Origin of the sequence: Bradyrhizobium sp. SZCCHNS2022 (assembly GCF_032377575.1) — a bacterium.
Classification (GTDB): Bacteria; Pseudomonadota; Alphaproteobacteria; order Rhizobiales; family Xanthobacteraceae; genus Bradyrhizobium; species Bradyrhizobium aeschynomenes.
Window position 1 is genome coordinate 2,507,694 of sequence record NZ_JAUHHZ010000001.1, and the last position, 56,217, is coordinate 2,563,910.

The window sequence follows — 56,217 nt, forward strand, 5'->3', positions numbered from 1 at the left end:
GCCTGCGCTCCCACTCACTTCGTCGCTTTCTCATCGCCCGGCAGCGGATAGTCCGCGCCTTCCCAGGGCGAGAGAAAATCGAACTTGCGGAATTCCTGGTTGAGCCGGACCGGCTCGTAGATCACCCGCTTCTCCTGGTCGTCGTAGCGCACCTCGACGAAACCGGTTGTCGGGAAGTCCTTGCGCAGCGGGTGGCCGTCGAAGCCGTAATCGGTCAGCAGCCGGCGCATGTCGGGATGGCCGACGAAGATCACGCCATAGAGGTCGTAGGCCTCGCGCTCGAACCAGTCGGCGCCCGGGAAGACGTCGATGATCGAGGGCACCTGGGTCGTCTCGTCGGCTTCGGCCTTGAGCCGGATGCGGGTATTCATCGTCGGCGACAGGAAGTGATAGACGACCTCGAAGCGCTTGGCGCGCTCGGGATAATCGACCGCCGTGATGTCGGTGAAGTTGATGAACCGGCAACCGGGGTCATCGCGCAGATACTTCACGACCTCGACGATCCGGGCGGGCTCCACGGTCACCGTGAGTTGGTTGAAAGCAACCGAATGCCCGATCGCCGCGCCGGGAAGCGCGCTCACGATCGTCTGCCCAAGGGCGTCGAGCCTGCCGTCGTCCATAACGAAAAACCTTCAGCGTTCGATGGTGCCGGTGCGCCGGATCTTCTTCTGCAGCAACAGAACACCGTACAGCAGCGCTTCCGCGGTCGGCGGACAGCCGGGCACGTAGATGTCAATGGGAACGATACGGTCGCAGCCGCGGACCACCGAATAGGAATAGTGGTAGTAGCCGCCGCCATTGGCGCAGGAGCCCATCGAGATGACGTAGCGCGGCTCCGGCATCTGGTCGTAGACTTTGCGCAGCGCCGGCGCCATCTTGTTGGTCAGGGTGCCGGCGACGATCATCACGTCGGACTGGCGCGGCGAGGCGCGCGGCGCGAAGCCGAAGCGCTCGACGTCGTAGCGCGGCATCGAGACCTGCATCATCTCGACGGCGCAGCAGGCCAGACCGAACGTCATCCACATCAGCGAGCCCGTACGGGCCCAGGTGATGAGATCGTCAGCGGTGGCGACGAAGAATCCCTTGTCCGACAGCTCGTGCTTGACCTCGAGGAAATACGGGTCGTTGGCACCAACAGGCCTGCCGGTCGCGGGATCGAGAATGCCCTTGGGGGCCGGTGCGATCACCGGACCGGAGGACGGGGTCGGGCTCAATCCCATTCAAGCGCGCCTTTCTTCCATTCGTAGGCAAACCCGACCGTCAGCACGGCCAGGAACACCAGCATCGACCAGAAGCCGGCCGCGCCGAGCTTGCCGAATGCGACTGCCCAGGGGAACAGGAAGGCGACTTCGAGGTCGAAGATGATGAAAAGGATGGCAACCAGATAGAAGCGGACATCGAACTTCATGCGGGCGTCGTCGAACGCATTGAAGCCGCACTCGTAAGCCGAGAGCTTCTCGGGATCGGGCTGCTGGTAGGCGACCACGAAGGGCGCGATCAGCAGCACCACCCCGATGATGGCCGCGACACCTATGAAAACGACGAGGGGGAGATAGTTCTGAAGGATGCCGGTCATCGGCGCCACTTTCCTCTGCGGTTTCGGTGCAAACCGCAGACTCGCTGCATTGGAATTGGTCGAAGCCTTAGCGCAGCGCACCAAGCCGCGCAAGACGAGCCGTCTCGCCGCCGTCATCCCTCCCCACATTGCGGAGTGCCGGACACACAGCAGCCCGTGGCAAGGCCAGGACGCGTGCGCGGCCGGCATCGCAGACCCGCAGCATTACGGTGTCGCATGTCACGTGACCAACGCGGACGGGCAGCGGTCGCAAGCACGCACGGCGTTGTGCGCATGCCAGAGATAGGCGGAAACAGGCTGCGACGCGGCGACCGAGCGGGAGCGACTGATCGCGATTGGGCGATCGTCCGATACGCAACCGCCATCGGCTAGATGGCCGCCGTCGGCCGCCGAATCAAGGTCATCCACAGCACGGAGCCGTGACAAGCCATGGGCCCGGCTCGACCTGGCCAAGGGCAAAGACCGAATGCCGGTCGATCCGCCCCACCGCGCCGCTTACTCCCGATTGCCGCAGCGAGCGCTGCAACCGATGAAACCATTTTGAGGAAACCAAGAAACCGGATCGAAACAAAGCGAAGGTACACATCCCGGCAACAAAGTGGCGCTCTGAGACGCCGGGAGGCTGACATGAACCACTCGATCCATTCCGCAGACCGCTCGACCCATCTGAAGATCGTGGTCGTGGCCCTCATCGCCGGCATCGCCGTGACCGCGTTCGGGATCGCGGCCCGGACCAATGCCGACTACAGCCAGACGGCCTCGCATGCGCCGGTCAAGGCCGGCAAGCCGGTCGTCGTGACCAGTTCCAACGGCTCGATGGTGCGTTGAGCATCGAAGGCGCCGCGCCGATCAGCTTCGGATGCCCGTCGGGCCGCCCTCGTGGCGGCCTTTTTCGTGGGCGCAGTCCGCCAGAGGTCGCATCGCACGCGCCGCCCCCGCTGCGCAGCGGCCGCCTTGTCCAAGACAGACGGGCGCGGATGCACGAGACGGTGCGCACTGGAAGCAGGATCGGGCTGAGGGAGATGAGCCATCTGAAATGGCGCGAGAGACGGGGCTCGAACCCGCGACCTCCGGCGTGACAGGCCGGCGCTCTAACCAACTGAGCTACTCCCGCGTGATCGCGAAATCCGCGGAGGAGTGCGACTTAAAGGGGCGATGTTTCGAAGTCAAGGACAATGAAACCGATTTGTGAGAAGTCGTTGATGAGCCCCCAACAGACCAACCAGTCATGCCCCTGGCAGCCATGCCGGTGTCCCTCGAGCTCAGGGTTCGCGGGCCTGGCGCCGTGGCCGAACGCTCCGATCGTCACCTTTGGCTGCCGCCGCCGAGGCATATGTCCGCAGGCATCGGAGGGACAGAGCGACAGGTGGAAGGATCTCCGAATCGGACCATGTTCGATAAGGCGCCCGCTGGCGCTCCGAAGCGCGAGGAAGCTCGCCAAGTCTCGTCCCGTTCTGAACTCAATATCGCCATTGGTGCGTCGAGACTTTCTACCCGCGGCGTGACACATTAGTGGCTGCTTCGCAGATCTGGTATGTGGTATACGCAAAGTTGATATATTAGTATGTTTGCTATGACGGTAACATAATCCTCTCGACTTTCGTGGTGCTCATGTCCGACACGTCGCTCCGCTTCACCCACTCCGTCCTCGACCGATTCCTCCGCTATGTCGTGATCGACACTCAGTCCGATCCGACTTCGCCGACATGCCCTTCCACCATCAAGCAGAAGAATCTCGGCCGGCTGCTCGCGGCCGAGTTGCAGGCGATGGGGCTGTCCGATGCTCATCTCGACGAGCACGGCTACGTCTATGCAACGATCCCGGCGACGACCGACAAGCGGGTGCCCGTGATCTGCTTCTGCTCGCATATGGACACCTCGCCCGACTGCTCGGGCGCCAACGTGAAGCCGCAGATCGTCCGCAACTATCAGGGCGGCGAGATCGTCCTGCCGGGCGACTCCAGCCAGGTGATCCGTCCGGGCGAGCACCCGGCACTGAAGGACCAGATCGGCAACGATATCGTCACCTCGGACGGCACGACGCTGCTCGGCGCCGACAACAAGGCCGGCATCGCCGAGATCATGGACGCGGCGCAATTCCTGCTGAGCAATCCCCAGATCAAGCACGGCACGATCAAGATCCTGTTCACGCCGGATGAGGAGATCGGGCGCGGCGTCGACCGGGTCGACCTGAAGAAGCTCAGCGCCGATTTCGGCTACACGATGGACGGCGAGACCGCCGGGAATATCGAGGATGAGACCTTCTCCGCCGACGGCGCGACCATCACCATCAACGGCGTCAGCGCCCATCCCGGCTTTGCCAAGGGCAAGATCGAGCACGCCATCAAGATTGCATCGGCCATCGTCGATCGCCTGCCGAAGGACACGTGCTCGCCGGAAACCACCGAGGGCAAGGAGGGCTTTCTGCATCCGGTCGGGATCTCCGGCACGCTGGAGCAGGCACGGCTCGATTTCATCGTGCGTGATTTCAGCGAACAGGGATTGCGGCAGAAGGAGGCGCTGCTGGAGGATGTCGTCAGGGACGTCATGACGAACTATCCGCATTCCAGCTACCGGATGGAGGTCCGGCAGCAATACCGCAACATGAAGGAGGTCATCGATCTACATCCCGAGATCGTGACCTATGCCGAGGACGCGATCCGGCGTGCCGGGCTCACGCCGGTGCGCACCTCGATCCGTGGCGGCACCGACGGCTCGCGGCTGTCCTTCATGGGGCTGCCCTGCCCCAACATCTTCGCAGGCGAGCACGCCTTCCACTCCCGGCAGGAGTGGGTCAGCGTCCGCGACATGGAGAAGGCGGTGCAGACCATCGTCCATCTGGCGATGATCTGGGAGGAGCGCTCCTGAGGACCGCCCGGTACGGCCTCAGGCGCGCGCCGTCACCAGCCAGATCGAGCCCGGCAGCGTGACGCTGCCGCCATCCTGATGCTGCGCAAGCAGTTCGCTCACCGAGAGCCGCGCCGCCTCGCGCGTCTCCGCCGGGTGCCCCTCCAGCGCGCGGCTGGCGGGGCCGATCTCGAACGCCGATTGCACCGCGGCGTCCAGCCCCTGCCCGCGCGCGATGTCGAGCGACAGAGCGTGCGGCTGCAGCGCGACATCGGTGAAGCCGGCTTCGCCGAGGATCCGCGTCACCCGCGCCTCGGATGCGAACGCGAACGGGCCGGGATCCTCCGGCGCCATCTCCGGCAGCTTCGGGACATGGCGATACACCGCCTGCAGCGGCGCGATCATCCAGGGATTGGCCTTCGGCTCGCGCCAGCAGGCGAACACGACGCGCCCGCCCGGCTTCAGCGCGCGGCGCATGTTGGCGAAGGATGCCACGGGGTCGGCGAAGAACATCACGCCGAAACGCGAGACGAGCAAATCGAAGCTCGCAGCCGGGAACGGATGCACGGTGGCGTCGGCCAGCACGAACTCGGTGGCAAGCCCGGCCGGCACCACCGCGCGCGCCCGCTCCAGCATCGGCGCGGAGATGTCGACCCCGAGCACATGTCCGCCAGGGTTCACCTGCCGGGCGAGCGCGATCGAAAGACCACCGCAGCCGCAGCCGATGTCGAGGATGCGATCACCCGGCTTTGCGGCAATGCGCTCGATCAGGATCTGCGACACCGGGGCGAGCAGGATGTCCTGCGCCTCCTGACGATCCGACCAGCGCTGGCCGCCGGGCCCGTTCCAGTAGGCGATCTGGTCGGCGTTGCGGTCGTCTCCTGAAGGCAATTGCATGATGCGCCTTGTCTGGTTGAGGTCATCGTGAGAGCTGGCATCGCGCATGCGCGCGTCTTGCCTGTCAAGGCCCGCGCGCGCGATGTCGCGCCAACATCATACCACCGGCGTCGACAGACCAGGAAACGTCCTGGTCTTGCTGGCGTCCACGGCATCGAGATGCAATAGCGGGGGCATAATATGGTCCCGCTCTTGCTTCGATCCTGCGCGTCAGGAGCCTCATGCGCTGTCTCATCGTTGCCGATCTTCACTACACGTTGCCGCAGTTCGACTGGCTGGTCGCGGCGGCCGAGCATTTCGACATGGTGGTGTTCGCCGGCGATGCGCTCGACCTCGCCTCGATCGTCGACATCCGCGCGCAGATCGTCGTCGTGAAGAAGTATCTCGGGCTGCTCGCCGCCAGGACGCGCGTGATGATCTGCTCCGGCAATCACGACCTGGAGGAGCGTAGCGCGGACGGCGAGAAGATCGCGGCCTGGATCGGCACCGTTCGCGCGCTCGGCATCGCCTCCGATGGCGACGATCTCCTGGTCGGCGGCATCATGTTCTCGGTCTGCCCGTGGTGGGACGGCCCGCGCGTGAAGGCCGCGATCGCGCGCCAGCTCGAAGCCGCCGCCGCCCGCAGGCCCGATCGCTGGATCTGGGTGCATCACGCGCCGCCCGCCAACTCTCCCGTCAGTTGGGGCGGCAAGCGCTTCTTCGGCGACACCGAGCTCGAAGGCTTCATCGCACGGCATCGGCCGGCCATGGTGATCTCCGGCCACGTCCATCAGTCGCCCTTCATCAAGGACGGCTCGTGGTTCGATCGCTTAGGGGAGACCTGGGTGTTCAACACCGGGCGGCAGCCCGGACGGCCGCCGACCTACATGGTGCTCGACACCGACGAGCAGCGCGCCTTCTGGCTGGCGGCGGGGCAAGCCGAATGGATCGACCTCGCCGCGCCCCTGCAGCGCCCGGCGCAGCCGGTGACATCAGCGCCGGACTGGCTCAGAGCCGTGGATCGGATTCCAGATCCGTTCCTGGCGCGACCTGCTGCGGCGGCAGGTTGATCATGCTCTGCAGAACGTCGCCGACCATCGCGAGATGCGTGCCGTGGCCGGCATATTGCCGCTTGAGGTCGGCGAGATAGGTGTTGGCGACATTGAGACGCTGCGCCAGCATGCGGGCGATGGCGAGCGTCGCCTCGGGATTTTCAGTGAGGAAGCGCGGCGCATCCGGGATCTCGTAGATCCGGCACTCGGCCAGCGCCCGCACGGTCGCCGTGTGCGGCTGCTCCAGCAGCAGCGACATCTCGCCGAACAGCGCGCCGGGCTCGGAGACGACCGCCACCGTGGCGCCGGCCTTGATCACCTCCAGACGTCCTTCGAGCAGGATGTAGAGATGCCCGGTGCTGTGGCCCTCCTGGAGCAGCTCGGTGCCCGCGACAATGGCGCGCTCGTGTCCGCCGGTGCAGTGGCGCAGGAAGTCGGTCATCGGTTCGTCCGCGAAGTTTCACCACGCGAGGCTAACCGAACAACAGCCGGTCGCCACGCAAAATCATCCTGGTTCGCACCAGTTGCCGAAAAGGAATCTAAACCCTGTCTGTCGCAGGCATCGCCGCGCAGCTATGTCTCGCCAGGAGGCTGTGGTACAGCTATGCTGCCACCTGAAATGGTTGTCTGAATAGTGGAATGGGGTGTGATGCAACAATGGCTGATGGAGCTGATCGTCTCCTGGCTCCCCTTCATCATTCTGATCGGGGTTTGGTTCTGGCTTGGCCGCGGCGGCTCATTGACGATGGTCGCTCGGTTGCACGAGCAGCAGCTCGATGAAACCAAGCGCACGAACGTGCTCCTGGAGAGGATTGCCTTGGGCCTGGAGAATCTGCGTTCGCCGCGATAGCAGCTCGGCGCGCGATCCGACTATTGCGAATGGTAGGCGGCGAGAGATTCGAACTCCCGACCCTCTCGGTGTAAACGAGATGCTCTAACCAGCTGAGCTAGCCGCCCTCACGTCGCGCTTCTTTACCCCCTGCCCGACGTGCAATCAACGCCGGAACCGCACCGCAGCGCGGGAAAGCCTGCTTCGCTACCGCGACTTTTGGGACACCCCAGCAAGGCCAGAGCGATCCGCAAACGAAAACGGCGCCCTTACGGGCGCCGTTTCTTGGATCAGTTCGATCCTCAGTGGGCGGTCAGGCCGCCGGCGGCTTCGTCGCCGTCGGCCTTCACCGGCACCTTGGTGTCCTCTTCCCAGACGATCGGCACCGGCTTGCGGACCAGGGCCCGAGCCACGACGTCGTCGAGACGAGCCACCGGGATGATCTCCATGCCGCCCTTGATCGCATCGGAAATCTCCGTGAGATCCTTGGCGTTGTCCTCGGGGATCAGCACCGTCTTGATGCCGCCGCGCGCGGCAGCCAGCAGCTTCTCCTTCAGACCGCCGATCGGCAGCACCCGACCACGCAGCGTGATCTCGCCGGTCATCGCGACGTCGTGACGGACCGGAATGCCGGTCATCACCGAGATGATGGTCGTCGCCATGGCCACGCCGGCCGAGGGGCCGTCCTTCGGGGTTGCCCCCTCCGGCACGTGGACGTGGATGTCGCGCCGGTCGAACAACGGCGGCTCGATGCCGTAGTTGATCGCCCTGGAGCGGACGAACGAGGCCGCCGCGGAGATCGACTCCTTCATGACGTCGCGCAGATTGCCCGTCACCGTCATCTTGCCCTTGCCGGGCATCATGACGCCTTCGATCGTCAGCAGCTCGCCGCCGACATCCGTCCACGCCAGACCCGTCACGATGCCGACCTGGTCGTCGCTCTCGATTTCGCCGAAGCGGTACTTCGGAACACCCAAGAATTCCTCGACGGTCTTCTCGGTGATCTTCACCGACTTCTTCTTGGACATCATGAGCTCCTTCACGGCCTTGCGGGCCAGTGTGGAAATCTCACGCTCCAAATTACGCACGCCCGCCTCGCGGGTGTAGCGCCGGATCACGAGCAGCAACGCGTCGTCGTCGATCGACCACTCCTTCGAGTCCAGGCCGTGCTTGGAGATCGCGCTGGGGATCAGGTGCTTGCGGGCAATCTCGAGCTTTTCGGTCTCGGTGTAGCCCGCGATGCGGATGATCTCCATGCGGTCCATCAGCGGTCCCGGAATATTCAGCGTATTCGCGGTCGTGATGAACATCACGTTGGACAGGTCGTAGTCGACCTCCAGATAGTGATCGTTGAACGTCGTGTTCTGCTCGGGGTCCAGGACCTCCAGCAGCGCCGACGACGGGTCACCCCGGAAGTCCGAGCCCATCTTGTCGATCTCGTCCAGCAGGAACAGCGGATTCGAGGTCTTGGCCTTGCGCATGGACTGGATGATCTTGCCGGGCATCGAACCGATATAGGTCCGGCGATGACCACGGATCTCCGCCTCGTCGCGCACGCCGCCCAGCGACACGCGAACGAACTCGCGGCCCGTGGCCTTCGCGATCGACTTGCCGAGCGAGGTCTTGCCGACGCCGGGAGGTCCGACCAGGCACAGGATCGGGCCGGTCAGCTTGTTGGCGCGCGACTGCACGGCGAGATACTCGACGATGCGGTCCTTGACCTTCTCCAGACCATAGTGATCCGCATCCAGGACCGCCTGCGCGGCCTCCAGATCCTTCTTCACCTTGGACTTCTTGTTCCACGGAATCGACAGCAGCCAATCCAGATAGTTGCGCACGACGGTCGCTTCCGCGGACATCGGCGACATCTGGCGCAGCTTCTTCAATTCGTGCTGGGCCTTCTCGCGTGCTTCCTTGGAGAGCTTGGTCTTGTTGATGCGCTCTTCCAGATCGGCGAGCTCGTCGCGGCCGTCCTCGTCACCCAGCTCCTTCTGAATGGCCTTCATCTGCTCATTCAGGTAGTACTCGCGCTGGGTCTTCTCCATCTGGCGCTTGACACGCGAGCGGATGCGCTTCTCGACCTGCAGCACCGAGATCTCGCTCTCCATCAGGCCCAGCACCTTCTCCAGGCGCGTGGTGACGGACAGCGTCTCCAGGATGCCCTGGCGATCGGCGATCTTGACGGCGAGATGCGAGGCAACGGTGTCCGCCAGCTTGCCGAAATCGGTGATCGACTGAACGACGCCGACCACTTCCGCCGAGATCTTCTTGTTCAGCTTCACATAGCTCTCGAAGTCCGACACGACGGAGCGGCCCAGCGCTTCGGCCTCGACCGACTTGGCATCGGTGTCCTCGAGCGCGACGGCGGTGGCTTCGTAGTAGTCGGCACGATCGGTGTACTTCTCGACGCGCGCGCGCTCCAGGCCTTCGACCAGCACCTTCACGGTGCCGTCGGGCAGCTTCAGGAGTTGCAGCACGCTGGCGAGCGTCCCGGTCTCGTAGATCGCATCCGGAGCTGGATCATCGTCGGACGCGTTCTTCTGCGTCGCCAGCATCACCAGCGCGTCGTTCTTCATCACCTCTTCGAGGGCGCGGATGGACTTCTCGCGGCCGACGAACAGCGGAACGATGTTGTGCGGGAAGACGACGATGTCGCGGAGCGGCAGAACCGGATAAGCGTGGCTCTCGCCGTAAACGATGGTCGGCCGGGGTTTGGGGGTCGTCATGGCCTGTTCCTTTTGTTTAGCCCCCTTGCACGCAGTCCGCCATCGTGCGCAACCGCCACAAGGTGCGATCTGATCCGGACATCACTGACGCGTCGATATCGCCCGCTTGTTTCGGATCGTTTGTTGAGGCGAATCCCGGGATTGAGATTTGTATCGCCACGCGACATTAGGTGGCTATCGACCCGGGGGGTGTCAAGTATCGGTAAACACCCGCCAAAAATGGCTTTACGCGGCGGGATACTGAAACGCTGCGATGCCGCGGACGCGAGGTCCGCAGCGATCGCCAATCCAACAAATCGAGGTCTTCTGTCTATGGTACCAGCGCGCGTCACGCGCTGGCGCTGCTTTCCACCGCGCGATCGGAACGATCGGCGTAGATGTAGAGCGGACGGGCGGTGCCCTCGACCACCTCGCGCGAGATGACCACTTCCTCGACGCCTTCGAGACCCGGCAGGTCGAACATCGTCTCGAGCAGAATGCTCTCGAGGATCGACCGCAGGCCGCGCGCACCGGTCTTGCGCTCGATGGCCTTGCGGGCCACTGCGCCCAGCGCCTCGTCGGCGAAGGTCAGCTCGATGTTCTCCATTTCGAACAGCCGCTGATACTGCTTCACCAGCGCGTTCTTCGGCTCGGTCAGGATCTTCTTCAGCGAGTTCTCGTCCAGATCCTCGAGCGTCGCCACGACCGGCAGACGGCCGACGAACTCCGGGATCAGGCCGTACTTCAGGAGATCCTCGGGCTCGACGTGACGGAAGATCTCGCCGGTGCGGCGGTCTTCCGGCGCCAGCACCTGGGCGGCGAAGCCGATCGAGGTCGACCGGCCGCGCGCCGAGATGATCTTCTCGAGGCCGGAGAACGCACCACCGCAGATGAACAGGATGTTGGTGGTGTCGACCTGCAGGAATTCCTGCTGCGGATGCTTGCGGCCACCCTGCGGCGGAACCGATGCAACCGTGCCTTCCATGATCTTGAGCAGCGCCTGCTGGACACCCTCGCCCGACACGTCGCGGGTGATAGAGGGATTGTCCGACTTGCGACTGATCTTGTCGATCTCGTCGATGTAGACAATGCCACGCTGCGCACGCTCGACATTGTAGTCGGCGGCCTGCAGCAGCTTCAGGATGATGTTCTCGACGTCCTCACCGACATAGCCGGCCTCGGTCAGGGTCGTCGCATCCGCCATCGTGAACGGCACGTCGAGGATGCGGGCGAGCGTCTGCGCGAGCAGCGTCTTGCCCGAGCCGGTCGGACCGATCAGCAGGATGTTCGACTTCGCGAGCTCGACGTCGGAGTGCTTGGTCTGGTGGTTGAGCCGCTTGTAGTGGTTGTGCACGGCGACCGACAGCACCTTCTTGGCATGGTTCTGACCGATCACGTAATCGTCGAGAACCTTGCAGATCTCCTTCGGGGTCGGAATGCCGTCGCGCGACTTGACCAGCGAGGACTTGTTCTCCTCGCGGATGATGTCCATGCAGAGCTCGACGCACTCGTCGCAAATGAAGACGGTTGGACCTGCGATCAGTTTGCGGACTTCGTGCTGGCTCTTACCGCAGAACGAGCAATATAGCGTGTTCTTGGCATCGCCCTGGCCGACCTTACTCATTCCTGTCTCCGTCCGCGGTTCGCTCTTGTCCGCTCGTTCGCTCCGATCCGGCAAAGGCCGGTCCAGATTGGTGAAAGAGCAAATTTCGTACCAAAATTAAGACCTTGTTCTTCACCCGCCGTGCACCCACGGCCTACGCGAATCCCCCACGATCCATAACTGGACACTCTAGCCAATCATGCTGTCATCCGACTATCAAGAATTCGCTAATCGGAGGACAGACCCTAGACCGTGACATTACCGTGATTTTGGGGCTTGACACGGTAAGAACACGCGAAATCGGCTGAACGTTGCGGGTTTGCCACGCCTGTTTGCCGGTTGCACGGCAGGGTTGCGGCCCTTTTGAGACCCTACCTCAGCACCTTTCCCAGCCGAAGCCGGCAAAGGAGCCGCCGTTGCATCCCGAGGCCCGCGCATCGGGCCCCGCCTCGCTTATTGTTGGCTCACTTGCCCATCGCCGCCGGATCTTCCGGCCGCTTGTCGAGCACCTTGTCGATCAGGCCGAACTCCTGGGCGGCTTCCGCCGTGAGGAATTTGTCGCGTTCCAGCGCATCCTCGATCGCCTTGTAGGGCTGGCCGGTGTGCTTGACGTAGATCTCGTTGAGCCGCTTCTTCAGGCTCAGGATCTCCTGGGCATGCAGCATGATGTCGGTCGCCTGGCCCTGGAAGCCGCCGGACGGCTGATGCACCATGATGCGCGAGTTCGGCAGCGAGAAGCGCATGTCCTTGTGGCCGGCGCACAGCAGCAGCGAGCCCATCGAGGCCGCCTGGCCGGTGCACAACGTCGATACCGCAGGACGGATGAACTGCATCGTGTCGTAGATCGCGAGGCCCGACGTCACCACGCCGCCCGGCGAGTTGATGTACATCGCGATCTCCTTCTTCGGGTTCTCGGCCTCGAGGAAGAGCAGCTGCGCGACGATCAACGTCGCCATGCCGTCCTCGACCGGACCGGTCACGAAGATGATGCGCTCCTTCAGGAGGCGCGAGAAGATGTCGTAGGCGCGCTCACCGCGGTTGGTCTGCTCGACCACCATGGGCACAAGGTTCATATAGGTTTCGACGGGATCGCGCATGAATCACCCAAGGGTTGGACCAGCAGTTGAAGACGACTGGCCGCCGCAGGTGAGGCTCGTTCAGCGAGCAGCGACGGACAGTGGCCCCGTGATGCAGAACTTCAAGACCGAGCCCACAGATATGGACCAATTTCCCGGTGACAAGACCGGGTATCCTGGCCAACCGCAAGCGAGGTCGTTGTCCTGTTCAAGCTGATTCCCGCCGCGGCGGCCAGCGCCGGAACAAAGCTGACCGGCGCTTTCGCCGGTCAACCTTAATCATGCGCTGATGTCGCAAACCCGACCGACGGTGGCCCGATCAGGCCGCCTTGTCGCTGTCGTCGTCCTTGAACAGCTCGTCCTTGGAGACCTTCTTCTCGGTCACGTTGGCGAGTTCGAGGATGAAGTCGACGACCTTGTCCTCGTAGATCGGCGCGCGCAGCTGCGCGAGCGCCTGCGGGTTGCTGCGATAGAAGTCCCAGACCTCCTTCTCGCGGCCCGGCATCGAGCGCGCGCGCTCGATCACGGCGCGGCTGACCTCGTCGTCGGTCACGGTGATCTTGTTCTTCTCGCCGATCTCCGACAGCACCAGGCCGAGACGCACGCGGCGGTCGGCGATGGTGCGGTACTCCTCCTTCGCCTTGTCCTCGGTGGTGTTCTCGTCGGCAAAGGTCTTGCCGCTGGAGTCCATCTCGGCCTTGACCGAGTTCCACATCAGGTTGAACTCCTCGTCGATCAGCGACGGTGGCGCATCGAACTTGTGGGTCTCGTCGAGACGATCGAGCAGCGCGCGCTTCACGCGCTGACGGGTCGCCTGGTTGAACTCGCCGGCGAGACGATCGCGCATCAGCTGCTTCAGCTTGTCGAGCGATTCGAGGCCCAGCGTCTTGGCGAACTCGTCGTCGACGACCTTGTCCTCCGGCGCCTCGATGGCGGTCGCGGTGGTCTCGAACTCCGCGGCTTTGCCGGCCAGCTCGTTGTTCAGATAGTTGGTCGGGAACGAGACCTTCAGCGTGCGCGTCTCGCCTGCGCCGATGCCGATCAGCTGATCCTCGAAGCCAGGAATGAAGGTGTTCGAGCCGATCACGACGTCGATGCCCTCGCCCGTCCCACCGTCGAAGGCGACGCCGTCGATCGTGCCCTTGAAGTTGATCTTCACGCGGTCACCGCTCGCGGCCTTCGCGCCGTCCGCCTTGGCGGCATAGCTGCGGTTGGCATCGGCCAGGCGCTTGATCGCCTCGTCGACGTCGGCATCGGTGATGTCGGCGACCGGCTTCTCGACGGCGAAAGTCTTGAAGTCGGCGAGCGCGATTGCGGGAACGACCTCGATCGCCACGGTGTAGGTCAGGTCGGTCTGGCCGGCGAGAATCTTCTCGATCTCGGCTTCCTCGGTCGGCATCGTCACCTTCGGCTCGGTGGCGAGACGGAAGCCGCGCTCGGTGAAGATCTGCGTGTTGGTGTCGCGGATGGTCTGGTCGATGGTCTCGGCCATGACCGACTTGCCGTAGATCTTCTTCAGATGCGCGACCGGCACCTTGCCGGGCCGGAAGCCGTTGATGCGGACCTTGTCCTTCATGTCCACCAGCCGCGCATCCGCCTTGGCGTCGAGATCGGCCGCGGGAACGCTGATCTGGAACTCGTGCTTCAAGCCTTCCGACAAGGTTTCTGTGACCTGCATGGCGTCAATCTTCTTCCGCTTCGGCCCGGACCCTTGCGATCCGAACACACCTGATTCAATTGTGGACGACGCGCGGCAACGAGCCTTGCGCCGGTGGGATCGGTGCCCCCGCTCTCCTGTCGCAGGAGCACGGATGCGCCGTGAAACTTGGGGCAAACGCCGGAGAAGCGCTTGGTGCGGGCGGAGGGACTCGAACCCCCACAACTTTCGTCACTGGAACCTAAATCCAGCGCGTCTACCAGTTCCGCCACGCCCGCGTGAACTGCATCGATAGCCCGGCCGCGATGCCGCGGGCGGCGCGGCTTATACCACGCGCGAAACCGTCCGCAGCAAAAAAATGGGCCCAACAAGCACCCGCGGCCGGCCGATCGGCCAAGCTCGCGGCACACATAAGGGAAAACGACATGATCCGCATCCCCCTCAACGCACAATGTTTTGTCGCATGACGCAGCCCGTCGAGGGGGTCAGCCGCCGCGCCGTGCTCGGCGGCTTTGCCGCAGCCTGGGCGACCTCGTTCCCACAGCTTTCGCCGGCTGCCGAACGGATGGCCGTCGCCTTGGAGGCGCGGGCCGAATCCCTGCCGCTGGCCCCCGGCCGGAGCCCCGCTCGGGTCTGGCAGCTTGCGGGAGGCGGCCCGGTGGTCCGGCTGGCGCGCGGGAGCGCGCTCGATCTCGCTTTCGCCAACGGGCTTACGATACCGGCGGCGATGTCCGTCCGCGGCCTTGCAATGCCGACGCCGCTGCTGAAGCAGCCGCCGGTCGGACCGGGCGGACGCGCCACGATCGCGGCCGCGGGCCCGCGCGCCGGGACCGGTCTCCTCGACCTGCGGCTGCTCGCTGATGCCGCCGCCGCGCCGATCCGGCCGCTGCCTCTCATCGTTGACGAGGCCACAGCGGTAACCATTGACCACGATGAGGTTTTCCTGGTCGAGGACTTCCGGCTCAAGCCCGACGGCACGGCGATCGCACCGGGCACCGACCCGAAGGAGTCCGAGCTGCTCTACACCGTCAACGGACAGCTGCAGCCGGAGATCGCGCTGCGCGCCCAGGCGCGGGTCAGGCTTCGGTTCATCAATGGCTGCCACCGTGCTGTGATCGCGATCAAAATCGCCGAGCTCGGGGACGTCAGGGTGATGGCCATCGACAGCCAGCCCGCCGAGCCGTTCCTCGCCCGCAACGGCGCCGTGGTGTTGCCGCCCGGCGGCCGCACCGACGTCTTCATCGACATGCCCGCCGCCAAGGCGCCGCTGCAAGTGCTGCTGCACGACGGCACCTCGGCGCGCGCGGTGGCGCGCCTGAGGCAGGCAAACGAGCCGCCGCTGCGCGCCGCGCCCCTGCCCCCTCCGGCGCCCCTGCCCGGGAACGGCTTGCCCGACAAGCTCGACCTCCGCTCGGCGGTTCGCGCCGAGCTGGCACTCGACGGACCTGACTGGCGCCCACCGACCCAGTTCAATGCCGGCAGCGCGCCCGCCTTCCGGGCCAAGCCCGGACGCGTCGTCGTGCTGGCTCTGGCCAACAAGACCGCCGGAGCGATGGTGGTCCACCTGCATGGCCAGCCGTTCCGGCTGCTCGACCGGCTCGACGATGGCTGGAAGCCCTATTGGCTGGACACGCTCGCCCTGGACGCCGGCCAGACCCAGCGCATTGCGTTCCTGGCCGAGCAACAGGGCCGTTCCCTGATCGAGAGCATGGCCGCGAACTGGGCGGCGCCGCGCCTCGTCCGGTGGTATGAAATCGATTGAGGAAACGAACCAGGGAGAACTCCCATGACCATTGCCGCGATCACCGGCGTCACCGCGCGCGCCGTCGTCACGCCGATGAAGCGCCCGTTGCGCAACGCCTTCGGCATCATCGATGCCGGTCCACTGGTGCTGATCGACGTCACGACCGATCAGGGGGTTACCGGCCATTCCTATCTGTTCGCTTACACCCGGCTCGCCTTGAAGCCGCTGGTGCAACTGGTCGAGGAGATCGGCCGCGAGCTCACCGGCAAGGCGCTGGTGCCGTTCGAACTGATGAAGGCCATGGACGCCAAATTCCGCCTGCTCGGCTGGCAGGGGCTGGTCGGCATGGCCGTCTCCGGCCTCGACATGGCGTTCTGGGATGCGCTGGGTCAGATCGCCGGCAAGCCGGTCGTCGAGCTGCTTGGCGGCTCCGCACGCCCCATTCCCGCCTATGACAGCTACGGCGTGCTCGACGCCAAGGACGACGCGCGCACCTTGCGCATCGCCTGCGACGAGCACGGCTTCCGCGCCATCAAGACCAAGGGCGGCCACGGCGACCTCGCCACCGACGAGGCCATGATCAAGGGGCTGCGCGCTCTGCTCGGTCCCGACATCGCGCTGATGCTCGACTTCAACCAGTCGCTCGATCCCGCTGAGGCCACGCGCAGAATTACGCGTCTCGCCGATTACGATCTGACCTGGATCGAGGAGCCGGTGCCGCAGGAGAATCTCTCCGGTCACGCCCGGGTACGCGAGCGTTCGGAGATCCCGATCCAGGCCGGCGAGAACTGGTGGTTTCCGCGCGGCTTCGCCGAGGCCATTGCCGCCGGCGCCTCCGACTTCATCATGCCCGACCTGATGAAGGTCGGCGGCATCACCGGCTGGCTCAACGTCGCAGGCCAGGCCGATGCCGCCTCGATCCCGATGTCGAGCCACATCCTGCCCGAGGCGAGCGCCCATGTGCTGGCGGTGACGCCGACGGCGCACTGGCTCGAGGTGCTGGACTTCGCCGGCGCCATCCTCGCCGAGCCCTTGCAGGTGATCGACGGCAAGGTGACCGCAAGAGGCCCGGGCCTAGGTCTCGTCTGGAACGAGAGCGCAGTGGCGAAGTATCAGGTGACGTGAGCTCGTCTCGGACTGCCTGCGAGACGTGCAGGCGTCACCACACCCACAACTGTCATCGCCCGGCTTGACCGGGCGATCCAGTACGCCGAGACGTCCGTGATTGAACCGATGGGCCGCGGCGTACTGGATGCCCGCCTTCGCGGGCATGACAGTCTTTGCTGGGCAACAGCCGCCTCAATAAGCGACCCCGAACCGGTCATATAGCCGCCGGAACACCGCCGGCAGCGTCTCCGTCAGGTCCTCCGCGATCAGCCCCGGCCCCGCCTCCGCGCCGGCCTCGCCATGCATCCAGACGCCTATGCACGCCGCCTCGAACGCCGGCACGCCCTGCGCCAGGAGCCCTGCGATGATGCCGGCGAGCACGTCGCCGGCGCCCGCTGTGGCGAGCCAGGGCGGCGCATTGGCGGCGATGGCAGCGCGGCCGTCGGGCGCGGCGACGGTGGTGTCGGCGCCCTTCAGGAGCACGACGGCGCCGCAGCGGGCGGCCGCGGCGCGCACCCGCTCGAGCTTGGAGCGGCCGGGATTCTTGTTGCTGAGGTCCGAGAACAGCCGTGGGAATTCGCCCTCATGCGGGGTCAGCACGATCTGCGCGTCCGCCATCATCCTGATCTGCTCGAACAGCCGCTCCGGCGCGTCGGCGAAGCTCGTCAGCGCATCTGCATCCAGCACCAGATGACGCTGCGCGGTGAGCCCGGTGAAAACGAGATCGCGCGTGCGCTCGCTGACGCCCGTCCCCGGGCCGATGATGCAGGTGTTGTAGCGCTTGTCGCCGAGCAGCTCACCGAACTCGATCGCGCTGTCGGCGGCGCGCACCATCACAGCCGTCAGCGCCGACGCATTGACTGCGAGCGCATCACGCGGCGAGGCTAAGGTCACGAGGCCGGCGCCGGCCCGCAACGCAGCCCGCGCAGCCATGCGCGAGGCGCCGGTGGCGGTGAGATCGCCGGACACCGCGAGCACATGACCCCGCGCGTATTTGTGGCCGTCGATAACAGGCACGGGAAAGCGGCCGTGCCACAACTCCGGATCGTTCTCGAACGCCTGCGGCTTGATTTCGTCGAGCACCTGCGGATCGATGCCGATGTCGGCGAGCCGGACGCGGCCGCAATGCTGGCGTCCCGGCAGCAACAGATGCGCCGGCTTCTTGCGGAAGAAGGTCACGGTCTCGGTCGCCCTGACGGCGATGCCCATGACCGCGCCGGTCGTACCGTTGATGCCGCTCGGCAGATCGACCGCGAGCACCGGCGCGCCGTTGGCGTTGATCGCCGCGATGACGTCCTGCGGCTCGCCGCAGACGGGACGGCTGAGGCCGGCGCCGAACAGCGCATCGACGATCAACGCCGGCTTGCCGATCGCCTGCGGCGTGAACGGCAGCACCGGAAACTTCCAGCCCTTGGCCGCCGAGGCCGCATCCCCCTGCAGCGCGTCGCGCTCGCACATCAGGATGACCGAGACGTCGCGGCCCTGTGCGGCCAGCTCCGCCGCCGCCACGAAGCCGTCGCCGCCATTGTTGCCGGGCCCGCAAACGACCAGGATCGACCCCTCCTCGACCAGATCCATGGCGGCCGCAGCGACAGCCTGGCCGGCGCTCAGCATCAACGAGAATCCGGGCGTGCCGGCCGCGATCGTCAGCCGGTCGGCACGCTCCATTTCGCTCGTGGTCAAGACTTCCATTGCTGCTCATGTCCCCCCGCAGCGGTCTCATGCCCGCTGCTCGATGGTCGCCACGCGCGCCGTGCCCCGCGCGTCAGCCGAATCCTGTCACCTCCTATTGCCGCGCCCGCAGGCAAGTTCCAAGAGCGCTACCCTCCTCTCGCACCGCTGATCTCGTGATCGGTCGTCGCCTTTTCCCTGGGCATTTCGGCCGGGCTGCGGACGCCACTCCGACTTCTGCACAACTTATGACCTGTTTGCCTAATTCGCGAGCTTCGGTATTCTGGACGCTCCCTGAGGGAATCGTCGGCGCAGCGCCAAAGGCCCGGATATCTGTTCGATTCAGCCTCGTTAACGACTTGGCATAGACCCTGCTTTTGTGGAGCCACTTCGGCACGGGGCAAGACGGGCTGTCAATCACCGGGCCTCCGCCGGAGAATGTCGGGCCCGGTAACGAATGATCGAATGACCTGCGCATCGGCGCAGCCTGACGATGACCCAACTGTTTTTTATAGCGGAATGCCCGGGAGGCGCTCAGTGAAGAAGATCGAAGCCATCATCAAGCCGTTCAAGCTCGACGAGGTGAAGGAGGCGCTTCAGGAAGTGGGACTTCAGGGCATCACCGTGACCGAGGCGAAGGGTTTCGGCCGACAGAAGGGTCATGCCGAACTCTATCGCGGCGCCGAATACATCGTCGACTTCCTGCCCAAGGTGAAGATCGAGATCGTGATCGGCGACGACCTGGTCGAGCGCGCGATCGAGGCGATCCGCCGCGCGGCCCAGACCGGCCGCATCGGCGACGGCAAGATTTTCGTCTCCAACATCGAGGAAGCCATTCGCATCAGAACCGGTGAATCGGGGCTGGACGCGATCTAGCGCCAGACCCGAGGCTTGGGAACGGTCGCCCGTCCCAGGCCTCGGATAGAGAAAATTTGCTGCGAAAGCAGCCACGACGGCAGCGCAGGCGTTCTCCACGGGACGCCTGACCGCGGCCATTTTGCCGTTTCCGATATTGTCTTGGCCCCCGTGCGAGGCTAAGGAGCATGACCCGCGGACGCCGTCCCGCGCCGGGCCGTGACGTTATAAGCCAAGAGGGGTATTCATGAAGACCGCCAAGGACGTCTTGAAAGCAATCAAAGACAACGACGTCAAATACGTCGACCTCCGCTTCACCGATCCGCGGGGCAAGTGGCAGCACGTCACCTTCGACGTCAGCATGATCGACGAAGACATTTTCGCCGAAGGCACCATGTTCGACGGCTCCTCGATCGCCGGCTGGAAGGCGATCAACGAGTCCGACATGTGCCTGATGCCCGACCCGGTGACCGCGACGATCGATCCGTTCTTCGCCGAAACCACCATGATCATCACCTGCGACGTGCTCGAGCCGACCACCGGCGAGCCGTACAACCGCGACCCCCGCGGCATCGCCAAGAAGGCCGAGGCCATGGTGAAGTCGATGGGCGTGGGCGACACCGTGTTCGTCGGCCCCGAGGCCGAGTTCTTCGTGTTCGACGACGTCCGCTACAGCTCCTCGCCCTACAACACCGGCTTCCGCCTGGACTCCTCGGAGCTGCCGACCAACTCCGACACCGAGTATGAGGGCGGCAATCTCGGCCACCGCATCCGCACCAAGGCCGGCTACTTCCCGGTGCCGCCGCAGGATTCTGTGCAGGACATGCGCTCGGAGATGCTCGGCGCGATGGCCCGCATGGGCGTCAAGGTCGAGAAGCACCATCACGAGGTCGCCTCCGCCCAGCACGAGCTCGGCATGAAGTTCGACACGCTGACGCTGATGGCCGACCAGATGCAGATCTACAAGTACTGCATCCATCAGGTCGCGCACATCTACGGCAAGACCGCCACCTTCATGCCGAAGCCGGTCTACGGCGACAACGGCTCGGGCATGCACGTCCACCAGTCGATCTGGAAGGACGGCAAGCCGGTGTTCGCGGGCAACAAGTATTCCGACCTGTCGGAGACCTGCCTGTCCTACATCGCCGGCATCATCAAGCACGCCAAGGCCATCAACGCCTTCACCAACCCGTCGACCAACTCCTACAAGCGTCTGGTCCCGGGCTATGAGGCGCCGGTGCTGCTCGCCTACTCCGCGCGCAACCGCTCGGCCTCGTGCCGCATCCCCTACACCTCCTCGCCGAAGGCCAAGCGCGTCGAGGTCCGCTTCCCCGATCCGCTCGCCAACCCCTATCTCGGCTTCGCCGCGATGCTGATGGCCGGCCTCGACGGCGTGAAGAACAAGCTCGACCCGGGCCCGGCGATGGACAAGGACCTCTACGACCTGCCGAAGGAAGAGCTGAAGCAGATCCCGACCGTCTGCGGCTCACTCCGCGAGGCGCTCGAGAACCTCGACAAGGACCGCGCCTTCCTGAAGGCCGGCGGCGTGTTCGACGACGACTTCATCGACAGCTACATCGCGCTGAAGATGACCGAGGTCGAGCGCTTCGAAATGACCCCGCACCCGGTCGAGTTCGACATGTACTACTCGGGCTAACAGCCCGAACGATCGGCGGAGACGACAGCAGGGCGCCCCTCACGGGGCGCCCTTTTGTTGTTGGACATTTGCACGATCCGTTCTATCTTGATTGCATTTTAACTAACTATCTAGCGGGGGTTGAAATGCCAGAGACGAACGAGGTTTTTGATAAGATCTGGGACCTCTACATCCCACCAATCCGGCAGAAGATTTCCAACCGAGCATCAGAAATCGCGAAGGAAGCTGATCGATCCGAGCTTGAGGCTGGCGACGTCTTCGTGTCGCTAAACGAATACATCCCCGGTAACAAATTCCCCTCCCAAATGGCGCCCAAACCGGAGGGCTGGTGGAACCGCACATTTGTTGGTTTCACCGCCGTCGTCGCTTTGATGACGATTGCTTTCGGAGTCTTGGGCGTAGTCGGATTGATCTACAATCCAGCCAAGGAAGCCACCTCAGGATTTCTGGAGATCGCAAAGATCTTCGCAGGAGCCGTTATCGGGGGAGCAGTCGGATCCAGCACGACTTCTCGCAAGTAGGGTGCGGTCTCTCTAAGAAGAATACCAATTTCGCCTCCATCACTTCGCAGCGAAATTCACGCCGATCTCGGTTACCACGGGCGCAAGCTTCAGCAGCGCCGGATTGTCGGACGACACCTTCACGCCGTCGCCCGACAGCGCCCGCGGCGTGTCCTTCTCGGTGCCGAACCGTACCGTGATCGAGCAGCCGCCCGGCAGCATGCGCCCGAGCGCGCCGTTCTTGAAGTCGGTGACCCAACCGCCATAGTCCCAGCCGAAGCCTGCGACGGCGAGCGGCTTGCCGTTGGCCTTCTGAACCGCAGCGAGGCTCGCGCCGATGCTGATGCCGGCCACGCTCCAACGGCTGGTCTTGGCCGTGTCGCGCAAGGTGAGTCCGGATACCGTGGCGGCCTTGTCCTCGATGAAGCCGACTTCGATACGGCGGTCCATCGCGCGCGGAAACAGCACGAGGCCTTTGTAGGTCTCCCCTTCCGCTCCGGGCAGATCCTCGATCACCGCTTCGTTTCCATAGCGCTGCTTCAGGGTCTTCGCCGTGTCGGTCGCGGCCACCGGCAACGTGCAGGTGATCGGTCCTTCCGTTGGCGGCGCGGTCTGGGCAAGAGCAGGACTCGCAACGGCCAGCGCGATGGCGGCGGTCAAGACATATCGCATCAGTGAACCCTTGTGAGAATGCAAGACAACGCGGCCGACAGTCTTGGGTCTTTACGGTCTTGGGTCTGTTTCGCCGCACCTCGGGTTCAGGCTGACATCAGGTCGCCAGACGCCGCTTCCTCACCGCCTCACCGAACGCCTCGAACAGCTTGCGGTTGATCGGGTTCTTCTGCGGGTCATATTCGGCGTGCCATTGCACGCCCAATGCAAAGCTCGACGCATCGGCGATGCGGATGGCCTCGATGGTGCCGTCCTCGGCGATGCCCTCGATGACGACGCGGTCGCCGGGCTCGAGGATGCCCTGGCCGTGCAGCGAATTGACCTTGATGCTGTCGCAGCCGAGGATCCCGGCGAAGGCGCCGCCCGGGGTCAGCCGCACCTCGTGGCGGTCGGCGAAGATGACGGTCGGATCGGGATGGATCTCGCCGTTCTCCAGCCGGGGCATGCGGTGGTTCATGCGGCCGGGAATTTCGCGGATCTCGGGGTGCAGCGAGCCGCCGAAGGCGACGTTCATCTCCTGCAGGCCGCGGCAGATGCCGAACAGCGGAATGCCCCGGGCGACGCAGGCTTCCGTCAGTTGCAGGGCGACCTCGTCGCGATGGACGTCGTAGGGCTCGTGCTTGAGGCTGGGCTCGGTGTTGAAGCGCGTCGGATGCACATTGGCGCGGGCGCCGGTCAGCACCACGCCATCGACCACGTCGAGCAGCGCGCCGATGTCGGTGATCTCCGGGACGCCGGCAAACATCAGCGGCAGCGCCCCCGCGACCTCGGCCACGGCGCTCAGATTGCGCTCGCCCACCATCTGCACGGTGAACCTGTTCTCGACGCGATGGCTATTGCCGATCACGCCGACGACCGGACGCTTCATTGCCCTCGTTGTCTCCCTGATGTGCCGGCTCGATCTTCGGATCAGCCAGCAGGCACAAATCATGCCTGCGTCGCATCCACGGATCAACATATGCGCGCGCGGGTCCCCAATGCCAATTCCGGACAACCCCGCAGCGTCCGCCCGTCAACGATCTCCAATGCCCCGCTTGATCCGGCAGCGGTTTTCGCCAATGTGGGACGCCGATCAGCACAAAGGACGCCTCATGACCGCCCCCGCAGACCCCCGCCTCCAGGCCCGCAGCGACCTGGCCTGGGCCATTGCCGTGGGCGGAATCGGGGTGATCCTGTTCATGGCCGCTCTCGCCTTCAGCTGGTATTACGCTGCGGCGCTGTTCCTGCTGTTCTCCGGCATGCTGCTCGGCGTGGCGCTCAACGCAATGACCAGCCTGCTCGGCCGGGTGCTGCCCTGGCCCCACCCGGCGCGGCTCGTCATCGTCTGCGTGGCGCTCGCAGCCGTTCTCGTCGGCATCGTCTTCCTCGGCGGCACCACCATCGCCGACCAGGCCAAGGTGCTGAGCGACACCATCAAGTCGCAGCTCGGCAACATCAAGGGCTTCCTCGACCGTAACGGCATCGACACCAGCTTCTTCGACTTCAACGCCGCGCCGCCGGCCACGTCCGCCCCCGATGGCGGGTCGACCACGCCGACTCAGACGCCGTCCCACGGTCTGCCGAGCGGACTGCCCTCGCCGAGCGCGCTGGCCTCCTCCGGCGGCGCCATCGTCAGCCAGACCTTCAAGCTGCTGCTGGGCACCGTCAGCGCCGTCGGCAACTTCTTCATCGTGCTGTTCCTGGGGCTTGCCTTCGCGGCGCAGCCGGCGGTCTATCGCAGCGGCTTGCTGTTCCTGGCGCCGGCCAAGTACCGCGACCAGGCCACCGTGATCGTCGACCGCATCAGCTACACGCTGGAGCGCTGGCTGATCGCCCAGATCACCACGATGTTCGCGGTCTTCCTCGTCACCTGGATCGGGCTCGCCATCATCGGCGTGCAGAGCTCGTTCATCCTCGGCATCCAGGCCGGCCTGCTGGCCTTCATCCCAACCGTCGGCGCCATCATCGCCGGCGTCATCGTGGTGCTGGCGAGCCTCGCCTCGGGCTGGGTCGCGGCCGCCTCCGCCTTCGTGCTGTTCCTCGGCGTGCACGCGATGGAAAGCTACGTGCTGACGCCGTTGATCCAGCGGCAGGCGCTGGACATTCCGCCGGCCACGCTGTTCGCGTTCCAGATCCTGCTGGGCATCGTGTTCGGCGTCTGGGGCCTGACCCTGGCGCTGCCGCTGATGGCGATCGCCAAGGTCATGATCGACTATTTCAAGAGCGACCGCACCACCGAGGACGCCGCGGCCGCGATCTGAGACTGTGTTCTTGGCGGCGGTCCCTGCCCCGGCTATTGCACTTGAGACGAAGCGTCCCGAGGCCTCGTCGAGCGCCCGGCCACGAGCTCCTTCAGCTTGGCTTCCGACGGCAGGGCGAGTCTGCTCAGGAATGCATCCAGTTGCGGCTTCAATTTGGAGACGACGAATTTGGAGCCTTCCGGCGTGAGGTGGATGATGTCCCAGGTGATCGGCGTTTCCGGATCAGCCCTGGTTGGACAAGCACGCAGGCTGCAGATCGCATCGAGGACCGAAACGTACTGAACGCCGGGGTGAGAACGCGCGATCTCCCGGAGACGCTCGTCGGCCTTGAACGATGCCTCCACCGGCGTGAGCGAATTGGCGACCGGCAGATGCATCCGCTCGTAGTTGAACAAGGTCTGAGCCAGTGGAGCCGGAAATTCCAGCGAAGGCCCAAGCAACAGAACCGGAATGCCCGCGTCTTCCGCCTCCTTCAGCAACGCACCGAGATAGCCGTCGAAACCCGGAGCGGCCGATTGGCCATAGACATCGACGTACACGCGCCAATTGCCTGAAACGATCACCGCCGCGGGTCGTCGCGCCCTGATCTCTTCGCGGAGGAGACGATTGGCGTCATTGCAGCTTTGCGAAAACTCCTGCCGCAACTCGACGAAGGGGGCGCAGGCCGCCGATGTCAGCTGCATCAAATGATAGGCCGCAGGCAGGTAGTCGCGCAGGCCCCAGCCATAGTGGGCGGCGATGCTGTCACCGGCGAGCAGAATGTTGCGCCTGTCTGCCGCCGGCGTGAGACACGCGCCGGAATCGTAGTGCGACAACGGCTCGTCCGGCTGCAGAAAACAGCTATGTGTTCGATAGAACGGCGCCACCGCCTGGGCATTGTAGCGCAACATCCGCTCCTGCGACGCCGGAAAGCGTCCTGCATAGCCCTCGTGCGAAAAGCCGTGGACCCCGACCGCCATCAGAACAGCGGCCGTGCCCGCGATCAGTCCCGAGGTGCGCAAGCCGTTCCAGGCGATGCGTGCACGAATGGGACGTTCCACGGCGATATGCGACAGGTACGCCAGCAACACCGAGCACACCAGCAGCGCCATCGTCCCGGCGTTCGAGCTTGCGACGTCGAGCGGGAGCGCCGCTCTGCCGAGAACGAACACCGGCCAATGCCAGAGATAGAGCGCGTAGGACAGGCGCCCGACAAACGCCCCCGCATTCTCGAACGGCAGCCGGGGCCTGCCGTCGTCCTGATTGAACGCGATGATGAAGAGGGCCGCGCCGAGACAAGGGATCAGCGCATGCAGCCCTGGAAAGCGGGTCTCCGGCCGGAACATGACTACCGGAATCAACATGAGCGCCAGCCCCATCAGCCCGTGGGCACAGCGCGCCGAGAACCCGACCGGCGACCATCGATGAAGAAAGAAGGCGATGCTTCCGATCAGGAATTCCCAAGCCCGCAGGGGAGCAAGGTAGAACGCAGCGGAGGCTGAATTCTTGATCAGGAGTTCGTCAACAATGCACAGCGCCATCGTGCCGGCGATGACCAGAGCGAGTGAGGATCTCGACGCGGGATCGCGAAAGAGCTTGCTCCAGAGCCAGGTGATGACCGGAAACAAGAAGTAGAACTGCTCTTCGACCGACAGTGACCAAGTATGAATCAGGACCTTGCCCATCGTGGGCAGGTCGAAATAGCCGGTCTCCATCCAGAAGAAGATGTTCGACGAGAACAGGAGCGTCGAGATCGCGCTGCCGAAGAACATCCGGTAGTCGCTCGGCGGCACCAGGACATACCCTGCGATTCCCGTCACGAGGATCAGCAGGTAGAGCGCGGGCAGCAGGCGCCTTGCCCTGCGCTCATAGAATGTCAGGAAGGAAAACGAATCGGTGGCAAGCCCCGCCCAGATCAGCCGCGAGATCACGTATCCGGAGATGACAAAGAAAACGTCGACGCCGACGAAGCCGCCGCCGAAGCCCGGCACCTCATAGTGAAACCCGATCACCGAAATGACGGCGAACGCGCGCAGACAATCGATGTCCGGGCGATACTCCAAACGCACGGCAACGCTCACTCTGACAACCCGTATCGACGAGGCCAGTCTGGCCTACCGGGTTACCCGTGACACGTCGGGAAACGAATCTCAACATTTGGAAACAATCGCCGGAGCCGCGCGCGGAGCGGTGTGACCGCGTCGCCGCACTCCGGCGCACCAAGCTCTCTCGAACGGCCTTCGGAGAGTCGTAGATCGACCGTTCGTGCGCGAACCGAACAGGTGAACGATCGCTCCTTCGAAGCCACACCGGGAACGGCACCTCACGGTGGAGCATTCATCCAGAACACTTGCTCACTCTGGACTCTATTCAACCGGCATCGCCGTCTCGACCAGCTTGGCCCAATAGCTGATCCCATGCGGGATCACTTCGTCATTGAAGTCGTAGGCCGGGTGATGCAGTCCACCCGCGGTCTCGCCGATGCCCATGAACACGAAGGCGCCTGGCCGCGCCTGCAACATGTAGGCGAAATCCTCGCCGCCGAGCTTCGGCGGCATGTCGGTCGTGACCTGATCCGGCCCGACCACGCTGCGCGCGACATCGGCGGCGAATGCGGTCTGCTCAACGTGGTTGACGACGACAGGATAGCCCCACTCGTAGTCGATCTCGACGTCGACGCCCATGCCGCTCGCAAGCCCGTTCACGACGGCCTTGAACCGCTCGTCCATCAGCCGGCGGATCTCCTCGTTCAGCGTGCGCACCGTACCGCCGATGACGGCCGTCTGCGGAATGATGTTGTCGGCCGTTGTTCCGGAATGAAAGCGCGTGATCGACAGCACCGCGCTCTCGACTGGGTCGACGTTGCGCGCCACGATCGACTGCAGCGCGCTCACGATCTGAGCACCGGCAACGATCGGATCGACGCATTTGTTCGGTCGCGCCGCGTGTCCGCCATGGCCTGTCAGGCGCACCTCGAAGGTGTCCGCGGCCGCCATCACCGCCCCGGCGCGGGTAGCCACCGTGCCGAGCGGCAGGCCCGGCGCATTGTGCAAACCGTAGACCTCCTCGATGCCGAAGCGCTCCATCATGCCGTCATCGACCATGGCGCGGCCGCCGGCTCCGCCCTCCTCTGCCGGCTGGAAGATCACGACCGCGTTGCCGGCGAAATTCCGCGTCTCGGCGAGATAGCGTGCCGCACCCAGCAGCATCGCGGTGTGACCGTCATGGCCGCAGGCGTGCATCTTGCCGGGAACGGTCGATTTGTGCGGGACGTCGGTGATCTCCTGCAAAGGCAGGGCATCCATGTCGGCGCGCAGGCCGATCACGCGCTGTGACGGCGCGCGGCCGCGGATGACGCCGACGACGCCGGTCCGGCCGATTCCGCTGACCACCTCGTCGACGCCGAACGAGGTCAGCAACTCGGCGACGCGAGCAGCCGTCCGGTGCACCTCATATTGCAGTTCGGGATGCTGGTGGAAGTCACGGCGCCAGACCTTGGCGTCCTCGGCAAGCTCGGCGGCGCGATTGATGATCGGCATGAGATGTTCCAGGTGAGGAAGCGTGTTGCGCTTCGGAGATTTGGTTGAGCCGCCGGCAGCGGAATCGTCGCAATCCCGTCGTGGGGCAACGGCAATGCCTCTCATTGCACGTTGCGCGCCGGTAAAAGGCAAGCCACATCTGCTCATGCGAGGTTGCGCGCGCTGCATTCCGGCAACGAAACGAAAGGCCGACGACGCAGCGATTGCGCCCGTGCGGAGCTCGCCGGCAGGCTCTGGCGGCGTTGGGCCATCAGCGGTCCGACATCCGCGCTGGACAGAGGTTCTCGGTATCGTAGACTGACGTCGTGACTCGCTCGCTGCGCCGTAGCCCAGCCGCTTGGTCAACGAGGTCCTCGAACAGACGGACAGGTCAGTCATGCAACACGTCTCCGGCGACGCGATGCGCCGTCGTGTCGTGATCTCCTCGACCATCGGCAATGCGCTCGAATGGTTCGACTTCACGGTGTTCGGGCTGTTTGCCGGCGTCATCAGCAAGCTGTTCTTTCCGGCCGACGATCCGAGAGCGTCGCTGCTCTCCACCTTCGCGGTCTTCGGCATCGCCTTTGCGGCGCGGCCGCTCGGCGGGCTGGTGTTCGGCCTCTACGCCGACAGATACGGCCGCAAGAAGGCGCTCGTGGTGATGATCACGATGATGGCTTTCGGCACTGGCCTGATCGGCGTTCTTCCGACCTATGCGTCGATCGGCATTGCCGCTCCGGCTCTCCTGCTGCTCGCACGCCTGATCCAGGGCTTTTCCGCCGGCGGTGAATTCGGCTCGGCGAGCGCCATGCTGATCGAGTTCGCGCCTCCCGGCCGCAAGGGCCTCTACGGCGCCTTTCAGACGGTGTCGCAGGCGCTCGCCTTCGCGCTCGGCGCGATGCTCGCGGTCCTGCTCGGCAAGACTTTGTCGCCTGCGGATTTCGCCGGCTGGGGCTGGCGGGTGCCGTTCATCCTCGGGATCCTGATCGGACCGGTCGGCTGGTATCTGCGCCGACGATGCGACGAATCGCCGGAATTCCAGGCCTATCTTGCCGAACGAGCGGCCAGAGCGACCGCCCGGAAAAGGACCACCCTCGGCCGGCTGCTCGCAGAGCATCCGCGCGAGCTGCTGGCTTCATTCGGCCTGATCGCAGCGGGGACCGCGATCTATTATGTCGGGGGCGTGTTCCTGCCGGCCTTTGCCGCCAGCGAGCTCAAGCTGCCGCTGGCCGATGCGCAACTCGGGCTGCTTGCGGTCAGCCTCGCCAATGTGCCGCTCGGTCTCGCGTCGGGGCTGCTGTCGGACCGGATCGGCCGGCGGGGCGTGATCGTGCCCGCGCTGCTGCTCTATCCGATCCTCTACGTCGTGCTGTTCAGGCAGCTGGTGGCGGAGCCGACCACCGCGCATTTGTGGCAGTTACAGGCCGTGGGGCTGCTGCTCGGCGTGCTCGGCGGTGCCGTGCCGGCGTTCATGACGGAGATCTATCCCGTCGGCGTCCGCGCAACAGGGGCATCGCTGATGTACAATTTCGGCGTGATGCTGTTCGGCGGCCTTGCGCCCTTCATCAACACCTGGCTGGTGCAGGCCACCGGCGACAAGACCGCGCCGGTCTACTACATCATGTTCGCTGCGACGGTCGGCCTGCTCGGCATGGCCGTCTATCGCAGGAGGGCGTGAGCGCGCAGCTCGCGCAAGAGATTGGCACGTGCCTTCTGGTCGAGCGCGGCAGCAAAGTCCGCATCGGGATAGATCACCGGCCGGTTTGCGAACCGCTCCAGGACGGCCGCGCGCCCGGTGCGGTAGGCGTCGTCCGGCACGTGTGCATATTCGCGCCGGATGGCATCCGCATAGGCATCGTAGCTGGCCTGATCGGCGCCGAGAATGGCGAGATCGATGGAGACGAGCAGCGCGCCGCGCCGGTCGCCGGCGGCGACGTCGTGCGTCCGGGTCAGCCGGATCAGACGCGCCACCTCGTCTCGCATGTCAGGCGCGACATGACGCTCCGCAAGGACGGCGCTCTGCTCCTCGTTGTCGGATCGCCTGGGATCATAAACGACGTCGTGCCACCAGATCGCCAGCGTCAGGATCTCGCGATCGCGGGCGTCGAGGCCCGCGACGCGATCGAGCCATGCGAGGCAGTCCTCGACATGGCGCAGATCATGGTAGTGCCGTCCCGGCGCGGAATACGCAGCGATCAGATCGTCACGGGTCATCGCGGCTCCGCTCCGTAGCAGCTGCGGCTAAGACGCTCAGCCGGCCGAGGTCAGCACCGTCTCGGTGTGCTCGACCTCAGGCGGCGCCGCGAAATACTGCCCGACCAGGCCGCGCCATTCGGTGAAGTTCTCCGAGCCGCGGAAATCCACCGTGTGGTTCTCGAGCGTCTCCCACGTCACCATCAGCCGGTAGCGCTGCGGCTTCTCGATCGACTTGTGCAGCTCGAAGCCGTGAAAGCCCTTGGAGCGGCCGAAGGCGGCACGCGCCTTGGCCACTGCCGCCTCGAAATCCTTCTCCGTGCCGGGCTTGACGTCGATCTGGGCGATTTCGGTGATCATGGTCTCGCGGCCTCCCCTGGTTGTTGGACCGTTTGTCTAGCCCAGACCAGGGAAGAGAGAAAGCGACGCGTCAGCCCGAGATGACCGCCTGACCGGCCGGCGGCGTCGCCGCCGTCGCGGCTGCGGCACGCTGGCGGCGGTAGCGATCGAGCGACAACGGCAGCTCCGCCGACGCCTCGACACGGTTGCGGCCGGAGCGCTTGGCCTTGTAGAGCGCGGTATCGGCGGCCGCGAGCAGCACGTCGAGATCGGTGCCGGCAGCTCCGCCGGCGACGCCGATGCTGACGGTGGTGTCGACCGGCTTGTCCTCGCACACCACGCCGGCGGCGGCGAAGGCTTCGCGGACGCGCTCGGCGGCGACCATCGCCTCTTCGATGGAACAGGGCAGAAGCGCTGCGAACTCCTCGCCGCCGATCCGCCCCGAAAGATCGGTCAGCCGCAGATTGTTGACGACGACGTTCGCGAACAGCTTCAGCACCTCGTCGCCCTCGGCATGGCCGAAGCGGTCGTTGATCGACTTGAAATGATCGATGTCGAAGATCAGCACGCTGACCGGCCGTCGCTCGCGCGCCTCGCGCTCGATCAGTTGCGCGCAGGACTCGGCGAAGCCGCGCCGGTTGAGCAGCCCGGTCAGCGGGTCGGTGGTCGCCGCGCGCTTGTGGGCGCTGACGATGCGCTCGGACACCAGCATGAAGATCACGAAGACCGTGCCGACCGCGTAGAGCACGAGCTCGATCGAGAAGATCGTCACCCAGGCGGCGGCGAAGGCGCCGTCGGCGTCGCGCAGCATGTTGCCGAGCAGGATCGGCAGCATCAGGACGAAGCCGTGCATCGCGGGCACCAGCAGCGCCGGCCAGCGCTTGTGCAGGGTGCGGCGCCGCTCCTGCCACAGCTCGGCCGCGGTGAGCGTCGCATAGAGCACGACGAGGGCGGCTCCGATCGTCAGCCGCAGCGATTGCGCCGAGGGATGGAGCAGCATGCCACTCGCGATCCAGACGATGGCGCCGAGAACGAGGCCCGGCACGCTCGGCCGTTTGCCGTGGAAGACGCGGGCGGCGTTCCACACCATCGCGGTCGCAATCAGGCCGATCGAGCTGAGGAACAGCGAGACCACCTCGCCATAGAGGTCGCCGATCAGCGTCCATAGCGCGATCGCGACCGCACCGAGAACGTACGCGGCGCCCCACCAGCGCAGCGCCGGCGTGCTCTCCTGCCGCCCGAAATGCAGCAACATGGCGCCAAGCAGCGCCGCGACCATCGTCGCTACGATGTCGAGCGTCAGGCTATCAAGCGCCATGCGTCACCTCGGTTGCTGCGGCGGCGCGGGAACTCAGGGTTAGCGCCGCCTTATCGCGATCAACCTAACCGGTGGTCTGTTCGAAAGACGTTTGCCTGGGATGCCAAGTTTTCTCGAAAAGCTCGGCGCAACTCGCCCGTAAATTGCTGCGCAAAAATGCAGCAAACAGGATTCAAAAACGATCGCAGCCGCCGAGGCCGACGCTCGCTGTAATTGCGCGTCGCCTACGGTCTCTCATTGATAGTTGCGAACGAACGCGAGAAATATGAAGCATTTCACATCCGCGGGCCGACACTCATCGAAACGATAAGAAACCTTCTCAAATTTGAGATCATCTCTCCCTAACACGCTCGACGGCGGCAGAGCGGCCGCACGAGGTGGGGACGAGCATGTCTTTCGACGACGATTCAAACGACAAGAAATCAACAGCAGATCACCCGACGGCTAGCGTCGATCGCCGCACGCTGCTGCGCAACGCCATGGGCGTGTCGGCGCTCGGCCTCGGCGCCAGCCTGCTGCCCGGCCAGGCGGCGCACGCGCATTGGCGCATGCATCACCACCATCGGCACGTGACGACGAGCTTCGCGCTCGCGGTGCTGCCGGACACGCAGTTCTATTCGCGCTATGCGACGAGCGAGGAAGGCCAGGCCTATCAGCGCCAGTATGGCAGCACGCCGTATCCGGCGCAGACCCAGTTCATCGTCGACAACGCCGCGAAGTATCACATCCCGTTCACGATCCATCTCGGCGACGTCGTTGACCAGGTCAAGCATCCGCAGCAATGGGCGGTCGCCGACGCCGCGATGAAGCTGCTGGAGAACGCCGGCCGCCCCTACTCCGTGCTCGCCGGCAATCACGACGTGCTGCAGGCGCTGGAGTTCGAGAGCGCGGCGAGCCAGGGCTCGGGCACCGACGCGCAGCGCGCCCCGTCCGAGCCGTATTTGTCCTGGTTCCCGGCCAGCCGCGCCGCCAGGCAGCGCACCTTCCTGGAGCGGCACCCGAGCGGCTGGCACGAGGCGCATGTGTTCCACGCCTGCGGCGTCAGCTTCATGGTGCTGTCGCTGTCCTGGCGCGCCTCGGACGATGCCATCGCCTGGGCCCGCAGCATGATCGCGCGCCACCCGATGCTGCCGGTGATCCTGGTCAACCATCAGCTGCTCAACATCGCCAATGACGGCGTGAGCCCGCTCGAGGTCGCCTACGGCCAGTATCTCTGGGACAAGCTGATCCGCAGCAACGACCAGATCTTCATGACGCTCAACGGCCACTATCACGGCGGCGCGCATCTGACGAAGTTCAACGACTTCCGCAACCCCGTGCACCAGATGGTCGTCGACTATCAGATGGCCTATCAGGGCGGCAACGGCCTGATGCGGCTGTACGAGTTCGACTTCACGAAGAACCGGATCGACGTTGCCTCGTTCTCGCCCTGGGTCGTGGCGAAGCCGAAGGACAGCCTCAGGCAGTTCGATCGCGCCTGGCTGTCCGAGGACAACCACGAATTCACCATCGACATCGACTTCCAGCGCCGCTTCTCGCGCTTCACCCGCTTCTGCCATCTCCCGGCGTTCGCCGGCACGCCGATCCTGCCGCGGGTCAAGCAGGACCTCTACACCAACTACACCGAACAGCCGGAGCCGGTGGTGGTGCCGCCGGCCAACGAGCAGGACTATCCTCTCATCGCCGAGACGGTGGCGCATTGGCGGATCGCGTCGTCTGCGATCGGCAAGGCCGTCGCCGCCGGCACCGCCCTGCCGGACCTCACCTCGGGCAATCCGATGCAGCGCGCCTCGCTCGCAGGTGCCGCCCAGGTCGCCGACGTCGTCTTCACCGCCGACAAGCATCGCCTGTCGTCGGCGCCTGGCAGCGTGCAGTTCCTCAACACCACCAAGCAGGGCGGCGGCCGCTTCAGCTGGTTCACGACAGCGGCCAATGCCCCGATCAACGCGGCGAGTTTCGCCAAGGGCTACACGGTCGAGGCCTTCATCAAGATCGACCCGAACTGGAAGGCGGCCGATCATGCCTGGTGCAACATCCTCACCCGCTTCGGCAATCGCGGCTGGCTGCCGGGCTTTGCCGGCGGTGATCCGGAGTCGCCGCCGATCCTGTTCGCGATCTCGAACCTGCGCGAGGTGCAGTGGGAGATCGTGCCGTCGAGCGCGACCGCGCAGGCCCAGACGGACTGGTCCGGCGAGATCATGCTCGACACCTGGTACCACCTCGCGATCGTCAACAGCCCCGCGGACAATTCCACCGTGCTCTACATCGAGGGCGCGCCGGTCGTGCGCAGCGTGATCGGCGGCAACGGCATCGCCAGCGTCGCGGCGTCCCAGCCCTGGGCGCTCGGCTGCGGCTGGTGGGACCGCGCGCCGGCGGACGGCTTCATCGGCAGCATCGGCGAGGTTCGCGTGGTGTCGAAGCCGCTGGCGCCGGACCAGTGGCTGACCGCGCGCCGCGCCAGCACCTGATCAACGAACGCAGAAAGCAAAACGGGCGCCCGCGAGGGCGCCCGTTCGTATGGGTGGCTGAGCGATCCGGCCAGAGCCGGATCGCCTGGGAGATCAGCGCTTCGAGAACTGGAAGGAGCGGCGGGCCTTGGCCTTGCCGTACTTCTTACGCTCGACGACGCGCGAGTCGCGGGTCAGGAAGCCGCCCTTCTTGAGGACGCCGCGCAGCTCCGGCTCGAAGTTCGTCAGCGCCTTGGACAGGCCGTGACGCACCGCGCCGGCCTGGCCGGACAGACCGCCGCCGGCGACCGTGCAGATCACGTCGTACTGGCCCTTGCGGGCGGCGACGACCATCGGCTGCTCGATCATCATGCGCAGCACCGGACGGGCGAAGTACACTTCGATGTCGCGGGTATTGACGGTGACCTTGCCGGAGCCCGGCTTGATCCAGACGCGGGCGACCGCGTCCTTGCGCTTGCCGGTGGCATAGGCGCGGCCGAACTTGTCGACCTTCTTCTCATACTTCGGAGCGTCCGGCGCGGTGACGGCGCCCTTGAGCTGCGACAGCTGATCGAGAGACTGGATGCTTTCGGCCATCTTATGCGGCCCTCGTGTTCTTGCGGTTCAACTTCGCGATGTCGAGCTTCTCGGGGCTCTGCGCCTCGTGCGGATGATCGGGTCCGCCATAGACACGCAGATTGCCCATCTGCACGCGGCCGAGCGGGCCACGCGGGATCATGCGCTCGACGGCCTTCTCGATCACGCGCTCGGGGAAGCGGCCCTCGAGGATCTGGCGCGCGGTGCGCTCCTTGACGTGACCGACATAGCCGGTGTGCTTGTAGTACACCTTCTGCTCGCGCTTGCGGCCGGTCAGGACGGCGTGCGCGGCATTGACGATGATGACGTTGTCGCCGCAGTCGACGTGCGGCGTGTAGATCGGGAGGTGCTTGCCGCGCAGCCGCATGGCGACCAGCGTGGCGAGACGGCCGACGACCAGACCCTTGGCGTCGATCACGACCCACTTCTTCTGGACCTCGGCCGGCTTTGCCGAAAAGGTTTTCATGAGAGATATCCGTGACAGGGAGAATGCGGCGCGGACGACGCGCCGAACTGGTCGCAGCTTCTAGAGAAGCCGCCCGCGTTCGTCAACGCTGTCAGCGCTAAATTATATCAATAAAAACAGTGGCTTGAAAATATGGTGCAATAATACCCTCGAAAACATCACGCATTCGGAATGGAATAGGTCGCCGTGACGTGGGCGATCGGATCGGGCGATTCCCCTGATAACAGCGTGACTTCGCCGACCGCCAGCCGCTTGCCGAGCTTGAGCAGCCGCGCCTCGGCCAGCACGTCGGCCCCGGCCGCGCCCTTGCGCAGGAAGTTGATGTTGAGATTCGTCGTCACCGCGAGCCCGACCGGGCCGATCGCCGACAGCAGCACCACGTACATCGCGAAATCGGCCAGCGCCATCAAGGTCGGCCCTGAGACCGTGCCGCCGGGGCGCAGCATGCGCTCGTTGAAGCGCTGCCGCATCCGGCAGCTCCTGCCATCGGCGCTCTCGATCGAAATGTCGCCGCCGGTGCGGAACGCCTGCGGAAATTCCGCGTGCAGGAACGCTTCCAGCTCCGCGATCGTCATCTTCGCCGCCATGTCTCCCCCTGCTCTGTCTCGTTGCCTTCTGTTACATTAGCCGCAACGATGCGCCCACATGGAAATCGCCGAACGGAAACCGCAATGTCCGCCCCTGCCCTTGCCCACGCTGCCGACACGCCGATCCTGTTGCGCGAGATGGCCGGCTCCATTGCCGTGCTGACGCTCAATCGCCCGGCGCAGCGCAACAGCCTGTCGGAGCCGCTGATCGCGGAGCTGCATCGGGCGGTGGCCGAGATCGACGCCGACACGACCGTGCGCGCCGTGGTGATCGCGGCGAATGGCCCGGCCTTCTGCGCCGGTCATGACCTGAAGGAACTCACCGCGCATCGCGGCGACGCCGACCGCGGCCGCGCCTTCTTCGCCAAGCTGATGAACGCCTGCAGCGCGATGATGCAGGCGATCGTACATCTGCCGAAACCCGTCGTCGCGTCCGTGCAGGGCATCGCTACCGCGGCCGGCTGCCAGTTGGTCGCGACCTGCGATCTCGCGGTGGCTTCCGAGCGCGCCTCGTTCGCGACGCCCGGCGTCGACATCGGCCTGTTCTGCTCGACGCCGATGGTGGCGCTGTCACGCAACGTCACGCGCAAGCAGGCGATGGAGATGCTGCTGACCGGCGAGCCGGTTCCAGCGCTACGCGCCCGCGAGATGGGCCTGATCAATCGCGTGGTGACGCCCGGCACGGAACGCGACACGGCGATCGCGTTGGCCCAACAAGTCGCGCGCAAATCGGCGCATACGATCAAGCTCGGCAAGGAGGCGTTCTACCGCCAGGCCGAAATGAACCTTGCCGACGCCTACCGTTATGCGGCAGAGGTGATGACCGAGAACATGCTCGCCCGCGACGCGGAGGAAGGCATCGGCGCCTTCATCGAGAAGCGGACGCCGAATTGGCGGGATGAGTGACGTCGGCCGCTATTCTCTCCTCCGTCATTCCGGGGCGCGCGGAGCGCGAGCCCGGAATCCATACTCCCGGTCGTGGTTATGGATTCCGGGCTCGCCCCGACGGGCGCCCCGGAATGACAGCAACTAACAGATTGCGTCCATCATGAATCACGACACCTATCCCGACGACTACATCCGCGGCATCCTCAACGGCGTGAAGGTGATCGCGATGGTCGGCGCCTCGCCGTCCGAGATCCGGCCGAGCTTCTTCGCCTTCAAATATCTGGTGCAGCGCGGCTACGACATGATCCCGGTGAACCCCGGCCATGTCGGCAAGAGCCTGATGGGCCGTCCCTTCGTCGCCTCGCTCGCCGACATCGGCCGCCCGCTCGACATGGTCGATATCTTCCGGAGCTCGCAGCACATCATGCCCGTCGTTGAGGAGGCGCTGAAGCTCTCGCCCCTGCCGAAGGTAATCTGGATGCAACTCGGCGCGCGCGACGATGCCGCGGCCGAAAAGGCCGAGGCCGCCGGCATGAAGGTGGTCATGAACCGCTGCCCCAAGATCGAGTATGGCCGGCTGTCGTCGGAAATCTCCTGGATGGGCGTCAATTCCCGCACCATCAGCGCCAAGCGCGCGCCGATCCCCACCCAGGGCATGCGATTGTCGCTCAACCGCACCAGCGTCGGCGGCGGCGCCACGGCGGCGGCGGATCGCGCGGCGAAGGACAGAAGCGATCCGACCTGACGCATCTGCGAAAGGAACGTGTCGCGACCATGGCGCGACACAGCAACGCATTTCAAATCCGATCGATTGTCGCCTGCCGCCTTGACGGCATCTGACCCCGTGGCAAATGTCCTCCGCCGGGATGACGCGGAGGCGCACAAATGCGCGCAATCGACACCGTCTCCCATCATCGATCCCCGTGCCGGCCGGCGCCGCCGCGCGCGGGATCCAAGCCCACGAGGAAACACCATGACCGAACGTGCCCCCGGATTTGCCACCCTCGCCATTCACGCCGGCGCCCAGCCCGACCCGACCACCGGCGCCCGGGCGACGCCGATCTATCAGACCACGTCGTTCGTGTTCAACGATGCCGACCACGCCGCGTCGCTGTTCGGCCTGCAGGCGTTCGGCAACATCTACACCCGCATCGGCAACCCGACCAACGCCGTGCTCGAGGAGCGCGTCGCCGCGCTCGAAGGCGGCACCGCCGCGCTGGCCGTGGCCTCCGGCCATGCCGCGCAGGTCGTGGCCTTGCAGCAGCTGCTGTCGCCCGGCGACGAGTTCATCGCCGCGCGAAAACTCTATGGCGGCTCGATCAACCAGTTCACGCATTCGTTCAAGAGCTTTGGCTGGAACGTGGTGTGGGCCGATACCGATGACGTCGCGAGCTTCGAAGCCGCGGTGAGCCCGCGCACCAAGGCGATCTTCATCGAATCCATCGCCAATCCCGGCGGCACCATCACCGACATCGAGGCGATCGCGCAGGTGGCGCGCAAGGCCGGCGTGCCGCTGATCGTCGACAACACCCTGGCCTCGCCCTATCTGATCCGCCCGATCGATCACGGCGCCGACATCGTGCTGCACTCGCTGACCAAGTTCCTCGGCGGCCACGGCAACTCGATCGGCGGCATCATCGTCGACGCCGGCACGTTCGACTGGGCCGGCAGCGGCGACAAATACCCGATGCTGACGCAGCCCCGCCCCGAATATCACGGCATCCGGATCCACGAGACGTTCGGCAATTTCGCCTTCGCCATCGCCTGCCGCGTGCTCGGCCTGCGCGACCTCGGACCCGCTTTGTCGCCGTTCAACGCCTTCATGATCCTCACCGGCATCGAGACCTTGCCGCTGCGCATGCAGAAGCACTGCGACAATGCCAAGGCCGTCGCGGACTATCTCAGCAAGCATCCCGGCGTGGCCTCGGTGAACTATGCCGGCCTGCCCGAGGACAAGTATCACGCGCTCGCGCGCAAATACTGCCCGAAGGGCGCCGGCGCCGTGTTCACCTTCTCGCTGAAGGGCGGCTATGATGCCGGCGTCAAGCTGGTGTCGAATTTGAAGCTGTTCTCGCATCTCGCCAATGTCGGCGACACCCGCTCGCTGGTGATCCACCCGGCCTCGACCACCCACAGCCAGCTCGACGACGCCGCCAAGATCAAGGCCGGCGCCGGCCCCGACATCGTCCGCATCTCCGTCGGCATCGAGGACAAGGAAGACCTGATCGCTGATCTCGAGCAGGCGCTGAGCGCGTAAGAAAGGCTGTGGCGGCGGACGATTCCGCCTATTAGCTGCTCCGTCATGCCCGGGCTTGTCCCGGGCATCCACGTCGTTCTCCGCAGGCCGGACGACGTGGATGGCCGGGACGAGCCCGGCCATGACGACGTGGAGAGAGACGAGCACAACACGACGATCCGCAAATCGGATCGACCTGCCGCACTTTGCGAGAGACAGAGATCAAGCGAGATTAGTCGTTACCTGCAGCTTTGCTCTACGGCCTCATCTGCACCATGGTCCAAAAACAAAGAGAGCGCGGGCGGCCCCCCTGGGCTTCCGCGCTCTCCTTCGTCCCACGGTCGGGCCGTTGCCGGCTTCTCGAACCGCGCCCTCGTTAACTCATCGTGTCATGTCATCAGGTGCAGCATCCGCGCATGCGTCTGGCCCGCCAGCGGCAGCGCCGTCGCTGCGATCAGCCGGCTCACCGCCAGCGCGCGCAGGCAGGCACCATCCTCGTCGACGGCAGCAAGATCAGTGTGGAATGCGCCTGTCCGTAATTGCAGATGCTGGCGCGCCGACGCGCAAAACGGGATCACCGACATGCTCGAAACCTTCTGGTCTGAGACTCTGATGAAATGCAGCAGAGATTCTGTCCCGAACGCGGACCTCCGGCCCGTCGTTCCGCCAGCCTTAAAAATCGCCGGCAGCCGTAAGCGTGCACCAGCAGAGCTTAACGAAAGCTGAAAAAGCCCGTCCTTCTACGGGCGATTGCGGCCGGCTTCGCCCGCGAGAAAGTTTTCATTAACCATAAGCGGCCCATCCTGCCGTCCATGGAATCGCGCGGCGCCCCGACGTTGCCGTGCTGGCGCCGGCGACCGAATCCGGCGCGATCGATGTGACAGACGGCAGGAGAGCAGAATGCGAGCCCTAGTGATCATGATGCTGCTGGCAGCCACCGCCGCGAACGGCGTCGTGCTCGCTGCCGACCTGCCTGGCATCCATGACAAGGTCATCCGCTACAAGGCCCGCCGCGCCGTCAAGGCCCCGCCGCCGGTGGTCGTGGTCAAGGACCAGGACTCGCTGATCTCCCCGATGCTGCCCTCGACTCCGCTGCTGCTCGGCCGCCAGGAGCTCCCCGGCTATTACGGCCGCGCCTTCTCCTACGACTACCAGGGCCCGTATTACGGCGGCGAGGGCTACACGAACTACATGTTCCGATTGCCTTACGCGTGCGGCGTGACGGGGTATTGCTGAGGGGAAGCACACGAAGTCGCTCGCATGACTTTAGCTCGAACGAGCGAAGTGACGTCCGGGTCACGACCGAAAAGAAGCTCGCATGTCGAAGGCTCGTGTGGGCCACGCTCAACTGATAGTAGCTGATCTATCGAAGCGGATCATCCGACCTCTTGCCGACTTCAAATGACGGTCTGCAGGCTCGACCGACCCAGAGACATCCCAACGGACGCTCGCCATCCGCTGCGATCTTCTTGGCCATCAAGATCAGGCATCGCACAATAGGCGAGGCCGAGCGACGTCACGGCCAACACGGCGATCGTCCTCCAGCGGATCGAATTGGGGTTGGAAGGATCGCCTGACATCGCCTCGCTGGGATATTGACCGACCAGACGGCAGATATATATCATCGGTATATACCATCAAGAGGAGTTATCCGATGTCCTCGACCGCCAAACTCTTCATGCATGGCCGCAGCCAGGCCGTGCGGCTGCCGAAAGAATTCCGCTTCGAGGGGACAGAGGTGCTGGTTAGCAAGGTTGGCGAAAAGGTGATCCTGGAGCCGATGACAAGAGCGCCCCTCGACCTCGACAAGTTCTGGGCCGAACTCGATGCGCTGGGCGCGCGCGACTTTCTGCCCGAAGGCATCCCTGATGATCCGCCGCTCCAACCGGACCCGCGCACCTTCTTCGACGAATGATTTGCCTCGACACCAACATCGTGATCGGCATCGTCAGTGGCCGCAGCTCGGCCTTGCGGCACCGACTCGGCGAGCAGATCCGTTCGGGCACGCGCATCGGGCTATCGGTCGTGGCACTGTTTGAACTGCGCTACGGAATCGCCAAGAGCATCCGGCGCGCAGAGAGCGAGCGCCTGCTTGACCGCTTTCTCGAGCTCGGAATCGAGGTGCTGCCGTTCGAGCCCGAGGATGCCGACCATGCCGCCGAGATCCGTGCAGGTCTGGAAAAAGCCGGCGCCCAGATAGGACCGTTCGACTATCTCATCGCGGCACAGGCTCGCCGCCGAAATGCGGCGCTGGTGACGCAGAACACGCGCGCGTTCGAGCGGGTGCCGGGACTGCTCGTGGTCAATTGGACTCCTTAAAGTCTTCACTGCACGTTAGTCGCTCGCCGCCCCCATGCGGTCGCAGCTTTGCTCTTGCATATTTCGGCAAATCAGCATATTCTGCGTTCGTTCCTGTCCAGCCGAGGGGCGCTTCCGGATCGTCCAGTTGCGTAGGATTGGGAATGCGGTGGACGTGGCGGGCCGTGCGTGGACGAAAGTCTGCGCGGACGAGCGGTCGGTCATGAACGGCGAAATCGCGTGGTCCTGGCGCCCCGACGCTGGCGCCAAGTCTCGTGTCGGTGCTCACGCATCGCATGAGGTGACGGGGGCAAGACAGCCCGGTCCCCGGGGAGATCGCGTATAAGCGTTAAAACCATCGCGCGGGGAAGGCCGGGTGTTTCCAGGCCGTACCTGTGGTGACCGCCGCGTGCTTTTCTTGTTGCACGCGGGCCATGGGTGCCGGCCAGGCATCCGGCCTTCCCGCGCCCTCGCGTTTTCGAGGGCGAGACGATCGGCATAGCTCGGCGCAAACGGCGCGCGAGGATAAGATTTCATGTCTTCACGGTCCTGCACGCGAATGAGTGCGATGGCTTGCCCGGATCTCTCCACGCGTCATTCCGGGGCGCCCGCAGGGCGAGCCCGGAATCCATTGATCCGCGCGTGCTGTAGCCCGATGGATTCCGGGCTCGCCCTGCGGGCGCCCCGGAATGACGGCGGAGATTGGCGTGCGAGCGCGGCCCGATGACAGGCTCCGCGACGACACAATCGAGAGTCGTGGGCAGGACTCTGGATTGCTTCCACCTTCGCCATACGGGCTTCGGCGGACACGTCGCTTCGCTCGCAATGGCGGAGGAGAGACCGTGCCCCTACCCCGCCTGCCCCGCGGTCACCGCCGCCTGCGGCACGGCGACGGCGGCCATCCGCCGCGGCGACATCCGTTCCGCCTGCAGCACGGCAAAGGTCAGCACGATGATGGCCGTGCCCTGATGCAGCAGCGCCAGCGAGATCGGCACCAGCGCGAGCAAGGTGAGAATGCCGAGCACCGCCTGCACCAGGATCGCCGCCAGCAGCCGGTGCGCGCCACGCACGACGTTGCGGCCGGCGCCCGCGCGCATCACGGCGAAGGCGTGCCACGCCGCCAGCGCCAGCAGCGTGTAGGCGGTCATGCGATGCATGAACTGCACCGTCAGGTCGTTCTCGAACAGATTGATCCACCACGGCGACTGGATCCACAGGTTGGCCGCTTTCGGAATCAGGCCGCCATCGATCTCAGGCCAGGTGTTGTAGACGAGCCCCGCACGCAGGCCCGCGACCAGCGCGCCGAGATAGAGCTGCACGAAGGTGACGCCGACCAGCACCCAGGCCGTCAGCCGGAGCCGTGCCGGCGCCTCGGCCTCCTCGCGCGGCGCGAGCCGGCGCAAGGTCCAGACGATCGACGCGTAGATCAAAAGCGCCAGCGACAGATGCGTTGCCAGCCGGACCGGCGCCACCTCGGTGCGCTCGGTGAGGCCGGAGGCCACCATCCACCAGCCGACCGCGCCCTGCAGCGCGCCGAGGCCGAAGATCAGCCACAGCCTGCGGCCGAGCGGCCCGGAGACGGCGCCGCGCCACAGAAACCACAGGAACGGCAGCAGATAGACCATGCCGATGACGCGGCCGAGCAGCCGGTGGCTCCATTCCCACCAGAAGATGGTCTTGAAGTCGTGCAGAGTCATGCCGGCGTTCATCTGCCGGTACTGCGGGATCGTCTTGTAGGCCTCGAACGCCTCGGTCCAGGCCTGCTCCGACAGCGGCGGCAATGTCCCGGTGACCGGCTTCCACTCGACGATCGACAGCCCGGATTCGGTCAGCCGCGTCGCGCCGCCGACCAGCACCATCAGCGCGATCAGGCCGGCCACGACGAGGAGCCAGATGCGGATCGCGGCGAGATCGCGGGTCGGGGGAACCGTGGTCATGGACGTTGAACGCTCGATTGAACCGGGGCTGACAGGCCCTTATAATCCCGGGGAAATCGCGCGCAAGCCGCGCCGCCCCCAACCCAGGCTGACATTCCCGTCATGACCATCCGCACCCGCAAACTGATCGGGGCCATAGCCCTGCTGCTGCTCGCCTTCGCCTGGTCGATGATGGGCATGGTGGTGGCGCAATTCCCCCTCATCGCCAATTCCGGCTGGCTGCAGGCGGTGTATTACGTCGTCGTCGGCATGGGCTGGGTGCTGCCGGCGATGCCGATCGTCAGCTGGATGCTGCGTCCCGACCGGGAGCGGCAGCGGGGCTGATCAGCCGAGGTCGAGCGTGGGCGGCTGCGCGGCTTTCTCACGCGGCAGGGTCACCCCCGCCATCAGCACCTTCAAGGCACGCAGCGAGCGCGAGCGGCCGTCCCAGGCGATGCGCGGCAGCATGTGCAGATGGGTGCGGCCCTCGCTCCGCACGACGCCTGACATCGCCGAGGCCGCGCTGACGAAGCCCGCCTGCTCCGCGAGCACGACATCGCTGCGGCGGAAGCTGTCGCGGTCGCCGAACGGATACGCCATGTGCCGCACTGGGCGGCGCAGCGCCGTCTCCAGCACCGCCTTGCCCATGGCGATCTCGCGCTGCGCGTCGGCATCCCTGAGATTGGCGAGCACATGATGATGAACGGTGGCGCTGCCGATGGTGACGTTCGGATCCGCGGCAAGGCGCGCGATGTCGGTCCAGTCCATCGCGGATTGCCGGCTCAAGGCCGCAAGGTCGACGGAATGCCGCGAGCAGAGGTCGCGGATCGCGACCGACAGCTCGGCCGGCGGCAGCTTGCGCAGCCAGCCCCAGAGATACGCGAACAGCTCGTATTTTTCAGCCGGCGTGAATACGCTGAAGCGCTGCTCTCGGTGGTCGATCACCAGACTGATGCGAGCCTCGCGCGCGATCACGGCTTCCAGGCCAAGCCACCACGCCTCGCCCAGCCCATCGGGAAATGCGCTGGGGACGTAGACCGTGAACGGCACGCCATGACGGGCGAGCACCGGATAGGCGTGCGTAATCAGGTCTTTCGAGGCGCCGTCGAAGGTCAGGCAGGCGAAGCGGCCGTGGCCGGCGAGCCGCACGGCGCGGGCGCAGGCCTCGTCGAGCGAGACGATGTCATAGCCCCAGCGCTTCAGCGCGCGGATCACCTTGTCGAGGAAGATGGGCGTGATCTCGGACCGCTTGAGCGGCTGGAAGGCACCCTTGCGCCGCGGCTGCACCCGCTCGAAGCGCAGGATCGCGCCGGCCCCACCGGTGACGCGGGAGGCAAGCAGCGTGCGCCCGCTGAAATAGGCCAGCTCGAGCCGGGCGCTCCGCAGCCACACGTTGTCCGACGACAATTCCCGCGCCCTTTCCGAAACATCCCACTTGAAACGAAGCTGCCCGCGCCCACCTGATGGGAGCCGACCATGGCGCGATCGCGTCATCGTGGCCGCCCTGCGATGTTTAAGATCAATCCGCCTTAAGATCGCGTGGCCGGAGGTGATTTCGACAGGTCTTTCTGCGTGTTGATCCCGTTTTGGGACGATGTCATTGCCATTACCTTTTGTTGAGACTTCTTTGCGAGGGTCATCCGGCCCACAGCAACCAAATTCCAAGACGCCACACCCCACAACGCGAGTTGCGCGATGACCATGGCCGCCGTGATCGAGAGCCGGACGGCGCAGGCGCCCGCGCGGCAGCTGCCGTCCGGAATCGCACGCATCGACATCGTCTCCGACCTCGCCGCCGCCGAGCCGGTCTGGCGTGCGCTCGAAGCTCCCGACCATGTCTCGACGCCCTATCAGCGGTTCGATCTGCTCGGCGCCTGGCAGCGCGACGTTGGCACGCGCGATCAGGCGGCGCCGTTCATCGTGATCGCCCGTGATGCCGAGCAGCGGCCGCTGCTGCTGCTGCCGCTGGCCTTGCGGCGGGCCTTCGGCGTCCGCGTCGCGACGTTCATGGGCGGCAAGCATACCACCTTCAACATGCCGTTGATGGACCGTGACTTCGCCACACGCGCCAGCGCTGGCGATCTAGACACCCTGCTCGCCGGTTTGCGCGACCACGGCGGCGCCGACGTCCTCGCCCTGTTCCAGCAGCCGAAACGCTGGCGCGACCTCGACAATCCCTTCGCACGATGGCCGCATCAGCCTTCGGTGAACGACTGCCCGGTGCTGCTGATGCCGCAGGGCGCCGCGCCGACGGCGCTGCTGTCGAACTCGTTCCGCAAGCGGCTGAAGAGCAAGGAAAAGAAGCTGCAGGCGCTGCCCGGCTATCGCTACATGGTCGCGAGCCGCGACGACGAGATCACCGAATTGCTCGACTGGTTCTTCCTGACAAAGCCGGTCCGGATGGCCGAGCAGAAGCTGCCGAACGTGTTTGCCGAACCGGGGATCGAGGCCTTCGTGCGGCACGCCTGCATGGCGAAGCTCGGCTGCGGCCATCGGGTCATCGAGATCCACGCGCTGCGCTGCGCGGACGAGATCATCGCGCTGTTTGCCGGCGTCGCCGACGGAGCCCGCTTCTCGATGATGTTCAACACCTACACGCTGTCGGATAACGCGCGCTGGAGTCCGGGGCTGATCCTGATGCGCTCGATCATCGATCACTACGCGCGAGCGGATTTTCGCGCGCTCGACCTCGGCATCGGCTCGGACAGCTACAAGCGGATGTTCTGCAAGGACGACGAGCCGATCTTCGACAGCTTCGTGCCGCTCACGGCGCGCGGCCGCGCGGCTGCCGCGGCGATGGGCGCAGTCGGGCGGGCCAAGCACGCCGTCAAGCACAGCCCCGCTCTGTTCCGTCTGGCGCAGCGGCTGCGTGGTGCGCTGCAGCCGCGCACGGCCGCGGCGGCGAGCGATGCCAGGGCCGATGACTAGGCGGCGACGCCGCGCCGTCCCGGCTGACTCTGGTTGGCGTCCAAGGCCGGGGCCTTGAGCATGGTGACAGCGCCGAAGCCGACCTCGCGCAGCTGCTCGGTCATCTGGCTACGCGCCTCGGCGGACATGTTGGGATCGGGCACGACGACGGCGCGCGCGCCTGCGGTCAGCAGCTCGGCCGGCAGGTCGGAGGCGTTGCCGGCGTCGAGCAGCACGTGGTCATAGACTCGCAGCAGCGCGTCGATGGCGAGCGCCAGTCGAGGCGACTGCAGCTGGTTACGGTCGGCGCCCGGCCGACCGGCATTGACGATGTGCAACCGCGAGGCCTGGTCCTTGGTGATGATCGAGGCGAACGACGCCTCGCCCAGCATCAGCTCGATCAGGCCGGGCGCGGCCGGGTCGACCGAAAGGCCGGCGAGCATCTGGGGACTGCCTGCGAGGTCGACGAGCACCACGCGGGCCTGCACCGCCAGCATGCGCGCGATCGACAGCGCGGTGGCGGTCACGGCCTGGCTGCCGGCGGTGCCGAGCACGGTGATCTTGCGCGCGCTCTCGCCTGCCGCGAGCAGATCCGATGCCAGCAGCTCGAGCTCGCTCGATGGCCTTGGCGTCGCATCGGCCGGTTCGGGCGCCGGCATCTCGGCTGTTGCCGGAGACGGGATCGGAGCCGGCCGCGCAAGCTCGACCGCGGCTGGCGTCGGAGGCGGCGAAACGGCCAGAGGGGCGGCGACCGTCCGCGTGGCGATCATCGGCTCGACGCGCGCGGCGAGCACCATGACGTCGGCCATGTTGCCCATTGCCGGCGCGGGGCTCGACGCGCGCGGCGCCGTGAGGCGCAGCAGCTCACCGGTGATGACGACTCCCGAGGTCAGCATCAAGGTCGCCAGCGTCGCGATCAGCACGATCGGCAGCTTCTTCGGATAGGCCGGCGTGTTCGAGACCACCGCCCGCGAGATGATCCGCCCCTCGGCGGCCGGGGTGTCGAGCGAAACGCGGGTATCGGCCTCGCGGTATTTGGCAAGGTAGGCCTCCAGCAGATCGCGTTGCGACTTCGCCTCGCGCTCCAGCGCCCGCAGCTTGACGTCCTGGTCATTGGTCGAGGATGCCTGCTTCTTTGCCTGCTCCAGGCTCGCGTTCAACGAATCAACCTGCGCGCCGGCGAGCCGCGCATCATTGTCGAGCGAGCGGGAAATCTTGCCGGCCTCGTCGCGGATGTTACGATCGACCTCGGCAATCTGCGCCTTCAGCTCCTTGATGCGCGGATGGGCATCGAGCAAGGTCGAGGACTGTTCGGCAAGCTGCGCCCGCAAGGCGACGCGGCGATCCTGCAGCACCCGCATCGTTTCGGAGTTGAGCACCTCGGAGGCCTCGATCGGCTGACCGCCCTGCAGCATCTCCCGGATCAGCCGCGCCTTGGCTTCGGCGTCGGACTTGCGCGTGCGCGCGTTGTTGAGCTGGGTGTTGGTCTCACCCATCTGCTGGTTGGACAACGATGTGTTGTTGGTGCCCGTGAACGAATTGCCCTTGGCGCGGAACGCCTCGACCCTTGCTTCCGCGTCCTCGACCTTCTTGCGCAGGCCCTGGATCTCACCGGCCAGCCATTGGCTCGCGGACTTCGCCTGCGCCTGACGTGCGTTCTGCTGAACGACCAGATAGCCGTCGGCGATGGAGTTGGCGACCTGAGCCGCGAGCGCCGGATCCTGCGACTGGAACTCGACGACGAGCACACGCGACTTGTCCACGGCATAGACGGTCAAGCGTTCATAGTAGGCATCCATGACCCGCTCATCCGGCGTCATCGCCAGCGGATCCTTGACCAGCCCGATCATCGCAGCGATCGACTTCAGCGGCGAGACACCGCGCAGCACGGGATCGAACTCCGGCAGCTCGCCGAGCTTGTTCTGCTTGATGATGTCACGAGCCAGATCGCGCGACAGCACCAGTTGCACCTGGCTCGTCACCGCCTCGGCATCGAGAGCAGTCCGCTCCTCGAGCCGCTCGCTTCGGGTTCGTAGGAACTCGTTCTCGCGGCCGTCGATCAGGATGCGCGCCTCCGACTTGTAGCGGGGCGTGATCATGTTGACCGCGGTGACCGCCAAGGCCAATGCCAGCAGCGTCGGCACCAGTATGAAGCCACGCTTTCGCGCCAGCGCCCGGCCCACCAGACGGATGTCGAGATCGCCGGATGAAACGGGCTCCGCCGATGCAGGCTCGTTCGTCCGCGGTGGAACGGACGCCTCGTCAGCCCGAACCTTCTTGTCGGCACGCCAGAACGCCAACCGCATCATCCACTCCCGCGACCTACGCCACGCTGCTACCCTACGTGGTACGATTACACTCTATTAAGGTTGCTGACGGGTTAATCGGACCGGCGTAGGCCGGCCATTGCAGGATAATCATCATCGTACGTCACATCATCCTTGAGAGAGCGTTGCGCCAGATCGTCACAACGATGGCAACGGACCAACTTCGATTGATGTCGAGTGAGGCTTTGTTAACCATCAACGATCTATCCAGACTAGAGACACGTCCCAGGAAATTGCGACGAGAGGCGCCCGTGCTTCCTCTATCCGCCAGCCGTCCGATCAGTTCGCGCAGCGGCGCCTGGCAAAGGCACGTGCCGGCCGACGGCACGGACCAGCGCGGCACGGCGCCGTCATTGGACAGGCCCTTGAAGATCCTTCATGCGGTGAGAGCTCCGGTGGGCGGCATCTTTCGACACATCCTCGACCTCGCCAACGGCCAGGTCGATCGCGGCCACGATGTCGGCATCGTCGCGGACAGCCTGACGGGCGGAGAGCGAGCCGACGCGGCACTGGCGCAGATTGCGCCCCGATTGACGCTCGGCGTCCATCGCGTGCCGATTCATCGCGAGCCCTGGCCGACCGACGTCATCGCACTGAGCCGGTTCTATCGGCTGGCGCGCACCTTGGGCCCGGACGTCCTGCACGGCCATGGCGCGAAAGCCGGTGCGTTCGTCCGCATGCTTCCGCATCGGCCCGGCACGATCCGCATCTACACCCCGCATGGCGGCTCCCTGCATTACCCGCGCAACACGCTCAAGGGCGCGCTGTACGGACGCCTGGAACGGGCGCTGATGAACCGGACCGACCTGTTCCTGTTCGAGAGCGTGTTCGCTCGCGATACCTATGAGCGCATGATCGGCCATCCCCAGGGTCTCGTTCATTGCGTCTTCAACGGCGTGACGGCCGGCGAATTCGATCCCGTGACGCCGGCCGCCGATCAAACCGACCTCGCTTATGTCGGCGAGTTCCGGCACATCAAGGGTGCCGATCTCCTGATCGACGCCGTGGCCCAATTGCGCGCAGGCGGGCGGGCGCTGACGCTCACGCTGGGCGGCGACGGCGAGGAGATGCCCCGCCTCAAGGCGCAGGTGGAACGTCTTGGTCTGACGTCCTCGGTCCGCTTCATCGGACATGTCCGGGCCCGCGATGGCTTCTCCAGGGGACGTCTGCTCGTCGTCCCCTCGCGCGGCGATTCCATGCCTTACGTCGTCATTGAAGCTGGCGCCGCCGGGGTTCCGATGATCGCGGCCAGGATCGGCGGCATTCCGGAGATCTTCGGCCCGCACAGCGAGGCGCTGTTCACGCCGAGCAACGTTCACGCCCTTGCGGACGCGATCGCGGCCGCGCTCGATGATCCCGCTACCGCGCAGCTCCGTGCAAAAGCTCTGCGCGAACGCGTCTTCCAGCACTTTTCGCAGAAGGCAATGGTCGAGGGCGTGCTCGACAGCTACCGCGAAGCATTTACCAAGACCTGACCCCATTTACCATCGCTAACCGTTTCTTCCGATTTGCCCTTTAATCCCGCCGGTGGGGAATTTCCCCCGGCGCTATCAGCGCTTACATGACCACAAATACTAACAAACATAATCCGGGCTTGTACGACTGTGGAACCGATCAACGCTCGCTCGATGCTGGATGCTGCTGCGGCCACGGCCGCATCGACCGCAGGGGCCGGACAGCCGGCCGTTGAACGGCGCCGCCGCCTGTCGCCTGCTGCGCTGGCCGTCGCCAACGAGAAAGTTCACCGCGCCTATTCTCCGATCGTCCTCGCCGGCGTCGTCCGCATCACCGATTTCGTGCTGCTGAGCGTCGTCGGCAGCATCGTATACTTCGGCTACGTCGTTCCGCTCAGCGGATTCCATTGGGAGTACCTCGCGGCCATCATCGGGCTCGCGGTGAGCGCCGTGGTCTGCTTCCAGGCAGCGGACATCTACCAGATCCAGGTCTTCCGCGCCCAGGTGCGGCAGATGACGCGGATGATCTCCTCCTACTGCTTCGTCTTCCTGCTGTTCATCGGCCTCTCCTTCTTCGCCAAGATCGGCAGCGAGGTCTCCCGGCTTTGGCTTGCCGCCTTCTTCTTCGTCGGCCTCGGCGCGCTGATCGCGAGCCGCGTCGTGCTGCGCAATCTCATTCGCAGTTGGGCCAAGCATGGCCGCCTCGACCGCCGGACCATCATCGTTGGCGCCGACCAGAGCGGCGAGGACCTGGTGCGCGCGCTGAAGGCGCAGGACGATTCCGAGATCGAAATCCTCGGCGTGTTCGATGATCGCAACGACTCGCGGTCGCTCGAGACCTGCGCCGGCGCGCCGAAGCTCGGCAAGGTCGACGACATCGTCGAATTCGCCCGCCGCACCCGCGTCGACCTCGTGCTGTTCGCGCTGCCGATCTCGGCGGAGACGCGCATCCTCGACATGCTGAAGAAGCTGTGGGTGCTGCCGGTCGACATCCGCCTCTCCGCCCACACCAACAAGCTGCGCTTCCGGCCCCGCTCCTATTCCTATCTCGGCGCGGTCCCTACTCTCGACGTGTTCGAGGCCCCCATCACCGACTGGGATCTGGTGATGAAGCAGCTGTTCGACCGGTTGGTCGGCGGGCTGATCCTGCTGCTGGCGCTGCCGGTGATGGCCCTCGTCGCGCTTGCGATCAAGCTCGACAGCCCCGGCCCGGTGCTGTTCCGGCAGAAGCGGTTCGGCTTCAACAACGAACGCATCGACGTCTTCAAGTTCCGCTCGCTGTACCACCACCAGGCCGACCCCACGGCGTCCAAGGTCGTCACCAAGAACGACCCGCGTGTCACCCGCGTCGGCCGCTTCATCCGCAAGACCAGCCTCGACGAGCTTCCGCAGCTGTTCAACGTGGTCTTCAAGGGCAACCTCTCGCTCGTCGGTCCCAGGCCGCATGCGGTGCAGGGCAAGCTGCAGAACCGGATGTTCGACGAGGCCGTCGATGGCTACTTCGCCCGCCACCGCGTCAAACCGGGCATCACCGGCTGGGCGCAGATCAACGGCTGGCGGGGCGAGATCGACAACCAGGAGAAGATCCAGAAGCGCGTCGAGTTCGACCTTTATTACATCGAGAACTGGTCCGTGCTGTTCGACCTCTACATCCTGCTCAAGACGCCGCTGGCGCTGATGACCAAGAGCGAGAACGCTTACTGAATTCCGGGATCCGGAGCGGCGGCCAGTCCGCTTCGTTCTTGTGTCAGGTCGGTCCCGCCGCGCGTTGCGTATGAGTGTGAGTTCGCGATGGCCATGACGGCGGCTGAAGGAGACTTTGCGTCGAGACCCATCGCCCCTCCGGGCGTGGTCGCTCTGCAGCGCGCGCTTCTCTGGCTGGCCGGCGCGTCCGGCGCGATCGTGTTCATCGAGCCCAGCCCCTATGAGGTCGTGACGCTTGCTTCCGCGGCGGTCTTCATCGCGACCGGGATGCGACTGCGGCTGGTCTTCCTGCCTCTTCTCCTGCTGCTGTTCCTGGTCAATCTGGGATACACGATCAGCGCCGTTCCGCTGCTCGATGACTCCAAGATCGCAACCTGGATCGCGACCTCCTGGTACATGGCCTTCACGGCGCTGTTCCTCGCCTTGGCGACCTCTGATGACACCGCGGCGCGCCTGGACATGCTCCGGCGCGGCCTCGTCATGGGGGGCGCGATCGCGGCGCTCGCCGGCGTCGCCGGCTATTTCCATCTGGTGCCCGGCGGCTACGACCTGCTCACTCTCTACGGCCGCGCGCGCGGCACCTTCAAGGACCCCAACGTGCTCGGCGCGTTTCTGATCCTGCCTGCGCTGCTCGCATTGCAGAACGTGGTCACGGCACGCCTCGCCGCAACGCTGCGTGCCAGCTTCGCGTTCGGCATCATCGTGCTCGGCATCCTGCTCGCCTTCTCGCGCGCAGCCTGGGGCGGCCTGGTGCTGACTGCCGCCTTCATGCTCGTGCTGATGGTGCTGACCAGCACATCGCCACGAGAGCGCTCCCGCATCATTGTCATGACGCTCGCCGCGGCCGCCGCCGGCGTCGTCCTGATCGGCGTGCTGCTCTCCATCGACTCCATCGCCGACATGTTCAAGCAACGGGCGAGCTTCGACCAGAGCTATGACGAGGGCCGCTTCGGACGCTTCGGACGCCACATCCTCGGCGCCGACATGGCGCTCGATCTGCCGTTCGGGATCGGGCCGCTGCAGTTCCACAACTACTTCCCCGAGGACACCCACAATTCCTATCTGAACGCCTTCATGTCGGGCGGCTGGCTATCCGGCATCTGCTATCCCGCTCTGGTCTTCACCACCGTCATTCTCGGCTTCCGCTATTTGTTCGTCCGCGTGCCCTGGCAGCGCACCTACATCGCCGTGTTCGCGGCCTTTCTCGGCACCGTCGGCGAGAGCTTCATCATCGACACCGACCATTGGCGGCATTTCTTCCTGATGCTCGGCACGATGTGGGGCATGATCGCCGCCACCCGCGCGCATCAGGCTGGGGCGAGCCGATCATTTTCGATCGGCCCCCACACCGCCGCCTAGTCCTCCGCCGTGAACGTCAGCCCGGCATTGTCGACCAGCCGCTTGATCAGGCTGTCCCGGAGCGCCGCGCCCGGGGTCCAGAAGCCGCCCTTCACGCTGGCACCGTCGCGCAGCAGGCCGACGGCGCATTCGCTGATCATCTTCGAGGTCGAGCCGTAGCCGGGGTCGCGGTCGCCCTTGACGGTGGCGCGGACCTGGCGGCCGTCGGGGCCAATCGCGACGAAGAGCAGGTTGTAGTAGCCGTTGTCGCGCTCCTCCTTCGATGGCCCCTCGCCCGGCTTCGGCGCGTTCGGGCCTGTCTTCTCGGCGTTGGCCGCCATCACCTTCTTGGCGTTGGCCTCGCCCTTCTCGCCGGGTCCCGTCAGCACCATCTCGTCATAGACGAAGTCCTGGCCGTACGGAAAACCCATCAGCATGTTGGAGCGGTGGACGTTGCGGGTGTTGATCAGGGCCATCATGAACGGCGCCGTCCAGGACTGCAGATCCTCCTCATAGGCGGGCTTGTTGCCGGAGGGCTGCTTCGGGCCCTTGAAGCCCGGCGTCAGCGCGAACGAATCCTTGAGGACCGAAACCAGGCTGAGATCCTTGGCCACCGCATCGAACGTCGCCTTGGCGCTGGCGGCGGTGCCGCCCGACAAGGTGCCGCTCATGCCGCGGACGCGGCCCTTCACGCGCGACGCCGCTGCGCCGAGCACCTTCTTGGCCTGCTGCTGCACGAAGTAGACGCCGAGCTCGAACGGCACCGAATCGAAGCCGCAGGAGAACACGATGCGCGCGCCGCTCTTCTCCGCGGCGGCCTGATGCTTGTCGATCATCTGCCGCATCCACACCGGCTCGCCGCACAGGTCGACATAGTCGGTGCCGGTCTCGGCGCAGGCGGCGACCAGCTCGTTGCCGTAGAGCTGATAGGGACCGACGGTGGTCAGCACCAGCTTGGTCTGCGCCACCATGGCTTTCAGCGACTCCGGATCGGACGCATCAGCCGCAATCAGCGGCGTGTCACCGGGCGCGCCGATCTCGTCGCGGACGGCCGCGAGCTTGTCCAGGCTGCGGCCGGCCATCGCCCAGCGCAGCGAGCTGTCGCCGCGATAATGCGTGGCGAGATATTCGGCGACGAGCTTGCCCGTGAAGCCGGTGGCGCCGTAGACGACGAGGTCGAATTTGGATGACGTCATTCTTGTTCCCTAGCGATCAGCTGCGATTTTAATGCCCCGTCATTGCGAGGAGCGCCGCGACGAAGCAATCCAGAGTCCCGTCCACAGCCCTGGATTCCTTCGCTGCACTCGCAATGACGGCGCATGTCATTTCTTCCCGTAAGACACATTCATTCCCGCGCGGACGTCGTTCTGGATGCCGTAGGGCGCGATCGGATAGCGCAGGCCGTTCCTGGCCAGCTGTTTCATGCCGGCGATCGCCTTGGCAAGATCGGCCGGCTTGAGCGCCATCAACATTTCTTCATCGGGCACGCCGCCGTAGCGGCGCTCGGCGAAGCACGGCAACGACAGGCTGGGCTCGCCGGTCTTCAGCGCGCGGCCCCAGGAATCGGCGCAGGCGGTCTCGCCGACGACGCCCCATTCGAACTTCTTGTAGCCGACATATTGCAGGCCGTTGATCAGGATGATCATCTGCCCCGGCGTCGCGTAGACGAGGCAGATGTCCGGCGGATCGAGCCGGCCGCTCGCCAGCGGGCTGACCGCCATCGCCTGATACTGCCCGAACGGCACGACATCCAGCGCCTGCTGCCGCTTGCGGGCGTCCTCCGCGGTGCCGTGCCAGACTCCGACATAGTTCGCGCCCTCGAGCCAGGTCTCGTCCTGCGGGCCGAGCCCGATCACCGCGCGGCATTGCGCGCCGACGAGATCATCGCCGGTGATGCCGACGGTCCAGCCCAGCCGCGCGGCCATGCTGACGATCTGGTCTGTGGTGTGCACCGCGTTGGGACGGCGGATCCTCTCGATCGCTTCCATGTCCTCGACGCGGGCGAACATCTTGATGCCGATCACCGTCGTCTTCAGCCGCAGCAGGCCGTTGAGATCGGCCACCATGGCCGCCAGGTCCAGCCTGTCTGTCGCGTTCGGCTGTTGCATGTGGCGTTTCCTCCCTGCCGCACCGTCTGCCCGTGCATCGCGTGGTTCGACTTCGGGGCGCTTGTTAGACCCTCGCACCTGATGATGCCAGCAAATCCGCCCCGCCGGCTCGCGTGCCATACTATGATCCTTCTCGATGCATCGGGAATCACTTATGAATTTTCGATCCTTGGACAGGACGACGCGATGAGCCGCAGTGACCGGAAGAAGGGCGCCAGGAGCGCAACGGCCGGCCCGGGCGGAACGAACGTTCTGTCCCCGGCCGCCCTGTACGAGGCGGGCTTGCACCACCTCGGCGCCGGCCGCCTGCTCGACGCGCAGGTCTGCTGCGAGCAGGCGCTGGCGGCCGAGCCGACCCACGCCGACAGCCTTGCGCTGATGGGCATCATCGCGCTGCAGACCGGGCAGCACGACCACGCCGTGGCCTGGTTCTCGCGCGCCATTCGGCAGAGCCCGAAGATCGACTATCTCACCAGCCTCGGCTTCACGCTCAAGCAGATGGGCCGGCTCGACGATGCGCTCGCGGTGTTCGACAAGGCGATCCAGCTCAGACCCGACGACGCCGAATTGTGGAAGCACATGGGCGGCGTGCTGCTGGCGCTGGATCGCGGTGCCGAGGCGCTGTTGAGCTATCAGCATGCCCTCACCATCGATCCCGCGCATCGGGAGTCCGCATTCCAGAGCGGCCTGCTGCTGCATCAGCAGCAGCGCTATGACGAGGCCGCGCAGGCCTTCACGGTGTGCCTGGCGCAGCAGCCGAACGACCTGCAATCGCTGCAGATGCGTGCCAGATGCGTCCGCGAGCTGAAGCGCTACGACGACTATTTGGCGGATTGCGAGCGCGCGCAGGCGCTGGCGCCCGACGATGCGCTCGTCTGCAACAATCTCGGCGATGCCCTCGTCTGCCTGCGCCGGATCGACGAGGCGCTG

General features: G+C 65.3%; 50 protein-coding genes and 3 tRNA genes (1 of these 53 cut by a window edge). 24 read left to right on the plus strand and 29 right to left on the minus strand.

Annotated features, from left to right (window positions below; all coding sequences use genetic code 11):
• Positions 1-14: 14 nt before the first annotated feature.
• From QXZ94_RS11150 to QXZ94_RS11160, 3 genes are read right to left on the minus strand one after another with little or no spacing between them, the layout of a single operon-like run.
• On the minus strand, positions 15-620 hold the full coding sequence (locus QXZ94_RS11150; protein ID WP_315720445.1) for an NADH-quinone oxidoreductase subunit C: 606 nt from the start codon (positions 618-620) through the stop codon (positions 15-17).
• 12 nt (positions 621-632) lie between these two features.
• Positions 633-1,214 carry a NuoB/complex I 20 kDa subunit family protein gene (locus QXZ94_RS11155; protein ID WP_006611012.1) on the minus strand — a complete coding sequence of 194 codons (582 nt, stop codon included), beginning with the start codon at positions 1,212-1,214 and terminating at the stop codon, positions 633-635.
• Positions 1,211-1,576, minus strand: a complete 366-nt coding sequence (locus tag QXZ94_RS11160; protein WP_006611013.1) for an NADH-quinone oxidoreductase subunit A — start codon at positions 1,574-1,576, stop codon at positions 1,211-1,213. The genes QXZ94_RS11155 and QXZ94_RS11160 overlap by 4 nt, the downstream gene beginning before the upstream one ends.
• A gap of 627 nt (positions 1,577-2,203) precedes the next feature.
• On the opposite strand from QXZ94_RS11160, the gene QXZ94_RS11165 reads away from it, so the two are divergent.
• A complete protein-coding gene (locus QXZ94_RS11165) occupies positions 2,204-2,404 on the plus strand; it encodes a hypothetical protein (protein WP_172109606.1) in 201 nt (66 codons plus the stop codon).
• Between the two features lie 209 nt (positions 2,405-2,613).
• Here the strand turns inward: QXZ94_RS11165 and QXZ94_RS11170 are convergent.
• A tRNA-Asp gene (locus tag QXZ94_RS11170) sits at positions 2,614-2,690 on the minus strand.
• 497 nt (positions 2,691-3,187) lie between these two features.
• Here QXZ94_RS11170 and pepT point away from each other — a divergent pair.
• A complete protein-coding gene (gene pepT, locus QXZ94_RS11175; RefSeq protein ID WP_315720446.1) occupies positions 3,188-4,444 on the plus strand; it encodes a peptidase T in 1,257 nt (418 codons plus the stop codon).
• A gap of 18 nt (positions 4,445-4,462) precedes the next feature.
• Here the strand turns inward: pepT and QXZ94_RS11180 are convergent, their stop codons facing one another.
• Complete coding sequence (locus QXZ94_RS11180) at positions 4,463-5,320, minus strand: class I SAM-dependent methyltransferase (RefSeq protein ID WP_315726202.1); 858 nt, start codon at positions 5,318-5,320, stop codon at positions 4,463-4,465.
• Positions 5,321-5,541: 221 nt separating this feature from the next.
• Here QXZ94_RS11180 and QXZ94_RS11185 point away from each other — a divergent pair, with 221 nt between their 5' ends.
• On the plus strand, positions 5,542-6,369 hold the full coding sequence (locus QXZ94_RS11185; RefSeq protein ID WP_315720447.1) for a metallophosphoesterase family protein: 828 nt from the start codon (positions 5,542-5,544) through the stop codon (positions 6,367-6,369).
• Here QXZ94_RS11185 and QXZ94_RS11190 read toward each other — a convergent pair.
• A complete protein-coding gene (locus QXZ94_RS11190) occupies positions 6,308-6,793 on the minus strand; it encodes a Crp/Fnr family transcriptional regulator (RefSeq protein WP_315720448.1) in 486 nt (161 codons plus the stop codon). The two genes, QXZ94_RS11185 and QXZ94_RS11190, sit on opposite strands and share 62 nt — an antisense overlap.
• Positions 6,794-7,000: 207 nt before the next feature.
• Here QXZ94_RS11190 and QXZ94_RS11195 point away from each other — a divergent pair, with 207 nt between their 5' ends.
• The gene (locus QXZ94_RS11195; protein WP_315720449.1) at positions 7,001-7,201 is read left to right on the plus strand and encodes a hypothetical protein; all 201 of its coding nucleotides are present in this window, start codon (positions 7,001-7,003) and stop codon (positions 7,199-7,201) included.
• A 30-nt stretch (positions 7,202-7,231) separates the two neighbouring features.
• Here QXZ94_RS11195 and QXZ94_RS11200 read toward each other — a convergent pair.
• The 6 genes from QXZ94_RS11200 to QXZ94_RS11225 all read right to left on the minus strand — a co-directional run bounded on the left by QXZ94_RS11200 (position 7,232) and on the right by QXZ94_RS11225 (position 14,499).
• A tRNA-Val gene (locus tag QXZ94_RS11200) sits at positions 7,232-7,308 on the minus strand.
• A 174-nt stretch (positions 7,309-7,482) separates the two neighbouring features.
• Positions 7,483-9,906, minus strand: coding sequence for an endopeptidase La (lon, locus tag QXZ94_RS11205; protein WP_006611021.1), 2,424 nt, complete (start codon positions 9,904-9,906; stop codon positions 7,483-7,485).
• Positions 9,907-10,234: 328 nt separating this feature from the next.
• Complete coding sequence (clpX, locus tag QXZ94_RS11210) at positions 10,235-11,509, minus strand: ATP-dependent Clp protease ATP-binding subunit ClpX (protein WP_172109611.1); 1,275 nt, start codon at positions 11,507-11,509, stop codon at positions 10,235-10,237.
• Between the two features lie 443 nt (positions 11,510-11,952).
• Positions 11,953-12,585 carry an ATP-dependent Clp protease proteolytic subunit gene (locus QXZ94_RS11215; protein WP_006611023.1) on the minus strand — a complete coding sequence of 211 codons (633 nt, stop codon included), beginning with the start codon at positions 12,583-12,585 and terminating at the stop codon, positions 11,953-11,955.
• Positions 12,586-12,883: 298 nt separating this feature from the next.
• Positions 12,884-14,242: a trigger factor gene (gene tig, locus QXZ94_RS11220; protein ID WP_315720450.1), complete on the minus strand. Its 1,359-nt coding sequence runs from the start codon at positions 14,240-14,242 to the stop codon at positions 12,884-12,886.
• Between the two features lie 172 nt (positions 14,243-14,414).
• Positions 14,415-14,499, minus strand: a tRNA-Leu gene (locus QXZ94_RS11225).
• A gap of 185 nt (positions 14,500-14,684) precedes the next feature.
• Here QXZ94_RS11225 and QXZ94_RS11230 point away from each other — a divergent pair.
• Both QXZ94_RS11230 and QXZ94_RS11235 read left to right on the plus strand, forming a co-directional pair.
• Positions 14,685-15,983, plus strand: a complete 1,299-nt coding sequence (locus QXZ94_RS11230) for a multicopper oxidase domain-containing protein (RefSeq protein WP_315720451.1) — start codon at positions 14,685-14,687, stop codon at positions 15,981-15,983.
• Between the two features lie 24 nt (positions 15,984-16,007).
• Positions 16,008-17,090 carry an enolase C-terminal domain-like protein gene (locus QXZ94_RS11235; RefSeq protein WP_315720452.1) on the plus strand — a complete coding sequence of 361 codons (1,083 nt, stop codon included), beginning with the start codon at positions 16,008-16,010 and terminating at the stop codon, positions 17,088-17,090.
• A 174-nt stretch (positions 17,091-17,264) separates the two neighbouring features.
• Here QXZ94_RS11235 and QXZ94_RS11240 read toward each other — a convergent pair whose 3' ends face one another.
• The gene (locus QXZ94_RS11240) at positions 17,265-18,764 is read right to left on the minus strand and encodes an NAD(P)H-hydrate dehydratase (protein ID WP_315720453.1); all 1,500 of its coding nucleotides are present in this window, start codon (positions 18,762-18,764) and stop codon (positions 17,265-17,267) included.
• A 516-nt stretch (positions 18,765-19,280) separates the two neighbouring features.
• Between QXZ94_RS11240 and QXZ94_RS11245 the strand changes: the two genes are divergently transcribed.
• The 3 genes from QXZ94_RS11245 to QXZ94_RS11255 all read left to right on the plus strand — a co-directional run bounded on the left by QXZ94_RS11245 (position 19,281) and on the right by QXZ94_RS11255 (position 21,776).
• Positions 19,281-19,619, plus strand: a complete 339-nt coding sequence (locus QXZ94_RS11245) for a P-II family nitrogen regulator (protein WP_009027873.1) — start codon at positions 19,281-19,283, stop codon at positions 19,617-19,619.
• Positions 19,620-19,845: 226 nt separating this feature from the next.
• A complete protein-coding gene (glnA, locus tag QXZ94_RS11250; RefSeq protein ID WP_006611030.1) occupies positions 19,846-21,255 on the plus strand; it encodes a type I glutamate--ammonia ligase in 1,410 nt (469 codons plus the stop codon).
• A gap of 125 nt (positions 21,256-21,380) precedes the next feature.
• Positions 21,381-21,776 (plus strand): hypothetical protein, encoded by a 396-nt coding sequence (locus QXZ94_RS11255; RefSeq protein WP_315720454.1) that lies wholly within the window; start codon positions 21,381-21,383, stop codon positions 21,774-21,776.
• 39 nt (positions 21,777-21,815) lie between these two features.
• Here the strand turns inward: QXZ94_RS11255 and QXZ94_RS11260 are convergent, their stop codons facing one another.
• Positions 21,816-22,427 carry a hypothetical protein gene (locus tag QXZ94_RS11260; protein ID WP_315720455.1) on the minus strand — a complete coding sequence of 204 codons (612 nt, stop codon included), beginning with the start codon at positions 22,425-22,427 and terminating at the stop codon, positions 21,816-21,818.
• A 97-nt stretch (positions 22,428-22,524) separates the two neighbouring features.
• Positions 22,525-23,295, minus strand: a complete 771-nt coding sequence (locus QXZ94_RS11265) for a gamma-glutamyl-gamma-aminobutyrate hydrolase family protein (protein ID WP_315720456.1) — start codon at positions 23,293-23,295, stop codon at positions 22,525-22,527.
• A 223-nt stretch (positions 23,296-23,518) separates the two neighbouring features.
• Between QXZ94_RS11265 and QXZ94_RS11270 the strand changes: the two genes are divergently transcribed.
• Positions 23,519-24,667: an AI-2E family transporter gene (locus QXZ94_RS11270; protein WP_315720457.1), complete on the plus strand. Its 1,149-nt coding sequence runs from the start codon at positions 23,519-23,521 to the stop codon at positions 24,665-24,667.
• A 32-nt stretch (positions 24,668-24,699) separates the two neighbouring features.
• Here the strand turns inward: QXZ94_RS11270 and QXZ94_RS11275 are convergent, their stop codons facing one another.
• Both QXZ94_RS11275 and QXZ94_RS11280 read right to left on the minus strand, forming a co-directional pair.
• A complete protein-coding gene (locus QXZ94_RS11275; RefSeq protein WP_315720458.1) occupies positions 24,700-26,727 on the minus strand; it encodes an acyltransferase family protein in 2,028 nt (675 codons plus the stop codon).
• Between the two features lie 285 nt (positions 26,728-27,012).
• Positions 27,013-28,185 carry a M20 aminoacylase family protein gene (locus QXZ94_RS11280; RefSeq protein WP_315720459.1) on the minus strand — a complete coding sequence of 391 codons (1,173 nt, stop codon included), beginning with the start codon at positions 28,183-28,185 and terminating at the stop codon, positions 27,013-27,015.
• Positions 28,186-28,561: 376 nt separating this feature from the next.
• On the opposite strand from QXZ94_RS11280, the gene QXZ94_RS11285 reads away from it, so the two are divergent.
• Positions 28,562-29,842, plus strand: a complete 1,281-nt coding sequence (locus QXZ94_RS11285) for an MFS transporter (protein WP_315720460.1) — start codon at positions 28,562-28,564, stop codon at positions 29,840-29,842.
• Here QXZ94_RS11285 and QXZ94_RS11290 read toward each other — a convergent pair.
• The 3 genes from QXZ94_RS11290 to QXZ94_RS11300 form a co-directional block, all read right to left on the minus strand.
• The gene (locus tag QXZ94_RS11290) at positions 29,824-30,378 is read right to left on the minus strand and encodes a phosphohydrolase (RefSeq protein WP_315720461.1); all 555 of its coding nucleotides are present in this window, start codon (positions 30,376-30,378) and stop codon (positions 29,824-29,826) included. The two genes, QXZ94_RS11285 and QXZ94_RS11290, sit on opposite strands and share 19 nt — an antisense overlap.
• A gap of 36 nt (positions 30,379-30,414) precedes the next feature.
• On the minus strand, positions 30,415-30,717 hold the full coding sequence (locus QXZ94_RS11295; RefSeq protein WP_315720462.1) for an antibiotic biosynthesis monooxygenase family protein: 303 nt from the start codon (positions 30,715-30,717) through the stop codon (positions 30,415-30,417).
• A 70-nt stretch (positions 30,718-30,787) separates the two neighbouring features.
• Positions 30,788-32,014: a GGDEF domain-containing protein gene (locus QXZ94_RS11300; protein WP_315720463.1), complete on the minus strand. Its 1,227-nt coding sequence runs from the start codon at positions 32,012-32,014 to the stop codon at positions 30,788-30,790.
• A gap of 389 nt (positions 32,015-32,403) precedes the next feature.
• On the opposite strand from QXZ94_RS11300, the gene QXZ94_RS11305 reads away from it, so the two are divergent.
• Complete coding sequence (locus tag QXZ94_RS11305) at positions 32,404-34,482, plus strand: LamG-like jellyroll fold domain-containing protein (protein WP_315720464.1); 2,079 nt, start codon at positions 32,404-32,406, stop codon at positions 34,480-34,482.
• A gap of 93 nt (positions 34,483-34,575) precedes the next feature.
• Here the strand turns inward: QXZ94_RS11305 and rpsI are convergent, their stop codons facing one another.
• The 3 genes from rpsI to QXZ94_RS11320 form a co-directional block, all read right to left on the minus strand.
• Positions 34,576-35,058, minus strand: coding sequence for a 30S ribosomal protein S9 (rpsI, locus tag QXZ94_RS11310; protein WP_172109671.1), 483 nt, complete (start codon positions 35,056-35,058; stop codon positions 34,576-34,578).
• 1 nt (position 35,059) lies between these two features.
• Positions 35,060-35,524 carry a 50S ribosomal protein L13 gene (rplM, locus tag QXZ94_RS11315; protein ID WP_172109672.1) on the minus strand — a complete coding sequence of 155 codons (465 nt, stop codon included), beginning with the start codon at positions 35,522-35,524 and terminating at the stop codon, positions 35,060-35,062.
• Between the two features lie 158 nt (positions 35,525-35,682).
• Positions 35,683-36,111: a PaaI family thioesterase gene (locus QXZ94_RS11320; protein ID WP_172109673.1), complete on the minus strand. Its 429-nt coding sequence runs from the start codon at positions 36,109-36,111 to the stop codon at positions 35,683-35,685.
• An 84-nt stretch (positions 36,112-36,195) separates the two neighbouring features.
• Here QXZ94_RS11320 and QXZ94_RS11325 point away from each other — a divergent pair, with 84 nt between their 5' ends.
• The 3 genes from QXZ94_RS11325 (at position 36,196) to QXZ94_RS11335 (ending at position 39,256) form a co-directional block, all read left to right on the plus strand.
• On the plus strand, positions 36,196-37,017 hold the full coding sequence (locus QXZ94_RS11325) for an enoyl-CoA hydratase (protein ID WP_315720465.1): 822 nt from the start codon (positions 36,196-36,198) through the stop codon (positions 37,015-37,017).
• A 142-nt stretch (positions 37,018-37,159) separates the two neighbouring features.
• Positions 37,160-37,744 carry a CoA-binding protein gene (locus tag QXZ94_RS11330; RefSeq protein ID WP_315720466.1) on the plus strand — a complete coding sequence of 195 codons (585 nt, stop codon included), beginning with the start codon at positions 37,160-37,162 and terminating at the stop codon, positions 37,742-37,744.
• Positions 37,745-37,972: 228 nt separating this feature from the next.
• Positions 37,973-39,256, plus strand: coding sequence for an O-acetylhomoserine aminocarboxypropyltransferase (locus QXZ94_RS11335; protein ID WP_315720467.1), 1,284 nt, complete (start codon positions 37,973-37,975; stop codon positions 39,254-39,256).
• Between the two features lie 368 nt (positions 39,257-39,624).
• On the opposite strand, the gene QXZ94_RS11340 is transcribed toward QXZ94_RS11335, so the two are convergent.
• Positions 39,625-39,819 carry a hypothetical protein gene (locus QXZ94_RS11340; protein ID WP_315720468.1) on the minus strand — a complete coding sequence of 65 codons (195 nt, stop codon included), beginning with the start codon at positions 39,817-39,819 and terminating at the stop codon, positions 39,625-39,627.
• Positions 39,820-40,135: 316 nt separating this feature from the next.
• Between QXZ94_RS11340 and QXZ94_RS11345 the strand changes: the two genes are divergently transcribed.
• The 3 genes from QXZ94_RS11345 (at position 40,136) to QXZ94_RS11355 (ending at position 41,554) form a co-directional block, all read left to right on the plus strand.
• Positions 40,136-40,471, plus strand: a complete 336-nt coding sequence (locus tag QXZ94_RS11345; RefSeq protein WP_315720469.1) for a hypothetical protein — start codon at positions 40,136-40,138, stop codon at positions 40,469-40,471.
• Between the two features lie 418 nt (positions 40,472-40,889).
• Positions 40,890-41,150, plus strand: coding sequence for an antitoxin (locus QXZ94_RS11350; protein WP_315720470.1), 261 nt, complete (start codon positions 40,890-40,892; stop codon positions 41,148-41,150).
• Positions 41,147-41,554, plus strand: coding sequence for a PIN domain-containing protein (locus QXZ94_RS11355; RefSeq protein ID WP_315720471.1), 408 nt, complete (start codon positions 41,147-41,149; stop codon positions 41,552-41,554). Before QXZ94_RS11350 ends, QXZ94_RS11355 begins: the two co-directional genes overlap by 4 nt.
• Before the next feature lie 827 nt (positions 41,555-42,381).
• Here QXZ94_RS11355 and QXZ94_RS11360 read toward each other — a convergent pair.
• Positions 42,382-43,470, minus strand: a complete 1,089-nt coding sequence (locus tag QXZ94_RS11360) for a COX15/CtaA family protein (RefSeq protein WP_315720472.1) — start codon at positions 43,468-43,470, stop codon at positions 42,382-42,384.
• A gap of 102 nt (positions 43,471-43,572) precedes the next feature.
• Between QXZ94_RS11360 and QXZ94_RS11365 the strand changes: the two genes are divergently transcribed.
• Positions 43,573-43,794 carry a DUF2842 domain-containing protein gene (locus tag QXZ94_RS11365; RefSeq protein ID WP_315720473.1) on the plus strand — a complete coding sequence of 74 codons (222 nt, stop codon included), beginning with the start codon at positions 43,573-43,575 and terminating at the stop codon, positions 43,792-43,794.
• Here the strand turns inward: QXZ94_RS11365 and QXZ94_RS11370 are convergent, their stop codons facing one another.
• On the minus strand, positions 43,795-44,856 hold the full coding sequence (locus tag QXZ94_RS11370) for a polysaccharide deacetylase family protein (RefSeq protein WP_315720474.1): 1,062 nt from the start codon (positions 44,854-44,856) through the stop codon (positions 43,795-43,797).
• Positions 44,857-45,144: 288 nt separating this feature from the next.
• On the opposite strand from QXZ94_RS11370, the gene QXZ94_RS11375 reads away from it, so the two are divergent.
• Entirely contained in the window at positions 45,145-46,377 is a 1,233-nt protein-coding gene (locus QXZ94_RS11375; RefSeq protein WP_315720475.1) for a GNAT family N-acetyltransferase, read from the plus strand.
• On the opposite strand, the gene QXZ94_RS11380 is transcribed toward QXZ94_RS11375, so the two are convergent.
• Complete coding sequence (locus QXZ94_RS11380) at positions 46,374-48,662, minus strand: GumC family protein (protein WP_315720476.1); 2,289 nt, start codon at positions 48,660-48,662, stop codon at positions 46,374-46,376. The two genes, QXZ94_RS11375 and QXZ94_RS11380, sit on opposite strands and share 4 nt — an antisense overlap.
• Positions 48,663-48,808: 146 nt before the next feature.
• Here QXZ94_RS11380 and QXZ94_RS11385 point away from each other — a divergent pair, with 146 nt between their 5' ends.
• The 3 genes from QXZ94_RS11385 (at position 48,809) to QXZ94_RS11395 (ending at position 53,200) form a co-directional block, all read left to right on the plus strand.
• Positions 48,809-50,158, plus strand: a complete 1,350-nt coding sequence (locus tag QXZ94_RS11385) for a glycosyltransferase family 4 protein (RefSeq protein ID WP_315720477.1) — start codon at positions 48,809-48,811, stop codon at positions 50,156-50,158.
• A gap of 153 nt (positions 50,159-50,311) precedes the next feature.
• Positions 50,312-51,841, plus strand: coding sequence for an undecaprenyl-phosphate glucose phosphotransferase (locus QXZ94_RS11390; protein ID WP_315720478.1), 1,530 nt, complete (start codon positions 50,312-50,314; stop codon positions 51,839-51,841).
• Positions 51,842-51,928: 87 nt separating this feature from the next.
• Entirely contained in the window at positions 51,929-53,200 is a 1,272-nt protein-coding gene (locus QXZ94_RS11395; protein ID WP_315720479.1) for an O-antigen ligase family protein, read from the plus strand.
• Here QXZ94_RS11395 and QXZ94_RS11400 read toward each other — a convergent pair.
• Positions 53,197-54,375, minus strand: coding sequence for a saccharopine dehydrogenase family protein (locus QXZ94_RS11400; protein ID WP_315720480.1), 1,179 nt, complete (start codon positions 54,373-54,375; stop codon positions 53,197-53,199). The two genes, QXZ94_RS11395 and QXZ94_RS11400, sit on opposite strands and share 4 nt — an antisense overlap.
• A gap of 126 nt (positions 54,376-54,501) precedes the next feature.
• A complete protein-coding gene (locus QXZ94_RS11405) occupies positions 54,502-55,287 on the minus strand; it encodes a DUF169 domain-containing protein (protein WP_315720481.1) in 786 nt (261 codons plus the stop codon).
• Between the two features lie 186 nt (positions 55,288-55,473).
• Between QXZ94_RS11405 and QXZ94_RS11410 the strand changes: the two genes are divergently transcribed.
• Positions 55,474-56,217, plus strand: the 5' portion of a protein-coding gene (locus QXZ94_RS11410; protein WP_315720482.1) for a tetratricopeptide repeat protein. Its footprint extends 1,104 nt past the window's final position; 744 of the gene's 1,848 nt are visible here — the first part of the coding sequence; the start codon lies at positions 55,474-55,476; its stop codon lies beyond the right edge, outside the window.

What these genes read in the sequence shown, in the direction of transcription:
- QXZ94_RS11280 (WP_315720459.1), bottom strand. Translation starts at nt 28,185, where the DNA reads ATGCCGATCATCAATCGCGCCGCCGAGCTTGCCGAGGACGCCAAGGTC.
- QXZ94_RS11195 (WP_315720449.1), top strand. Translation starts at nt 7,001, where the DNA reads ATGCAACAATGGCTGATGGAGCTGATCGTCTCCTGGCTCCCCTTCATC.
- QXZ94_RS11380 (WP_315720476.1), bottom strand. Translation starts at nt 48,662, where the DNA reads ATGCGGTTGGCGTTCTGGCGTGCCGACAAGAAGGTTCGGGCTGACGAG.
- QXZ94_RS11375 (WP_315720475.1), top strand. Translation starts at nt 45,145, where the DNA reads ATGACCATGGCCGCCGTGATCGAGAGCCGGACGGCGCAGGCGCCCGCG.
- pepT (WP_315720446.1), top strand. Translation starts at nt 3,188, where the DNA reads ATGTCCGACACGTCGCTCCGCTTCACCCACTCCGTCCTCGACCGATTC.
- QXZ94_RS11350 (WP_315720470.1), top strand. Translation starts at nt 40,890, where the DNA reads ATGTCCTCGACCGCCAAACTCTTCATGCATGGCCGCAGCCAGGCCGTG.
- QXZ94_RS11305 (WP_315720464.1), top strand. Translation starts at nt 32,404, where the DNA reads ATGTCTTTCGACGACGATTCAAACGACAAGAAATCAACAGCAGATCAC.
- QXZ94_RS11265 (WP_315720456.1), bottom strand. Translation starts at nt 23,295, where the DNA reads ATGAAGCGTCCGGTCGTCGGCGTGATCGGCAATAGCCATCGCGTCGAG.
- QXZ94_RS11235 (WP_315720452.1), top strand. Translation starts at nt 16,008, where the DNA reads ATGACCATTGCCGCGATCACCGGCGTCACCGCGCGCGCCGTCGTCACG.
- lon (WP_006611021.1), bottom strand. Translation starts at nt 9,906, where the DNA reads ATGACGACCCCCAAACCCCGGCCGACCATCGTTTACGGCGAGAGCCAC.
- rpsI (WP_172109671.1), bottom strand. Translation starts at nt 35,058, where the DNA reads ATGGCCGAAAGCATCCAGTCTCTCGATCAGCTGTCGCAGCTCAAGGGC.
- QXZ94_RS11165 (WP_172109606.1), top strand. Translation starts at nt 2,204, where the DNA reads ATGAACCACTCGATCCATTCCGCAGACCGCTCGACCCATCTGAAGATC.
- QXZ94_RS11255 (WP_315720454.1), top strand. Translation starts at nt 21,381, where the DNA reads ATGCCAGAGACGAACGAGGTTTTTGATAAGATCTGGGACCTCTACATC.
- QXZ94_RS11240 (WP_315720453.1), bottom strand. Translation starts at nt 18,764, where the DNA reads ATGGAAGTCTTGACCACGAGCGAAATGGAGCGTGCCGACCGGCTGACG.
- QXZ94_RS11270 (WP_315720457.1), top strand. Translation starts at nt 23,519, where the DNA reads ATGACCGCCCCCGCAGACCCCCGCCTCCAGGCCCGCAGCGACCTGGCC.
- QXZ94_RS11295 (WP_315720462.1), bottom strand. Translation starts at nt 30,717, where the DNA reads ATGATCACCGAAATCGCCCAGATCGACGTCAAGCCCGGCACGGAGAAG.
- QXZ94_RS11390 (WP_315720478.1), top strand. Translation starts at nt 50,312, where the DNA reads ATGCTGGATGCTGCTGCGGCCACGGCCGCATCGACCGCAGGGGCCGGA.
- QXZ94_RS11260 (WP_315720455.1), bottom strand. Translation starts at nt 22,427, where the DNA reads ATGCGATATGTCTTGACCGCCGCCATCGCGCTGGCCGTTGCGAGTCCT.
- QXZ94_RS11285 (WP_315720460.1), top strand. Translation starts at nt 28,562, where the DNA reads ATGCAACACGTCTCCGGCGACGCGATGCGCCGTCGTGTCGTGATCTCC.
- QXZ94_RS11300 (WP_315720463.1), bottom strand. Translation starts at nt 32,014, where the DNA reads ATGGCGCTTGATAGCCTGACGCTCGACATCGTAGCGACGATGGTCGCG.
- QXZ94_RS11185 (WP_315720447.1), top strand. Translation starts at nt 5,542, where the DNA reads ATGCGCTGTCTCATCGTTGCCGATCTTCACTACACGTTGCCGCAGTTC.
- QXZ94_RS11340 (WP_315720468.1), bottom strand. Translation starts at nt 39,819, where the DNA reads ATGTCGGTGATCCCGTTTTGCGCGTCGGCGCGCCAGCATCTGCAATTA.
- tig (WP_315720450.1), bottom strand. Translation starts at nt 14,242, where the DNA reads ATGCAGGTCACAGAAACCTTGTCGGAAGGCTTGAAGCACGAGTTCCAG.
- QXZ94_RS11355 (WP_315720471.1), top strand. Translation starts at nt 41,147, where the DNA reads ATGATTTGCCTCGACACCAACATCGTGATCGGCATCGTCAGTGGCCGC.
- QXZ94_RS11325 (WP_315720465.1), top strand. Translation starts at nt 36,196, where the DNA reads ATGTCCGCCCCTGCCCTTGCCCACGCTGCCGACACGCCGATCCTGTTG.
- QXZ94_RS11290 (WP_315720461.1), bottom strand. Translation starts at nt 30,378, where the DNA reads ATGACCCGTGACGATCTGATCGCTGCGTATTCCGCGCCGGGACGGCAC.
- QXZ94_RS11150 (WP_315720445.1), bottom strand. Translation starts at nt 620, where the DNA reads ATGGACGACGGCAGGCTCGACGCCCTTGGGCAGACGATCGTGAGCGCG.
- QXZ94_RS11330 (WP_315720466.1), top strand. Translation starts at nt 37,160, where the DNA reads ATGAATCACGACACCTATCCCGACGACTACATCCGCGGCATCCTCAAC.
- QXZ94_RS11405 (WP_315720481.1), bottom strand. Translation starts at nt 55,287, where the DNA reads ATGCAACAGCCGAACGCGACAGACAGGCTGGACCTGGCGGCCATGGTG.
- QXZ94_RS11400 (WP_315720480.1), bottom strand. Translation starts at nt 54,375, where the DNA reads ATGACGTCATCCAAATTCGACCTCGTCGTCTACGGCGCCACCGGCTTC.
- rplM (WP_172109672.1), bottom strand. Translation starts at nt 35,524, where the DNA reads ATGAAAACCTTTTCGGCAAAGCCGGCCGAGGTCCAGAAGAAGTGGGTC.
- QXZ94_RS11215 (WP_006611023.1), bottom strand. Translation starts at nt 12,585, where the DNA reads ATGCGCGATCCCGTCGAAACCTATATGAACCTTGTGCCCATGGTGGTC.
- QXZ94_RS11395 (WP_315720479.1), top strand. Translation starts at nt 51,929, where the DNA reads ATGGCCATGACGGCGGCTGAAGGAGACTTTGCGTCGAGACCCATCGCC.
- QXZ94_RS11230 (WP_315720451.1), top strand. Translation starts at nt 14,685, where the DNA reads ATGACGCAGCCCGTCGAGGGGGTCAGCCGCCGCGCCGTGCTCGGCGGC.
- QXZ94_RS11320 (WP_172109673.1), bottom strand. Translation starts at nt 36,111, where the DNA reads ATGGCGGCGAAGATGACGATCGCGGAGCTGGAAGCGTTCCTGCACGCG.
- QXZ94_RS11335 (WP_315720467.1), top strand. Translation starts at nt 37,973, where the DNA reads ATGACCGAACGTGCCCCCGGATTTGCCACCCTCGCCATTCACGCCGGC.
- QXZ94_RS11360 (WP_315720472.1), bottom strand. Translation starts at nt 43,470, where the DNA reads ATGACCACGGTTCCCCCGACCCGCGATCTCGCCGCGATCCGCATCTGG.
- clpX (WP_172109611.1), bottom strand. Translation starts at nt 11,509, where the DNA reads ATGAGTAAGGTCGGCCAGGGCGATGCCAAGAACACGCTATATTGCTCG.
- QXZ94_RS11180 (WP_315726202.1), bottom strand. Translation starts at nt 5,320, where the DNA reads ATGCAATTGCCTTCAGGAGACGACCGCAACGCCGACCAGATCGCCTAC.
- glnA (WP_006611030.1), top strand. Translation starts at nt 19,846, where the DNA reads ATGAAGACCGCCAAGGACGTCTTGAAAGCAATCAAAGACAACGACGTC.
- QXZ94_RS11365 (WP_315720473.1), top strand. Translation starts at nt 43,573, where the DNA reads ATGACCATCCGCACCCGCAAACTGATCGGGGCCATAGCCCTGCTGCTG.
- QXZ94_RS11160 (WP_006611013.1), bottom strand. Translation starts at nt 1,576, where the DNA reads ATGACCGGCATCCTTCAGAACTATCTCCCCCTCGTCGTTTTCATAGGT.
- QXZ94_RS11190 (WP_315720448.1), bottom strand. Translation starts at nt 6,793, where the DNA reads ATGACCGACTTCCTGCGCCACTGCACCGGCGGACACGAGCGCGCCATT.
- QXZ94_RS11345 (WP_315720469.1), top strand. Translation starts at nt 40,136, where the DNA reads ATGCGAGCCCTAGTGATCATGATGCTGCTGGCAGCCACCGCCGCGAAC.